The 57671-nt window shown below is 33.3% G+C and carries 48 protein-coding genes, 1 tRNA gene and 3 pseudogenes (2 of these 52 running past the window's edge); 19 read left to right on the top strand and 33 right to left on the bottom strand.

Annotated elements, in window-relative coordinates; genetic code table 11:
* From CLAVI_RS00990 to CLAVI_RS00960, 7 genes are all read left to right on the top strand, one after another.
* Positions 1-1096: the 3' portion of a type II secretion system F family protein gene (locus CLAVI_RS00990; protein WP_194843718.1), read on the top strand. Its footprint begins 101 nt before the window's first position; 1096 of the gene's 1197 nt are visible here — the last part of the coding sequence; the start codon falls outside the window, past its left edge; it ends in the stop codon at positions 1094-1096.
* Positions 1097-1111: 15 nt separating this feature from the next.
* Positions 1112-1483 (top strand): type II secretion system protein, encoded by a 372-nt coding sequence (locus CLAVI_RS00985; RefSeq protein ID WP_194843717.1) that lies wholly within the window; start codon positions 1112-1114, stop codon positions 1481-1483.
* 25 nt (positions 1484-1508) lie between these two features.
* Positions 1509-1943, top strand: coding sequence for a hypothetical protein (locus CLAVI_RS00980; protein WP_194843716.1), 435 nt, complete (start codon positions 1509-1511; stop codon positions 1941-1943).
* A complete protein-coding gene (locus CLAVI_RS00975) occupies positions 1940-2377 on the top strand; it encodes a hypothetical protein (RefSeq protein WP_194843715.1) in 438 nt (145 codons plus the stop codon). The genes CLAVI_RS00980 and CLAVI_RS00975 overlap by 4 nt, the downstream gene beginning before the upstream one ends.
* Positions 2374-2958: a DUF1494 domain-containing protein gene (locus tag CLAVI_RS00970; RefSeq protein WP_194843714.1), complete on the top strand. Its 585-nt coding sequence runs from the start codon at positions 2374-2376 to the stop codon at positions 2956-2958. The genes CLAVI_RS00975 and CLAVI_RS00970 overlap by 4 nt, the downstream gene beginning before the upstream one ends.
* Positions 2940-3890: a hypothetical protein gene (locus tag CLAVI_RS00965; RefSeq protein WP_194843713.1), complete on the top strand. Its 951-nt coding sequence runs from the start codon at positions 2940-2942 to the stop codon at positions 3888-3890. The genes CLAVI_RS00970 and CLAVI_RS00965 overlap by 19 nt, the downstream gene beginning before the upstream one ends.
* A gap of 219 nt (positions 3891-4109) precedes the next feature.
* Positions 4110-4511, top strand: coding sequence for a hypothetical protein (locus CLAVI_RS00960; RefSeq protein ID WP_194843712.1), 402 nt, complete (start codon positions 4110-4112; stop codon positions 4509-4511).
* 11 nt (positions 4512-4522) lie between these two features.
* On the opposite strand, the gene CLAVI_RS00955 is transcribed toward CLAVI_RS00960, so the two are convergent.
* The 9 genes and pseudogenes from CLAVI_RS00955 to lpdA all read right to left on the bottom strand — a co-directional run bounded on the left by CLAVI_RS00955 (position 4523) and on the right by lpdA (position 12212).
* Positions 4523-5341 carry an EscT/YscT/HrcT family type III secretion system export apparatus protein gene (locus CLAVI_RS00955; RefSeq protein WP_194843711.1) on the bottom strand — a complete coding sequence of 273 codons (819 nt, stop codon included), beginning with the start codon at positions 5339-5341 and terminating at the stop codon, positions 4523-4525.
* Between the two features lie 12 nt (positions 5342-5353).
* Positions 5354-5629 (bottom strand): type III secretion system export apparatus subunit SctS, encoded by a 276-nt coding sequence (gene sctS / locus CLAVI_RS00950; protein ID WP_194843710.1) that lies wholly within the window; start codon positions 5627-5629, stop codon positions 5354-5356.
* A 3-nt stretch (positions 5630-5632) separates the two neighbouring features.
* Positions 5633-6328 (bottom strand): annotated as a pseudogene (gene sctR, locus CLAVI_RS00945) (type III secretion system export apparatus subunit SctR); the annotation flags it as partial.
* Between the two features lie 140 nt (positions 6329-6468).
* Positions 6469-7149, bottom strand: a complete 681-nt coding sequence (locus CLAVI_RS00940; RefSeq protein WP_194843708.1) for an HrpE/YscL family type III secretion apparatus protein — start codon at positions 7147-7149, stop codon at positions 6469-6471.
* Positions 7146-7988: a hypothetical protein gene (locus CLAVI_RS00935; RefSeq protein WP_194843707.1), complete on the bottom strand. Its 843-nt coding sequence runs from the start codon at positions 7986-7988 to the stop codon at positions 7146-7148. The genes CLAVI_RS00940 and CLAVI_RS00935 overlap by 4 nt, the downstream gene beginning before the upstream one ends.
* A gap of 2 nt (positions 7989-7990) precedes the next feature.
* Positions 7991-8938, bottom strand: coding sequence for an EscJ/YscJ/HrcJ family type III secretion inner membrane ring protein (locus tag CLAVI_RS00930; protein ID WP_194843706.1), 948 nt, complete (start codon positions 8936-8938; stop codon positions 7991-7993).
* Between the two features lie 45 nt (positions 8939-8983).
* The gene (locus CLAVI_RS00925) at positions 8984-9880 is read right to left on the bottom strand and encodes a hypothetical protein (RefSeq protein WP_194843705.1); all 897 of its coding nucleotides are present in this window, start codon (positions 9878-9880) and stop codon (positions 8984-8986) included.
* A complete protein-coding gene (gene lipA, locus CLAVI_RS00920) occupies positions 9877-10809 on the bottom strand; it encodes a lipoyl synthase (protein ID WP_194843704.1) in 933 nt (310 codons plus the stop codon). Before lipA ends, CLAVI_RS00925 begins: the two co-directional genes overlap by 4 nt.
* A 2-nt stretch (positions 10810-10811) precedes the next feature.
* A complete protein-coding gene (gene lpdA / locus CLAVI_RS00915; protein WP_194843703.1) occupies positions 10812-12212 on the bottom strand; it encodes a dihydrolipoyl dehydrogenase in 1401 nt (466 codons plus the stop codon).
* A gap of 238 nt (positions 12213-12450) precedes the next feature.
* On the opposite strand from lpdA, the gene CLAVI_RS00910 reads away from it, so the two are divergent.
* Positions 12451-12957, top strand: coding sequence for a hypothetical protein (locus CLAVI_RS00910; RefSeq protein ID WP_194843702.1), 507 nt, complete (start codon positions 12451-12453; stop codon positions 12955-12957).
* Here CLAVI_RS00910 and CLAVI_RS00905 read toward each other — a convergent pair.
* From CLAVI_RS00905 to mnmE, 3 genes are all read right to left on the bottom strand, one after another.
* Positions 12900-16580, bottom strand: a complete 3681-nt coding sequence (locus CLAVI_RS00905) for a DEAD/DEAH box helicase (RefSeq protein WP_194843701.1) — start codon at positions 16578-16580, stop codon at positions 12900-12902. The genes CLAVI_RS00910 and CLAVI_RS00905 overlap by 58 nt on opposite strands.
* 457 nt (positions 16581-17037) lie before the next feature.
* On the bottom strand, positions 17038-17652 hold the full coding sequence (locus tag CLAVI_RS00900) for an endonuclease III domain-containing protein (protein ID WP_194843700.1): 615 nt from the start codon (positions 17650-17652) through the stop codon (positions 17038-17040).
* Positions 17653-19029: a tRNA uridine-5-carboxymethylaminomethyl(34) synthesis GTPase MnmE gene (gene mnmE / locus CLAVI_RS00895; protein ID WP_194843699.1), complete on the bottom strand. Its 1377-nt coding sequence runs from the start codon at positions 19027-19029 to the stop codon at positions 17653-17655.
* Positions 19030-19132: 103 nt separating this feature from the next.
* On the opposite strand from mnmE, the gene CLAVI_RS00890 reads away from it, so the two are divergent.
* The 3 genes and pseudogenes from CLAVI_RS00890 to secA all read left to right on the top strand — a co-directional run.
* Complete coding sequence (locus CLAVI_RS00890; protein WP_228547626.1) at positions 19133-20053, top strand: phosphatidylserine decarboxylase; 921 nt, start codon at positions 19133-19135, stop codon at positions 20051-20053.
* 70 nt (positions 20054-20123) lie between these two features.
* Complete coding sequence (locus CLAVI_RS00885; protein ID WP_194843697.1) at positions 20124-21428, top strand: tetratricopeptide repeat protein; 1305 nt, start codon at positions 20124-20126, stop codon at positions 21426-21428.
* Between the two features lie 150 nt (positions 21429-21578).
* Positions 21579-24365, top strand: a pseudogene (gene secA / locus CLAVI_RS00880) (preprotein translocase subunit SecA); the annotation flags it as partial.
* Between the two features lie 213 nt (positions 24366-24578).
* On the opposite strand, the gene CLAVI_RS00875 reads toward secA, so the two are convergent.
* The 7 genes from CLAVI_RS00875 to CLAVI_RS00845 all read right to left on the bottom strand — a co-directional run bounded on the left by CLAVI_RS00875 (position 24579) and on the right by CLAVI_RS00845 (position 31503).
* Positions 24579-25160, bottom strand: a complete 582-nt coding sequence (locus CLAVI_RS00875; RefSeq protein WP_194843696.1) for a hypothetical protein — start codon at positions 25158-25160, stop codon at positions 24579-24581.
* Between the two features lie 93 nt (positions 25161-25253).
* Positions 25254-26675 (bottom strand): ribosome biogenesis GTPase Der, encoded by a 1422-nt coding sequence (gene der / locus CLAVI_RS00870; RefSeq protein WP_194843695.1) that lies wholly within the window; start codon positions 26673-26675, stop codon positions 25254-25256.
* 120 nt (positions 26676-26795) lie between these two features.
* Positions 26796-28013 carry a CCA tRNA nucleotidyltransferase gene (locus CLAVI_RS00865; protein ID WP_194843694.1) on the bottom strand — a complete coding sequence of 406 codons (1218 nt, stop codon included), beginning with the start codon at positions 28011-28013 and terminating at the stop codon, positions 26796-26798.
* A gap of 21 nt (positions 28014-28034) precedes the next feature.
* On the bottom strand, positions 28035-29312 hold the full coding sequence (gene clpX / locus CLAVI_RS00860; protein ID WP_194843693.1) for an ATP-dependent Clp protease ATP-binding subunit ClpX: 1278 nt from the start codon (positions 29310-29312) through the stop codon (positions 28035-28037).
* Positions 29313-29320: 8 nt separating this feature from the next.
* A complete protein-coding gene (locus CLAVI_RS00855) occupies positions 29321-29926 on the bottom strand; it encodes an ATP-dependent Clp protease proteolytic subunit (protein ID WP_194843692.1) in 606 nt (201 codons plus the stop codon).
* Between the two features lie 65 nt (positions 29927-29991).
* Complete coding sequence (tig, locus tag CLAVI_RS00850) at positions 29992-31317, bottom strand: trigger factor (RefSeq protein WP_194843691.1); 1326 nt, start codon at positions 31315-31317, stop codon at positions 29992-29994.
* Positions 31318-31431: 114 nt separating this feature from the next.
* A tRNA-Gly gene (locus CLAVI_RS00845) sits at positions 31432-31503 on the bottom strand.
* Positions 31504-31665: 162 nt separating this feature from the next.
* Here CLAVI_RS00845 and CLAVI_RS00840 point away from each other — a divergent pair.
* The 4 genes from CLAVI_RS00840 (at position 31666) to CLAVI_RS00825 (ending at position 40094) form a co-directional block, all read left to right on the top strand.
* Positions 31666-35181 carry a DEAD/DEAH box helicase gene (locus CLAVI_RS00840; RefSeq protein WP_194843690.1) on the top strand — a complete coding sequence of 1172 codons (3516 nt, stop codon included), beginning with the start codon at positions 31666-31668 and terminating at the stop codon, positions 35179-35181.
* Between the two features lie 7 nt (positions 35182-35188).
* Entirely contained in the window at positions 35189-36283 is a 1095-nt protein-coding gene (locus CLAVI_RS00835; protein ID WP_407644616.1) for a rod shape-determining protein, read from the top strand.
* A gap of 269 nt (positions 36284-36552) precedes the next feature.
* Positions 36553-38844 carry a CT620/CT621 family type III secretion system effector gene (locus tag CLAVI_RS00830; RefSeq protein WP_194843689.1) on the top strand — a complete coding sequence of 764 codons (2292 nt, stop codon included), beginning with the start codon at positions 36553-36555 and terminating at the stop codon, positions 38842-38844.
* A gap of 23 nt (positions 38845-38867) precedes the next feature.
* Complete coding sequence (locus CLAVI_RS00825) at positions 38868-40094, top strand: CT620/CT621 family type III secretion system effector (RefSeq protein ID WP_194843688.1); 1227 nt, start codon at positions 38868-38870, stop codon at positions 40092-40094.
* A 12-nt stretch (positions 40095-40106) separates the two neighbouring features.
* Here the strand turns inward: CLAVI_RS00825 and CLAVI_RS00820 are convergent, their stop codons facing one another.
* From CLAVI_RS00820 to CLAVI_RS00795, 6 genes are all read right to left on the bottom strand, one after another.
* A complete protein-coding gene (locus CLAVI_RS00820) occupies positions 40107-41117 on the bottom strand; it encodes a hypothetical protein (protein ID WP_194843687.1) in 1011 nt (336 codons plus the stop codon).
* A gap of 126 nt (positions 41118-41243) precedes the next feature.
* Entirely contained in the window at positions 41244-42251 is a 1008-nt protein-coding gene (locus CLAVI_RS00815; RefSeq protein WP_194843686.1) for an NAD(P)H-dependent glycerol-3-phosphate dehydrogenase, read from the bottom strand.
* Positions 42227-43618, bottom strand: a complete 1392-nt coding sequence (locus tag CLAVI_RS00810) for a UTP--glucose-1-phosphate uridylyltransferase (protein WP_194843685.1) — start codon at positions 43616-43618, stop codon at positions 42227-42229. The genes CLAVI_RS00815 and CLAVI_RS00810 overlap by 25 nt, the downstream gene beginning before the upstream one ends.
* An 83-nt stretch (positions 43619-43701) precedes the next feature.
* On the bottom strand, positions 43702-44508 hold the full coding sequence (locus tag CLAVI_RS00805) for a NifU family protein (RefSeq protein WP_194843684.1): 807 nt from the start codon (positions 44506-44508) through the stop codon (positions 43702-43704).
* A gap of 12 nt (positions 44509-44520) precedes the next feature.
* Complete coding sequence (locus CLAVI_RS00800; protein ID WP_194843683.1) at positions 44521-45669, bottom strand: aminotransferase class V-fold PLP-dependent enzyme; 1149 nt, start codon at positions 45667-45669, stop codon at positions 44521-44523.
* Positions 45666-46325 carry a 2,3-bisphosphoglycerate-dependent phosphoglycerate mutase gene (locus tag CLAVI_RS00795; RefSeq protein ID WP_194843682.1) on the bottom strand — a complete coding sequence of 220 codons (660 nt, stop codon included), beginning with the start codon at positions 46323-46325 and terminating at the stop codon, positions 45666-45668. Before CLAVI_RS00795 ends, CLAVI_RS00800 begins: the two co-directional genes overlap by 4 nt.
* A gap of 150 nt (positions 46326-46475) precedes the next feature.
* On the opposite strand from CLAVI_RS00795, the gene CLAVI_RS00790 reads away from it, so the two are divergent.
* Both CLAVI_RS00790 and CLAVI_RS00785 read left to right on the top strand, forming a co-directional pair.
* A complete protein-coding gene (locus CLAVI_RS00790) occupies positions 46476-47225 on the top strand; it encodes a pseudouridine synthase (protein WP_194843681.1) in 750 nt (249 codons plus the stop codon).
* A 5-nt stretch (positions 47226-47230) separates the two neighbouring features.
* Entirely contained in the window at positions 47231-47782 is a 552-nt protein-coding gene (locus CLAVI_RS00785) for a hypothetical protein (RefSeq protein WP_194843680.1), read from the top strand.
* On the opposite strand, the gene CLAVI_RS00780 is transcribed toward CLAVI_RS00785, so the two are convergent.
* Positions 47777-48322 carry a biotin--[acetyl-CoA-carboxylase] ligase gene (locus CLAVI_RS00780; protein WP_194843679.1) on the bottom strand — a complete coding sequence of 182 codons (546 nt, stop codon included), beginning with the start codon at positions 48320-48322 and terminating at the stop codon, positions 47777-47779. The genes CLAVI_RS00785 and CLAVI_RS00780 overlap by 6 nt on opposite strands.
* Positions 48323-48357: 35 nt before the next feature.
* Here CLAVI_RS00780 and CLAVI_RS00775 point away from each other — a divergent pair, with 35 nt between their 5' ends.
* Positions 48358-49488 carry an FtsW/RodA/SpoVE family cell cycle protein gene (locus CLAVI_RS00775; protein WP_194843678.1) on the top strand — a complete coding sequence of 377 codons (1131 nt, stop codon included), beginning with the start codon at positions 48358-48360 and terminating at the stop codon, positions 49486-49488.
* Here CLAVI_RS00775 and CLAVI_RS00770 read toward each other — a convergent pair.
* From CLAVI_RS00770 to CLAVI_RS00755, 4 genes are all read right to left on the bottom strand, one after another.
* The gene (locus CLAVI_RS00770; RefSeq protein ID WP_228547625.1) at positions 49478-51499 is read right to left on the bottom strand and encodes a cation-translocating P-type ATPase; all 2022 of its coding nucleotides are present in this window, start codon (positions 51497-51499) and stop codon (positions 49478-49480) included. The genes CLAVI_RS00775 and CLAVI_RS00770 overlap by 11 nt on opposite strands.
* 9 nt (positions 51500-51508) lie before the next feature.
* Entirely contained in the window at positions 51509-52237 is a 729-nt protein-coding gene (locus tag CLAVI_RS00765; protein ID WP_194843677.1) for a VIT1/CCC1 transporter family protein, read from the bottom strand.
* Between the two features lie 3 nt (positions 52238-52240).
* Complete coding sequence (serS, locus tag CLAVI_RS00760; RefSeq protein ID WP_194843676.1) at positions 52241-53533, bottom strand: serine--tRNA ligase; 1293 nt, start codon at positions 53531-53533, stop codon at positions 52241-52243.
* Positions 53534-53687: 154 nt separating this feature from the next.
* A complete protein-coding gene (locus CLAVI_RS00755) occupies positions 53688-55094 on the bottom strand; it encodes a hypothetical protein (protein ID WP_194843675.1) in 1407 nt (468 codons plus the stop codon).
* Between the two features lie 306 nt (positions 55095-55400).
* Here CLAVI_RS00755 and CLAVI_RS00750 point away from each other — a divergent pair, with 306 nt between their 5' ends.
* Entirely contained in the window at positions 55401-55979 is a 579-nt protein-coding gene (locus CLAVI_RS00750) for a DUF8085 domain-containing protein (protein ID WP_194843674.1), read from the top strand.
* Positions 55980-55992: 13 nt separating this feature from the next.
* Here CLAVI_RS00750 and CLAVI_RS00745 read toward each other — a convergent pair whose 3' ends face one another.
* The 3 genes and pseudogenes from CLAVI_RS00745 to CLAVI_RS05635 all read right to left on the bottom strand — a co-directional run.
* On the bottom strand, positions 55993-56658 hold the full coding sequence (locus tag CLAVI_RS00745) for an SET domain-containing protein-lysine N-methyltransferase (protein WP_228547624.1): 666 nt from the start codon (positions 56656-56658) through the stop codon (positions 55993-55995).
* A 2-nt stretch (positions 56659-56660) separates the two neighbouring features.
* The gene (locus CLAVI_RS00740; RefSeq protein WP_194843673.1) at positions 56661-57485 is read right to left on the bottom strand and encodes an MBL fold metallo-hydrolase; all 825 of its coding nucleotides are present in this window, start codon (positions 57483-57485) and stop codon (positions 56661-56663) included.
* 3 nt (positions 57486-57488) lie between these two features.
* A pseudogene (locus CLAVI_RS05635) lies at positions 57489-57671 on the bottom strand (DNA translocase FtsK) (its annotated part continues 1197 nt past the right edge of the window); the annotation flags it as partial.

Genomic DNA, 57671 nt, shown 5'->3' with positions numbered 1-57671 from the left:
GAGAGGTATTTTTCTTTTGGAGTTAACAGAAAAAGTATCAGAAAGAAAAAGAATTTTTTGCTTTAAGGTAAGACAAACAACCTCTGGGTTGCCAGGATTAATTAAAGAGCTAGCGTTACTATTAAAGGCGGGTATTCCTCTATATCAAAGTTTAGGTATGTTAGAAGAGCAGTACAGAGGGCGACCACTTCATTATCTTCCCATTGGGATTGCAAGTAAGATTCGTAATGGAGAAAGTTTTTCGGAAGCAATACAAGCTTTTCCTCGAATTTTTGAGCCATCTTATTTAGCTATGATCTTTGCTGGAGAAGCTATTGGAAATTTAGAAACAGCGCTTTTTTCTATTGCTGCTTTAGGAATGAAAAAAGAAAGACTTCAGAAACAGTTGGTATCAGCACTATCGTATCCAATACTTTTATTCTTTTTTTCTTGTTTTGTTATTTTATTTTTCTTACTAGGTGTTGTTCCGGGGCTACAAATTTTATTTGAAGATAATCCTCCAGGAGGAATTTCAGGCATTGTTTTTGGGATAAGCACATCTTTGCGCAAAAATGGTATTTTTTGGTTAGGTAGTTTTTTCTTGATTATAGGATCGATCTTTCTTTTTTGGAGATCTGATAAAGGGAAGCAGCAACGAGAAAAATGGTCCTTAAAGATTCCTTTTCTTAAAAATTTTTTAATTAAATTTGCTTTTGCTCGTTTTAGTAGAATTTTTGGTTCTTTATTGGCAGAAGGTGTTCCACTGCTGGAAGCCATGGATATAGCAACTCCAGTTCTTATTCTGTCGTCATTAAAAAATATTTTTCAGCAAGCAGGCAAGAAAATTATGGAAGGAAGTTCTTTGGGAAAAGAAATTTCTTTGGCACCATTGGTACCTATTCTTGTCAAAGGCATGATAGCTTTAGGAGAAGAAACAGGAACATTAGTTACTGTTTTGGAACATATCGCTGACATTTATGATGAAGATAATAATAAAACGATACACACATTCGTTACATGGTTACAACCTATTATTCTAATAATTCTTGGTGGATTTATTGGATTGATTATGTTGTCAGTATTGATACCATTAACGAATGGAAAGTTCTTTATGTAAAGAAAGGAGTTGTTTATGAAGAAAGTTAGAAGAGCTGTTACTTTGATAGAAGTTATGGTAGTGATCTTTTTGATAGGATTAATAGGAGGAGCTTTAGCCTTCAGTATGAGGGGCAGTTTAGATCAGGGAAAAGTATTTCATTCAGAACAAAATGCGATGAAATTATACGATATTCTTATGATGGAATATGCAAAAGGTAATAGGACATTAGAAGAAATTATAAAAGATTATCAGATTATAGCAAAAAAATCTCCATTGTCAGATAAGGGAGATAAAATTTTCAAGGATGCTTGGGGCAAAGAATTTATAGTTGAATTATCAAAAGATGGCGAAGATATTAAAATTTATTCAGAAAAGGTTAGTGCCTTTAAAAAGAAGCACTTGTAGGTGTTCCTTTTCCTTAATTGAAATTATGGTAGTGTTAGGGTTATTAGGCGTGGTTTGTACAGCAGGGATATTTTATGGAAATGCTGAACGACTTAAAACTAAGCAACTAGAAGGTTTTGCTGATAGAATGGCTGCATGGATTACCCTAACGCAACAATTATCCTTGATTTATGATGCTGATACACAGTTAGTGTTTAATAAAAAAGATGCAGGTTATACATGCCAAATAATCTGTCCACGGCCGCTCCCAATTTTTATCAATAAATTGATTAGTAAAGATCTTCCAAAAATGTATTTTGACCAGGTGTTATTTAATAATAGATCTGTAAAGTGTATTTCATTTGATGGTTCGTTAGGTGGAGCAGGCCCAATAGGAGAGTTAAGAGTGGTTATAGGAAAATATACCTTTGATTTTACATTGAAAGGTTTTCCTTCCACTATTTATAAAAGGCAGCCATGAATTATTCTTTATTCAAAAAAACGAAGAAAAAAGGAAGTTTTTTACTTCCAGAAGTGCTTCTATCTTTATTGCTTGTTAGTTTAGCAGGAATTCCTTTATTACATTTCCATTCTCGCCTTTATCGTTTTTCTCAAAAACAGGCAGTTAATATGCAGCTACAAGTAGCCGCTTCCAATTGTTTAATAGATACAGGATTATTGTTAAGGAAAGGAGCAGCCAAAGGAATTTCAGATGGAGAGCTTAATCCTATAGAAGTATTTGTCACAGGATGTAAAAGACAATATAAAGTTCATTATCAAATTGTGGAAAAAGAGAAAATATTTTTTATGAATGGTTCAGGGGAGATGTCTCTTGTAAATATTAAGGTGGAACTATCTCCTAGGCAAGGAAAAAGTTTCATATTAAGTAAAGCTTTATGTGTAGTATTGCCATGAAGAAAAAATTAAAAAAACAAAGTGTTTTGTTAAGTGAAATGTTGGTTACATTTTTTTTATTTTCTCTCTTGTTTTCTTCTCTTACATTTTGGTTTCATAGGCATCAGCGATCTCAAAAAGGACTAGAAGCTAGCTATCGTACTATTGCAGAAGAGCATAGTGCTTTTCTTAGATTAAGAAATATTTTTGATAAAATTACTGTCCCAGAAATGATTTCAGTGCAAGCTACAGAATTGTATTTTATCTTTAATAGAGGGGCTTCCTTATTATCTTTGCCCCAAGGGATTGTATCTGCACGTTTTTTTCTTGAGGAAGCAAAAGGACGATTTATGCTAGGTATAAAAGGATCTGAGTCCTTAACTCCTCAGGAAGAAAAAGTGTTTCCCTTTCTAGATGATGTGGTAAGATGCGAATGGAAACCTATTATGATAAAATCATCTATAGAAGATGAAGGTGGTGATACTATTGGAGAACCACCAGTTGCCTTAGAACTTTTGATCACAAGAAAAGCAGCACATGGGTTGCCAGAACGTGTTCTTCGCTATATGTTTGAGATAAATGCATGTCCCCTTATGTCATGACATTATTTTGGTTAACGATAATGATGCTTGTTTCTACAGGAGAGTCATTTCAGGCAATCAATAATCAGATGCGCTTATCTCTTTTTAAACAAAGAGAAGATTTTAGGAATGAATTTAATCAATTATTAGAAGAAGCTAAGTTTGATCGATTAAAAAAACAATATGGTAAACATTTACCAAAAAATCCATCTTCTTCTGTTATAAATACCCCAGTTAAAAAGCCTTATGCATTGCGTTTACAAACATATCGTCCTCCTGATGAAGCTCGTTTTAATATCGCATTAGTAAGAGATAGTACTGATAAAGATGTTAAAGCTTTTTATGATATTTTTGTTTCTTTGTTAAAAAGAATCATCGCTGTAGGTTGGCAGCAGTCTGAGCCAACTATATTTGTTTCAGGTATTGAAGAATCTATAGCCTTAGCATTAGTTAGTAAAAGAGATGAGTTGTTGTCCCTTTCTTCAGAAGAAGAATTAAGTTCTATAATTTTAGATAACCCACAGGTAAATTGTGCATGGCTCTTATTGTTAAAAGGGCGAGAAGGTATTCCTTCATTACTTAATTTTATTCGATTAACCATTAATGGAAAGGCTTCATATAAGATAAATTTATTATTTGCAGAACCTCTTTTAATTGAAGCAATTTTAGGACATGATCTTATTGCGAAGGAATTGATTGCTTTAAGAGATGATTTTTTTTCTAGAATGTGTTTTCAAGAAGAACAATTATATAAAAAAGAACTTTCTTTAAGTGACTTTAAAAATAGAACTGTATGGCGTCAAGAATTAACCACCGCTATTTTTTCTCATTGTACAGATATGACAATGAACACATTACAACATTATTTTAATTTCACTCTGGGAAGTCCAGGCAGTTATATCATCCTGAAAGACCCTTTAACAGGTACCATTGAAAGAAAGCGTTGTAAATAAAAAAAAATAGTAATAATTAAAGATAAATAAATAATTTTTTTTTAGAAAATAGCATTGTTATTTTGTTGTGACAAAAGAGTTTTAGCTTGGTTAGTTCTGAATTATTAATTTTTGTTAATTTATTTTTTTATTACAATTTGTTACTGTTAAAATAATCAAAAAAAGTCAAACCCCAAGCAGTTGGATGTTTTCACTGTTAAATACAAAGGGAGGGAGAAAATGGCAGAAAAAGATCAACAAGAAGATCAAGCTCAACCTCAACAAAATGAAAATCATGGAGCAGGAAAATCGGCTGTTCAAGAGATGTTGCGTACAAAGTTAGCGTTTTTAGTAGCACATGCGAAAGAAACAATTTGTGGTAGCCTTATGTTTTTTGGATTAGTAGTTTCTTTTTTCCATGGTTTTGGAAGTCTAATGGTTGGATGTGGTTTTGGATGGTATTTTGCTGAAGATATTCTTATAGTTACAGAAATAGCTAAAAATTATTATCCCCAAAAAGGACTTTTTAAAACATTAATGTGGAGTGGTCTACTTTTTTTAACATTTGCAAGAATGCCTATGTTATCAATTAGTTTACTGATTATGTTTGTGGCAGCAGCAATGACAGCAAGACAAAAATAATTATTAGTTATTTACCATTTCTTCACTAATATCTCTAGTTGATGCATCCAAGAAAGCATAGTGCTGTCTATATGTTTGACAATAAGCCACCAAGCTAGGCAAAGAAAGAGAGTTCCCATAAAAGCTTTTAACGCTGAAAGTAGATAGATAACTTGCACTTGTGGAGCCATCCGATTGATGATTCCTAAAAACATATCTGAAAGCAGCATAGCAATAGTGGAAGGTGCGCCTAATTGTATCATTAAGACAAGGCATAGTTGAGCTAGCTTGATGATAATCTTCCATAAAGGAGCTTCAGATAGAATAAATCCAGCAGGTAAGAATTGCTGAAGAGGCCATGTATGGAAAGAAATTAATAAGGTCCTTAAAAGAATGGCAGGTCCGCCAAAAAACCAAAAAGCAATAGTAGCTACGTTGTGATATAAAACACCTGTAGGTGAAGTTTGTTCTAAGGACAAAGGTGACGTAGAGCCTTCCATCCCTTGGATACCTTTTTGGTTAGATACAAATGCTCCAGCAGATTGTATAGCATAAAAAGGAAATGCTCCAATAAAACCAATAAAAAACCCAATAAAAACTTCTTTAACTAATAATAAATAAAAATGCCAATCATTAATTGGCAAGTGTGTAATTTCATTCAATATTTGAGGTAAACAGAGTAGTAAAAGAGCAATACTTAACCCTATTTTGATGGGAGCTGCAAGTAATTTACTACCTAAGAATGGGATAAGAGCAAAGACAGGGATTATGCGAGCTAAAGTAAGTAAAAAAATTTGCCATAAGATAGCAGGAGGATGACGAAATAAGAAATCGATATAATGATTCGTCATAGGAGAGAAGCCTTATTTCCATTTTGAGAAATTTTTAAAGATTTGCAAGGCAAATTGATAAATTAAAGAACTCAGCCAGCCTCCAGTAATCATGATAGTTCCAAAGATAACAACCAGTTTAATGGCAAAAGCAAAAGTCTGTTCTTGTATTTGTGTTGCTGCTTGAAAGATTGCTACCAAAATCCCAATTACAGAAGCTAAAATAATAGGGGGGGCTGATACCATTAAAATAAGGAGTAAGGCCTGGTAGGAATACTCAAAGAGCATGGCGTGAAATGAAGAATTCATAGGTTACCTAAAGCTTATCATGAGTCCTTGTAAGAGAAGAGTCCACCCATCAATCATTACAATTAGTAAAAGTTTTAAAGGCAGAGAAATAGAGAGGGGTGAAAGCATCATCATCTGCATAGCAACTAGAATATTAGCAGTTACTAAATCAATGACTAAAAAAGGAAGGTAAATAAGAACCCCAATTTCAAATGCTGATTTAATCTGCCCTAAAATAAATGAAGGAATCACAATTAAAAAATCTTTATCAGTAATGTTAGGTACTAACTCAGCTGGAAAGCTTTTTTGAGCTATTTTTACAAAGCTTTTAATTTGTGATGGAGGGGTATTTCTCAAAAGAAAATCCCGAAGTGGTTCTTTAGCGTGGTTCACGACCTTTAAAGTTGTCATTGCTGATTCTTTACTCATAAAAGGTGATGAATAATGAGAACTATTTAATGTAGGTTTTGCTTGATTGTACATGGCAACACCAGTAGGAAACATCACATAAATAGAAAGAATTAATGCTATTCCATTAAGAACTTGACTCGGAGGGGTTTGTTGTACCCCAAGAGCGTTTCTTAGTAATACAAGACTAATAATTATTTTAAGATAAGAAGTCAAAAGCATGATTAAGAAGGGCATCAATGCTAATAAAACTAAGACGATTGCTTGTGCAGATATATCAGGATATTTTTCTTCAAAAGCGCCCCCTGTTAAAGGAGAAGATTCCATCATCCGATCTATAGGAGAAAGATTATTAGATGATGATTTATGAGTAGCAGGTTTTCCTTCTGATGCATGAACAGGGACTGTTCCTAGTAAGCCTAACAATGCAATAAGTAAAAATAAGCGACGCATTATTGAGCTCCTGCGGTTTTTTTAGTAGCAGGAGTTTTTTTAGCAGGAGGGGTTGGTTCAGGCTCTTTTATTAAATCTTTTAATATCGCTTCTAGGGCTTTTAGCTGACTATCTAAGCTTGTATTTATAATACCAGTTTCAGTTTCAATGATAGCGCTACCTTTAACGATTTCTTCTTTAGGAGCGACAGTGAGTGATTCTAGATATTCGAAGACAGATTTAAGATGAGGTTTGCTGTTAGAGACTATTTCTAAATCGCCAGGGTTTACATAAATGCTAATTTTTTTATTTTGACTGACAGCTCGTAAGGCGGTAGCAATTATAGAAACAATTGTTTCAGGACGGACTTCAAGTTCTTTTCCAACGATTTTTCTAACACTCATTACAACTAAAGGAACGACAGCATTTTTCATGCGATCACGCATGCTCATTGTTTCTTCCTGAAGAAAAGCAAGCTGTTTAGTCCATTGATTAAGACCTTCCTGAAATCCATTTTTAGTGGCAGTAGCTTTTAATTTTTTTCCTTGAGCCATTAGAAGTTCTTTCAATCTTACAGCATCTTGTTCTGCTGTATCAACGACTTCTTGAGCTGTTAGTAAGAGAGCATATTCCTCTTCAGGAATAACTTTTTTATTTAATGATATTTGTTTTGGTTCTGCAATCAGTGAAAAACATTTCATTTTAGTAAGACCTTAGTACAGTATAAAACCTGACTTTTAAAATAAGTTAATAAATCATCAGAAGGTGTTTCATGTAAACATTCTTCAATAATTTGAGCGCGACCATAATCAAAACGACGCAATAAATGCCAAATAAAGCTAGTATTTTCCTTTTTTATAGCACAAGCCAAGCGAAGAAGCCCTCTTCTATGAATTTTTTTTAAAAGAATGGGTTCTGGGCAAGTAGTATCAATAACATGTAAGGGAGGAGGCATCCATTTTACAGGTTGTCTTTTGCAATATTCTAAGAATTGTTTTTGTTTTTGTGAAAGTATTGCATCAAGCTTAGCAATTAATCGGCAATCTACTACTTGTTGTAATTCAATAGCTACATCATACATTCCAAGAAGATCTGCAAGAGAATTACGTTCTCCTGAATTCAATCGCAAGAGATTTTTAAAATCCGAAGAAGGAAGTAAAGAAGTATCTATAACATGTTCAGGTACAATTTGTTTTTTTAGAAAATCAAGCAAAAAAAAGGCTGCAAATTCTGAACAAGGATGAGGAATTGGGCCATGAAGATCAAAATGATTTTGTAAAGCTTCTCGGAGTTTATTGGGTAAAAGAGAAAAGAAAAGACCTTTTACATTTGCTGGAATTTTTTGAAAAATTGGTAGTAGCCATGAATAATGGATATGAGTTAACCATCGGATATTATATAGCAAAATCTTTCTATTGAAAGGTGGATAACGCATTGATGCATTTACTGTAAAAAAAGAAGGCAGGTGTTTCCATAGCGATGAAGGATGTTCATCGCAATTTATCAAACTTTGAAGAATGCCTAATTGTTGCTCCAGCACAGTTACTCACCCTCTTCTTGAGAAGATGTATTAGGGTCAACAACAGGCTCAACCGTAGCTTCCACTACAACTGCCTCTGGAGTTTCAGGTTTCTTTTCTGTTGGAGGCTTTCCATATGGGACAGGATTTAATAGTGTTTTTAGCCCACCAAATTCTTTTACCAAGGGTAAAATTTTCCAAGAAACCCAGATTAATCCAGCAGCTATTAAAAATAATGAAGTGCTGAAAAAATAAAAAATTAACCTAAAACGAACTAAAGAGCCTTTAGCTAGCATTAGTCCCCAAATGCAAGTAAGTTCTTTTTGACTAGCAGGACCAGAAAGTAAAGACATTTCTGTGGAGGCTTCTTTATCAGTGATGATAGAAACATTTTCTATAGCTAAGCCAGGAATAGCATTTGCTACAAGTCGGCGTACTTTAGAGCTAATAAGACCTTGAGGATTATCCAAAGAACCACGGTGTTTTATATACACAGAAGCAGTCAATGTGGCTGTAGAGTCTTCAGATTGAGGAAATGATACTTGAACAGTAGAATCCACAATCCCATGCATTTTACGGATAGTAGTAGCTAATTGTTCAGCAAGACCTTCTTGATAACGGACTTTTTCTTGTAATTCAGAAGGTACTAACCCTTGTTTTGCAAATAAGTCTAAAAGGCTAGTTCCCTTAATACGGGGAAGCCCACATTGATTAAGAATCCCGAGGGCTTTCGTGATTTGAGGGGAATCAACAATAATATTCCATAATTGTTCACCACCACCACCACCAACAGAAGAGGTAATAGCAGGCGTTTTTTCAGCTGCAATACCTTTACTGATAAGAAGAACAACAATTTCATTAGCTTCTCTTGCGGGTATACCGCTGGCAATAACTGACTTTTTTCCACAGCCAGTGCAGAAAAGAGTCAAAATACCTATAAGGGTCAGCAAACATAATCGATGAAGACGCATAATTAGATGATCTCTATTTTTTCATTACCATAACAAAAGGCAACATTAGTGCCAATTACGAACAATTATAGTAAAAGTATTACGAATTTTTTCTGGTAATTTTGGAACTATTTCTTTTTTAAAAAAAGACCTTTGTACCATATTATCAGTATCACAGCAGATATTACTTAAGTAAGAAAGTAACATGCAATCTTTAGAATGAATAAGCAGAGAAATTTCTGAAAAAACTGCTGAAATGACCTCTTTATCTTCTGCAAATGCAGCTAAAGCAAGGGCTGCATGTGTAGTATCTTGAGCGATAGGACGATTCGACAAGATTTTTAAAAGAAATTGTTTAGAAGAATCACCAATTTCATAAAGTGCATTAGTAATACTTGCTTCTTCTTCTATTTTTCCATAAAGACTAAAGAGATAAGGGATAGAAGAAGGATCTGCTATTTTTCCAAGGCAAATAATAGCATTTACAGGGGCTTTTCCATATCCAGGAAAAAATGGACTATAGAAACGATCATCCTGAATAAGTTTAATTAAAGATGAAGTAGCATTATTTCCATAAATAATTAAAGCATCCATAGCATTATTTAATTCATTTGCTTCACTTAATATAAGATCTGCAATTAATCGTGTTATAGAATTTTCTAATAAAGGATCTTCATAAACAGTACGTAATTGGATATAGCTTTGGCGAGATTTAGCAACTTGTTCAGCGGCTTCTGTACTTAGTAAAAGAGGTGCAAGATCATGGCCTAAAGAAATTTCTACTTTTTGTAAATATTCTATACGTTCATTTCTAAAATCGCATACATCATTATCTTCTAAATACTTGATCATTAGGTCAAAATCCCCATTGAAATGGGCATCTCGAAAGAGAAGAATATCAATATCTTCTTCATCAGTAAGATCGAATCTATCAAAAACGTTTATCAAAGGATTATTACTCATACAACAGTAGCTTGAATTAATTCAAAAATTTTATCAGCATTATAGCTAGAACGGATAAAAGGGCCTGCATAAACAAGTAACCCTAATGTTTTTCCATATTCAGCGTAAGTGTCAAATCGTTCAGGATCTATAAATTGCCGAACTTTTACTTTTAATCTATTGGGTTGCAGATATTGACCAATTGTTACAACCTGACAGCCGATATGCAAAAGATCATGAAGAACTTCTTGAACTTCTTCAGGGCTTTCTCCTAGCCCTACCATAATGCCTGATTTGATTAAAATATCTGGGCGAGTTAGATGAACATGTTTGAGCATAGATAGGGATCTATCATACGTTGCTTTATGCCGTACAAAAGGAGTAAGTCTTCTTACAGTTTCAAGATTATGATTAAAAATATTTGGATTAGCAGAAAGTATTAAATCAAGAGCTTCAACATTACCAGCTAAATCAGAAGGAAAAATTTCTATAGAGGTAGAGGGCATTTTCTTGCGAATAGTAGCCATAATTTTAACAAGTTGTTCTGCGCCTCCATCTGCTAAATCATCTCTTGCTACCATTGTAATAACAACATGCTTTAATTTTAATCGAATTACAGCTTCAGCAATCCGCTCAGGTTCATCTTCTTCAAGAGGAGGAGGATTTTTTGCAAAGGAAATATTACAAAATCCACATTTCCGAGAACAATACTTTCCTAAAGCTAAAAATGTGGCAGTATTTCGAGACCAGCATTCAGTTTGGTTAGGGCAAAATGCTTCTTCACAAACTGTAAATAATTTTTGTTCACGAACTTCACCAGTGGTTTGTCCAAGGGAACGACCAGTAGGTAATTTTCTTCTAAGCCATTTAGGAAATAGAGAAGCTTTGCTTGTAGTACTTTCTTCACTGGGTTTATTGGAAGAAGGAGATGTCTTGTCTACACTGCTCATATCTACTTACTAGGCGTTGGAAGAGCGTGAACACCTTTTCCTGCAGCTATTAAACAAACTTCTACCCATGCTTCGCTTAAAGTTGGATGTGGGTGAATGGTATCATAGATGCAAGGAAGAGTTAGTTCGTTGTATACAGCGACAGCAATTTCTCCAATAAGGTTAGATGCTTGCATGCCAATAGCCTGCCCACCTAAGATTCTTTCAGATCCTATTTCCCATACAATTTCTACAAATCCATTGTTATCATCAAAAAGAGCTCGGGATTTTCCTAATGCACTAAAATGGAATGTGGCTGTTTTAGCAACGAATCCTGCAGCTACAGCTTCTTCTTCAGTGTAACCAACAGAAGCAATTTCAGGGTTAGTGAAGAATACGACAGGAGTTGCATGTCCTTGAGAGGCAGAAGGTTTTCCAGCGATATGGTCAGCAGCAATTAAACCTTGATGAGAAGCTGTATGAGCAAGCAGCCATTGTCCTGTAATGTCACCCACTGCGTAAATATTAGGAATATTTGTTTGCATAGTTGCAGATACGGGGATTGCTTTTTGAGGAGTTGTTATAACGCCAACATCCTCAAGACCAATATCTTCAGTGTTGAAGCGGCGACCAGCAGCGCTAAGAGCAAGCTCACTAGTTAATTCTGTTCCATCATCAAGAGTAACAGTTATATGCGAAACATCTTCTTTAACAGAAACAATACGAGTACTTGTAAATATAGATATATTTTCTTTTTTAAAAGCAGCTTCGAGATTAGTAGATATGGATATAGAAGCAGCGGCAAGCAAGCGCTCCCTCATTTCAATTATGGTAACTTTTACTCCTAATGTTGCGTAAAGAGAAGCGATCTCACAACCAATAACTCCACCACCAATAATAATGAGGCTTTCTGGAAGAACCGTTAGTTCAAGAAGTTCAGTTGAGCTGATTAATCGTGGTCCAAAAGGCATGCCAGGTAAAGCTAATGGCTCTGATCCAGTTGCTAATATGATAGATTTAGCGAATAGATTACACTCATCTTGACCTATGATTGCAATTTCTGTTGAAGAGATTAATTTTCCACGGCCTTTTAATAAAGTAATACGATTTTGTTTAATAAGACCTTCAAGACCTGCTCGAGTTTGAGATACTACACGATTTTTATGTGCATTCATGGCAGAGTAATCTATAGAAATACCTTCCACTTTAATACCAAGGGCACCTGCTTTACGTACTTTTCTTAATATATCAGCTCCAGCAATAAGTGCTTTTGAAGGTATACATCCACGATTTAAACATGTTCCACCAGGAAAAGTGTCTTCTATAAGGACTGTTTTTAAGTTATGATGGGCGGCTCGGATGGCAGCAACATATCCACCAGGTCCACTGCCAATGACAGCGCAATCAAATAATTTTTTTTCCATAAAACAAACCTAACATTAAAAAATTCATAAGCTAAACAGCAGAGATCACTAAGTAGTCACAGTGCTACATTACAGGAAAACAAGATATTTTTCCTTGCTATTTTTTCCTTGAGATCTCTGATTCTATCGTTGTAAGATGCGAATGATCTAAAGGTTTATTGAAAATTTCTAAAGCAAGAGCTTTAGGGTGGTTAAGCTTAATCAAATTAGATAGATGCAATAAAAGGTGGTTCTTTTGGTGAATAAAACAAACGAAAAGCAGCTATGTTGGAATTGTGATGGGTACGTTTCTATACTGCTATCTTCTTGTCCATATTGTGGAGTTTTTTTGAAAGACCCTTCAATGATTGATGATGATGCACCTATTTTTGGACCAAATGATGTGAGATTAGCTGAAGAGAAAGGGTTTCTTTTTCCTAAAAGCGCTCCTTTATTCCAGTCTTTAGAGCAAAAAAAAGCGTTTAAAAAAAACATCATAGAATCAGATACAGAAGAAATTCAAAAAATACAAAAAGAAAGTTTATTATCAAAAGGGTTATCTGTAGCTCTTATTTTTATAGGAGCTGGGTTTTTTGTATTTTCTATTTTTATGCTGCTATTTTCCCATGAACATGAGTTAGTTTTGCGATGGAATGTACATGCTTTGTGGTATTATGTACCACTGAGCGCAGCTATGCTTTATTTAGGCTATAGGTTATATGGAGAAAAAGAAGAAGATGGTCCATCTTCAGATAATTCTTTATAAGAAAGTATTTCTAATAAATCTTCTCGTTTTAATGTACGAAGTAAATGTTGGTCTTGTTGGGGGATTACAGTACGGATAAGAGCTTCTTTGGAAGAAATAATTTTATCAATTTTTTCTTCTAATGTATTTTTTGTAATTAATTTATAAATCATTACTGGTTCTGTTTGGCCAATACGATGAACTCGATCAATAGCTTGATTTTCTTTTGAAGGATTCCACCAACGATCATACATAATGACAGTACTGCCAGCTGTTAGGTCAATTCCAACACCAGCAGCTAAAAGAGAAGCAACAAAAACTCGACAGCTTGGTCGCTCTTGAAAAGCTTTGATTTGTTGAGAACGATCTACTGTGCTTCCACGAATATGAGCGAATTCAATATTTTTTTCATGCAGATAATTTTTGATAATATTGAGCATGAGAAGGTATTGAGAAAATATAACGACTTTGGAGTTATTAGCTAAAGCCTCTTCTAAAATAGTTGTAAATAATTCCCATTTTCCAGATGCGTGATTTTTATAGTTGTCAGGAGTTTTTTTATAAACAGCTGGATGATTACAAATCTGTTTTAAATGGTTAATTACTGTAAATATATGAATATATTCTACTTTTTTATCCAAATTTTGAAGATGTTCAACAAGATTTTGTTCTTTGCGTAATAAATTAAAATAAAGTTCATTTTGTTCAGGAGAAAGTTCACAGAACATTTTCATTTCAGTTTTTGCAGGTAAGTCAGGAAGAACGTCTTTTTTAGTTCTACGCAAAATAAAAGGCGCAATAAACTTATTTAATTGAGCCATGCTTTCTGAGTTATGTTTCTTCTCAATAGGATGAACAAATAATTGTTTATAAAGCGAAGAAGGAGGCATATATCCAGGTAAGATAATATCAAATAATGCTTTTAATTCATGAAGATTATTTTCAATAGGTGTTCCAGTGAGTCCTAACCTCATTTTAGCAGTAATATTTTTAAGTTGTTTGTGAAGCTTACTATCAGCATTTTTTGCCATTTGAATTTCATCAAATACAACAACTTCAAATTCACTAGGTTTAAAAATAGCAGCGTGCCGACGAAATGTTCCATAAGAAGTAAGAATAATTCCCTTTTTAGGCAAAGATTCTAATTTTTTATCTTTGTGGAATAAGTAACGATCTAAATGTGGAAGATAAGTAGTTAAGCGATCTTCCCAATGCCCTAAAACTCCTGTAGGAGCAATGACCAAAAATAATATATCTTTTGTAACAGTAGTAGAGACTGTTCCAATTAAGGCAATGGCTTGATGGGTTTTTCCTAGACCCATTTCATCACAGAGTAATCCTGATAGATTATTATGATATAAAAACCATAGCCAAAGGAGCCCATTATTTTGATAAGGACGTAATGGGTGGTTTTTATCAAAGCTTGCAGGAGGACGAGGAACACAAAACTCTTTTAATTGGACTAAAAGCTCTTCGGATAAGGAATCTCCTACTTCAAAGGCAGGTTTAATAGGAGCTATAGCATCTAATTTTAGGTACTCAATGACAGATAAAGCGACTGTATTTTCAGAATGTAAATCTGGGTGTAAAGAAAGGAGGCTTAGAAAATGAAAAAAATCATTATGCGAATTAAGATACCCTGCAGGAGAAAAAACAGAAAAAGTTTTTTGATGTAACGATTGAATTAATGATTTAAATGGAACCCTTCCTAGCTCTGAACATAGATCTATAATGGCAATTAATGAACCAGAATTATTACGCGTAAGCCTTTTAATCTCAAACCAGATAGAAGAAGGTACTCGAAGCTCAATAGGATGATCTTTAATAAATGGTTTTAGGTGTTGAATTTCCGATATTAGAAAAGGTTTTACTTTGTCAGCTTCTATTCTATAAGGAGTGCGATATCTTTCTGGAAGGTTCATTCCAGCAGGGATAGGGGCAAATCCTTGATTATTTAGATATATATATTTGCCAAAAAATAATATTGCGCTGGATTCAAATTCAGAAGTTAATGAAAAGTGTGGAGTAATAAGCAGGGCCTGATCACGCTGAGGCTTTATGTGAAGATAAACTTCTTTTAAAATAGGCTGATTAATAAAAAAATGAGGAAACTGTTTTAAAATATCTATATGTGTATCAATAAAAGAACTGATTTTAGTAGAAGGAATTTCAGTTTCTTTAAAAAAATGTTCTGGACGAACATAATTTTTAAAAAATCCTTTGTTTGGTTGATAAACCCAATGACCAAAATGTAAAAATAATTGAGGATTATGACTTAATGTCCGCTCTTGAAAATATAAAGTATGATTTTCTGATAAGAAAAAATCTAAATTTTGAATGGCATCTGCTTCTTCAAAAACTCGAAATCCAGGAATGGTATTAAGTGCATCAGAGTGTTTTTCAATAAAAGCAGCTACTTTTTCTTGCATTACTGTAAAAGCAGTATCTTGGGGAAAAAGACTTTGTGTAAATATAAAACCTCTTTCTTTAATAAAAGCTATTCCAGGAGCAATGATAGTATTATTATTTTCTAAATCATTTGGGGTAAAAAGATAAGGAGAAAAATGCCAGTTGCCTTGAGTGTCAAAGACAGCAGTATAAGAAATAGAAGCAGTACATATAGGAATGAAGGGTTCAATGTTTCTTTGATATTTTTTTAATGTCTCTAACAGTTCTTCTTTTGCGATATGCTCATGCTCTGGTGGGATTTTATAAAATCCTTTTCCAGAAAGGTAAGACCATTTGGAATGATTATTAAGTGGGGGGTGTTGATTATAAAGAGGAGAAGGATGATTTATTAAAGAAAGAATTTGATCTTTAGTATTAAAACTAGCAGCAATAATTTCAGGAGAAATCTCTTTAACAATTAAAGACGAGTTCATTAAAGGGATAAAATTTAATAAAGGCTCACACGCACTGATATCTTTAAAACACCAGTGGATCTTTAGTGGATCTTGAGTTGCATGAATTTCAATATTATTAGAGGCAGATTCAGAAACAGTAAATTCAGAAAGATTTGGGGATGGAAGTTCTCGTAAAAAAAACATTTTAGCAAGATCTTGCCAACGAGAAAGGGTGTAAGCTAAAGATTCATCAGTGATGCCATTATGCCAATCTGCTAAACATTGTTCTGAACAAGCACAAAATTTAATGGAATTTTCAGGTGTTTCAGCTTCCTTTGAATCAAGAGAGGTAAGAATTGATAATTGGGAATCATTAAGGTTGGTTAATGAAAATTCCATTAAATCATTCGTGAAAATATAAGAATTAGAAAAAATAGAGGGATGTTGTTGAAAATTATTTAATTTAGCGATGGAATGAAAAATTTGGTTCCAAAAAGATTTTTCAAATATTTCATGCAAAGGAATATTGTTTTCTTGAAAAATTGTAAAATAAGCCATGGCTAAATGTTGGCAGCCACTATCACATGATACGCAACCACAGAATGCATCTTTTAAGTTGCGCTGATTATCAAGTTGAAGAAAACACCAAAATTCTTGCGCATTTGCTTCCACATTTGCTTCGTCTTTACTTTTTATTTTAATTTGATAGGTAGGGCCAGAAAAATCTAAATCTGCTACCAGATAAGATAGGGAAAGAACACAGAAATCATAATCTGTAAGCCAATTAGAGGATAAATTCATAAATGTAAGGAAATAAAGAGGCTTGTTCCAAGTTTAATTTTGTGGTTATTTGTCTGGTTTTTTCAAGGAAAGCAGAAAAACAAACTTCAGTTTAGTCGAAAGTGTTTCATTGATCAATAAATCAATTTTTTTAGGAGCATTTTGCAAAAAATGCAGTGAGGTTAAATTTTGTAAATAGCAGTTATACAAATAATTTAAAAGCTTAAAGATATTCATAATGTACTATAAAAACAGGTTTTTACGTAGGCAAAGTTTTTGATCTTATACAAAATATTGATCATAGAAAGCATTATTACAGATATTTACATCACATTTTAATAAAGAAAAGCAAAAAGATACAAGAAAAGGGCAGAATTGATCAAAAAAATCATGATTAAGAAATTTTTTATAAAAAAGTAAATTTGAAAGCGGCTGATCAACCAATGCAAGCTGACAACTTTATTAAAAATAAACATTCTTATAATTGCTTGCAAATAGGGCATTTTAAGGGATTATGAAAACGTGCAGGACAAAATTTACGGGCAAAATAAATAAATTGTAAATGTAACTTGATCCAATGTCTTTTAGGAAATAAAAGGCATAAATCAGCAGACACTGCCGAAGGAGTTTTTTTTTCAGAAAGTGTCCATCGATGAGCTAGCCTTAGAATATGCGTATCTACAGGAAATGCTGGAATTTGAAATGCTTGGGCTCTGACCACTTCAGCTGTTTTTTGTCCAACGCCTGGAAGGCTGGTGAGTTCCTTTAGTGAAGAAGGCACTTTACTTTGATAAATAGTAGCCAAATCTACAGATAGAGCATGAATAAAAAAAGATTTTCTTTCTGATAAACCACAGGGACGAATGATATCTTGAATGGAACTTTGGGAAAGAGAGGCCATTTTTTCAGGAGTATTAGCAATAGCAAATAAGGCAGGAGTAACTTTATTGGTCGTTGCATCAGTAGAATGACCAGAAAGAAGGACAGCTATTAATAGTGTGTAAGGATCTTGATGTTGTAGGGGAATAGGAGGGTAGGGGAAAAATTTATCAAGCGTTTGGGAAATAAATTTTATTTTTTGCTTGAAGCGCATTTATTTGCCTATGCAAAAACGACTAAAAATTTCAGAAAGAATAGTTTCTGTAACATCTGTACCAATAATTTTTCCTGTTTCAGCTAAGGCACAACGTAAGTCAGCAGCAGTAATTTCAAAAGCGCCATGATTAATTTCTTTATAAGCTTTTTCTAAATGAATAAGAGCATCTGTAAGGGCTAAGAAATGGCGATGAGAAACTAAGCAAGCTGTATGGTTTTGGTGTTGATGAAGGGCAATATTTACAAAATTGGCGATCTCTTGCTTAAGACCACTAAGCCCATTTTTAGTCAACGTAGACGTAGAAAGTTGTTTTCCAGTCCAAGATTGAGCAGGGTTTGTTGTAGGTGTATCTAATAAATCAGATTTATTCATTAGTAATAAAGTTTTTTTCTGATCTAAAGAATGAAAAAGTATTTTTTCAGAATTTGTTAATTCTTGTTGAGATGCATCAACAACCCAAAGAATAATATCAGCTTCTTGTTCCACTTGTTTTGATCGTTGGATACCTTCTTCTTCAATGGGATCCCTTATTTCTCTTATGCCAGCAGTATCAGTTAATTTTAATAAACGCCCTTCTAAAAGAAATTCTTCTTCAATAGTATCTCTAGTTGTCCCAGCTATTGGAGTAACAATAGCACGGTTTTTTTCCAGTAAAGTGTTCATGAGTGAAGATTTCCCAACATTAGGGGCGCCAATAATCCCAACTATAAAGCCTTGTGAAATTTTCCGAGTGGTATCAAAGGTTCCTAATAACTCTTTTATGGATGTAATAATTTCATTTAATTGATTTTTAGCATCTTTTAGAGCATGAAAATCAATGTCATCTTCAGGAAAATCTAAAAATGCTTCAGATATCACTAAAATAGATGTAATGTTCTTTTGAAAAAATAGAATTTTTTTTGAAAGAGAGCCTTCTAATTGGCGATGCGCAAATTTTGCAGCGAGAGAATTTTTTGCGCAAACGAGTTGTTGAACTGCTTCTGCTTGAGATAAATCCATTTTTCCATTTATAAATGCACGGAAAGTAAATTCTCCTGGGCTTGCTTGACGAACGCCTAGCTTAAATAAATGATTTAAAATATTATGAGAAGTAAAGTGTCCTCCATGACATTGAATTTCTACAATATCTTCTCCTGTATAGGAATTAGGGTTTTTCATTACTAAAAGTAGGCCAGAGTCAATAACAGAGCCATCCTCTAGTAGAATTTTGCCAAAATTTACAGTATGAGAAGGGAAAGAAGAGACCATTCCAGAAAATACTTTTTCTGCTATATTAATGGAATTAGGACCAGAAATACGTACTATTGCAACTCCCCCCTCTCCTGGAGCAGTGGCAAGAGCAGCAATAGTATCCTGAAGAGAAAACAAGGCCATAAAGAAAAAATTTACAAAAAAAAGCGTTGTTTATTTCAGATGACTATATCTTGTTACAATGAAAATTTCAATCTTCTTCTTTTGCATAATAGTAGGAGATAGTGTGTCAAAAAAATTTTATCCAGTATATTACATAGATAGGTTGTCTGGAGAGTTAAGAATAGAAAAAATTTATTCAGAACGATCTATGCGTTTTTGTTATGGCCAAAAGTGGTCTACAAATCTAGTGGCTGTTTTAGCTGGCGTTAGTTGGCGATGGCTGTGTTCATTATATGGCACTTGGCAAAAGCTTCCATTTACTAGATATAAAATTGCATCATTTGTCAAAAAGTATGACATTAATGTAAATGAAAGTACTTTATTGCCAAGTCAATATAAATCTTTTAATCATTTTTTCACGCGAAAATTAAAAAAGAGCCAACGTCCAATTGCTCCAGGAGGAGCAGATCTTTTTGTAGCACCTGTTGATGGGCGATTTTTAGTTTACCCAGATGGAAGTCAGATGGATGATTTGCTAATAAAGGGCAGAAAATTTTCTCTTAAAAATTTTTTAGGAGATGAAAAATTAGCAGAAGAGTTTTCAGATGGAAGTATTTTAGTCGCGCGTCTTGCTCCAGTGGATTATCATCGATTTCACTTTATGTGTGATTGCATTCCAGAAAAATCTTATCTAATTCAAGGAGATCTTCATTCAATTCACCCCTGGGCTATTAAAAATTATTTTGAAGTGTTCACAATGAATAAACGAGCCATTACAGTGCTTAATAATGAAGTGTGTGGAAAAGTGCTGTTTATTGAAGTAGGTGCTTTGAATGTAGGGTCTATTAAACAAACCTACAAACCAGGGCAATTTTATTCTAAAGGAGAAGAAAAAGGATACTTTTCTTTTGGAGGGTCAACTGTAGTAGCTTTGTTTAAAAAAAACACTATTTTTTTTGATAAAGATCTTGTAGAGAATTCATTGAAAAAAATAGAAACACTATGTTTCATGGGCCAATCATTAGGAAAGGTTATTTCTAAGTAATTAAGCTCGATTTTAAAGACATATTTTGATATGTCAGGATATGCTAGGTTATTTGTATTGACGTTGTGTCATGTTGGTCCTGTCTTTTTCGTTTATTGGATTATTTTTTGGACTTGTTGTCTGTTTAGGACTCAAGTTTCGATCCCGTATGTTGCATCTTTCTAAGATACCCATATTGCGATCTTCAGATGATTTATTAAAAGATGTTGGTTATTTTTTCTCTTTAGAGCAATGGGAAAAAGCAGAACATGCTCTTAAAAAATTATCTAAAGATCGTCGTTATTACCGCCAAACTTTATTATTTTTTTCCTATCTGTATAGACATACTAATCGATTTGCAGCAGCCTTAAATATTGTTCATGAAGGCATTGAGTTGTTTCCTGATGAAAAACGATTTTCTCTTGAAAAAGCTTTAGCATCTTTATCTTTTGGTAATACAGAAGAAGCCCTTTCTTCATTTGAAAGAGCTTTTTCTTTAATTTGGGAAGAAGGAGATAGATTAAGTTATGCAAAAGCTTTACTATTTTCAGGGCAATTTCATAAAAGTTTATCAATTTTACAGCCGTTATCAAAAATTTTACCATCATCTGAAGTATGGGAACTATTAGGGCAGGTATTATTTGAGCTTCAAGATTGGGCCCAATCTTTTATTATGTATGAAAAAGCTTTAGACAGTGGAAAAGAAAAAGGGCAAATCTTAGAAAAATTGGGACATTTATCTAGAAAATTAGGAAATGTTGATCAAGCAACCCATTTTTTTAAAATGTTATTACAGAAAAAAACTGGATCCATGGCAGCAGGATTATTTGGGTTAGGTTTATGTGCAGAAGACAAGGGTCATTACCATAAGGCATTTTTAATTTATCAAGCTTCTTTGTCCAAAGGAGCCTTTTCTCCTTTTATTTTAAAGCATGCAGGACTATGCGCTTTAAGGGAAGGAGCCTTCTTTCTTGCTGAAGAATACTTATCTTCAGTATTAAATTTACAAACACAAAGTGCTAGAGACCCTAATGTAATGTTATATTATGGACTAGCTTGTGAATATCAAAAAAAATGGCAAAAAGCAGAAACAATTTATTTAAAATTGTTAGCAGAGTATAAAAATTATACTGCTGCATATAAAGCTTTAGCACGACTTTTTTCTAAAGGATTATCAAGATTTTTGTCTCCAGAGGAAGGATTAAAGATGGCGCAAATAATTATGGAAATAGAAAAAAGTGATGCTGCATTAGATATTTTTAATGCCTGTCAACAACGGATATTTTCTGATAAAAGAGACGCTATTAGAAACAATAGACCACCTATATCTTGGAAAGGAACGAGACGAAGGCGTATTTTTGGAGAGGCATCAGTGGATCAAACCTTGGCTGCCTAGGTTACTATCTTGTATATTCATGTATGAGAAATGGTCTTTAAGAAGATTTTTTTTTTTGATTTGTATAAACTTTGACTTTTTCAATTAGGACACTTTTTTCTCTGCTGAGTGGGTACAGAAAAAATGTTTTTGCAATTTGCGTGCATGCTCATGTTTGGTTTAATAAAAAAATGTTTTGGTTCTTCTCAAGATCGTGTTTTACGACGGTTTAGAAAAATTGTAGAAAAGGTTTCACATTGGGAAAAAACATATGTTTTTTTCAGTGAAAAAGATTTACAAAATAAAACTTGTGAATTGAAAGAAAGATACATCCAGGGAGAAACGTTAGATATGCTACTTCCAGAAGCGTATGGGCTAGTAAAACAAGCTTGTCGTCTTATGGTTGGCAGAGAAATAGCTGTTTCTGGATATGATCAAAAATGGGATATGATCCCTTATGATGTACAGGTTTTAGGAGCTATAGCTATGCATAAGGGCTATATCTCAGAAATGCAAACAGGAGAAGGAAAGACATTAACAGCTTCTATGCCACTATATCTTAATGCACTTTCTGGACAATCTGTCCATTTAGTTACTGTAAATGATTATTTAGCACAAAGAGATTCTGAATGGGTGGGTGCTGTTTTAAAATTATTAGGGCTATCTTTAGGAGTTTTAACTCAAGATATTCCTTTGGCTAATAGAAAAGAAATTTATCAAAGAGATGTAGTCTATGGGACTGCTTCAGAATTTGGATTTGACTATCTTCGGGATAATGCAATGGCAACATCTAAAGATGAGCAAGTTCAACGAGGTTTTAATTTTGCTATAATTGATGAAATAGATTCAGTTTTGATTGATGAAGCAAGGACGCCTTTAATTATTTCAGGGCCATCAACTAAAAGCTCACAAATGTATGATGTATTAAAGGAGGATGTAGCACAGTTAGTACGCTCTCAAAGAGAGCTTTGTACATCTATGGCAGAGAAAGCCAAAAATACAATAATGATGTTTTGGGATTTAGAGATACTCCCTAAAGATAAAAAATCTTTAGAAAAGCTTAATGAGGCTACACAAAAATTATGGCTTATTAGTAAAGGAATGCCATTGAATCCTATAGTACGTCAAGCTCGGGAGAATCCAGATATAAGAGTCCTTATTGATAAGTGGGATCTTTATTATCATAATGACCAAAACAAAGAAGAAAAGACTCGTATTTTATCTGTTTTATTTTTTGTATTGGATGAAAAAGGGAATGAATTTGAACTTACTGATAAAGGTATTCAGGAATGGAGTCGTTTACAAGAAGGATCAGTTGATGATTTTATAATGCTTGATTTAGGGGAAGCCTATTTTCATATCGATGAAGATAGTTCATTATCTTTACAAGATAAGACCCAAAAAAAATTAGAAGTAAATGAAGAAGACATAAAGCGCAAAGAAAGAGCTCATAATTTACATCAATTGTTAAGGGCACATCTTCTTATGGAGAAAGATGTGGATTATATTATTGAGCATGGAAAAATCATTATTATTGATGAACATACAGGACGACCTCAGCCAGGACGTCGTTTTAGTGATGGATTACATCAGGCTATTGAAGCTAAAGAATGCTTAAAAGTACAAAAAGAAACACAGACATACGCAACAGTCACTCTGCAAAATTATTTTCGCTTATATACTAAATTGGCAGGGATGACAGGAACAGCTATTACAGAATCGTCTGAATTTAAAGAAATTTATAAATTACATGTTTTACAAATTCCAACATATAAAATGTGTCGTCGTATTGATTCTAATGATGAATTTTACATGACAGAAAGGGAAAAGTACCAAGCAATTTTAAAAGAGATAGAAGACGTGCACCGTAAAGGGCGTCCTATTTTAGTTGGAACAGAATCTGTAGAAATTTCTGAAAAGCTTTCTCGAATTTTGAAGAGATCTAATATTCCACATGCAGTTTTAAATGCTAAAAATCATGCTCAAGAAGCTGAAATTATTGCTCAAGCAGGTGCTAAAGGTGCTGTCACAGTTGCTACAAATATGGCTGGTCGTGGTACTGATATTAAGTTGCAAGAAGGTACTGCTGTATTAGGTGGGTTGTACGTTATAGGGACAACAAGGAATCAATCAAGAAGAATTGATAGGCAATTACGTGGTCGATGTGCTCGATTGGGTGATCCAGGTAGTGCTAAATTCTTTCTTTCATTTGAAGACCAATTAATGAGGCTCTTTGCTTCACCTAAGATGAATGCATTGATTCGTCGTTTTAGGCCACCTGAAGGAGCAGCTATTTCTGATAGAATGTTAAATAGGTTGATAGAAACAGCTCAAAAAAGAGTAGAAGGACGGAATTACACAATTAGAAAACATACACTAGAATATGATGATGTAATGAGTCATCAAAGAAAATCAATGTATGAGTTCAGGAATGAAATACTAGCTTCAAAGAACCTTGTAGAAAAAGCCTGTGATATTTTAGGACAAACTTGTGTAGATATTGTGGAAGACAGTGTTGATAAATCAAAATCTCATTTAGGCAATGCTCTTTTTGAAGAAAATTTTATGGCTATATTTCCCTTAAGTATTGAAGTGAGTAGTGTAGATTTTTCTACTCCAAGTTTATTGATCAAAAAATCTTCTCAAGCAGTAATAGATTTTTTTACTGAAAAGTACGAAGCCACAGCTTCAGACTTACTCAAGGTACAAGCAGAAGTCTCAGTATTAGACGTGTATAATGATATATTATGCTCATTGTTTGTTACCCATATTGATGGACTATGGCAAGCGCACTTAGAGTATATGGATTTATTGAGAACAGAGGTTAATCTTCGGACCATTGGGCAAAAAGATCCATTGGTTGAATTTAAGAAAGAAGGATTCTTATTATTTAATCTTTTAGCTAAAAACTTAAGAAAAGAGATTTCTAAAAGTTTGATTCGCTTGAATATTGGTATAGAAGGCCAAAATAATGCACATCAATCCCCATCTTTATTATCTTCTCGAGGAACTTCCTTTGGAGGCACTCTTGATTATAATTTACATCCTCAGTAAATGGAAAAAAATATTTTTGTAAAAATTAAATATTGATAAAAAAAAGATTCATACCATACGTATATCTTATGCATACGTTTAGTATGAATCTTGGTTCAGATTAAATTTGTGTTATAATCACACAAAACGATTCCAAATATCCCATGTAGTATCAGTATAGTGACGTACCCAGAATGAAGATCTAGAATCTGCTACTAAAAATTGCAAACAATGATCCTCAGTTACTGGCACACAGAAAAGTAAGCTATTTTCACTAGAAGAAAAGCCTTCTGGGTGATTTTCAAATTTTTCTACACCAGTAAGATCAAAAAGATTTGTTTCTAAAAGAGTATTTAGATCTAAATTTTCTTGTTCTGTTGGTTTATCACTTTTAATGGCATACCACGATGTCCATTCTTCTGTTTCAATACGTGCAAATACAGCATTGCTTGCAGCTAGATAAAATTGACGTACATGTGTTTCAAGAATATCTTTACCTAAAACAAGCAACATATCACCAGCAGGATTACCTTCTTCAGTGTAAATCCCAGTGGTGACATATTCATCTAAAGTAGTTTCTTCACTAGTTTGAGTACTATCAGTAGTGCTGTCATTATCAAGAATATCTATTTCTTCAATCGTTGATTCTGATGCTGTATCAGCAAGAGTTGTTTCTTCAATGATTTGTTCTGCATCTTCACTATTTGTATCAAGACTCATAACATCCTCCCATGGTCTTTTAAATGGTTTCAATTAATACAGTACTTAATAGCAATAGATGGCTTTTATTAAAAATAAAATATTACAAAAGCATTAACTTTTTTTATTTTGCTTAGGTTTTTCTTTTATTTTTAAAACAAAAGGGATGCCATAATAGTTATACTTTTCTCTAATAACTCTTTTTAAATATTTCTCATAATCCTTTGTAAGTAAAGATGCTGAATTAACAAAAAGGTTAAATTGAACTGGCGAATAGTTACGTGTTTGAGTAGCAAAATAGATGCGTAATCTACGATGATTAATAAAAGGAGGATAATGAGTACAAACAGCTTCTTCTAATAGTTTATTAAAGCCATGTGTAGGTATTTTATGATGAACTTTTTGATGTAATGCATAAACAGCAGGAAAAATTTTATGTAAATTTTTATGATGTTTAGCTGAAACAAAGACTGTAGGTGCATGTGATAAGAAACTATTGAATCCACGAAGGTCTTGAAGGTAGTGCTCCATGCGAGTACCTTCATTAAGATCCCATTTATTAATGATAATAAGTGAAGGTTTGCCTCTTTTCTCAATGATATTTAAAATAGTTTTTTCAAATTCAGAAAGCCCTTTTGTTGTATCAAGAACTAGTAAGCAAATATCTGCTCGAGAAATAGCTTTTTCAGAACGTACAATAGAAATATGATCAGCAGGGCTTTTTAAAACATTTTTTCTCCGTATGCCAGCAGTATCAATAAGCGTGAAAGCAATATCATCAAAAATAAATGGAACATCTAAATTATCACGTGTGGTACCAGGTATATTTGTTGCTAAACAGCGTTCTTCGCCAATAAGGGCATTGATTAATGTAGATTTACCTACATTTGGGCTACCAATTAAAGCCACTTTAATAGGCGCCGATGGAGTAGTTGAGGAATTGTCTTCAAGAGTTTCCACATCTTCAGCATCTATTAAAAATTCATTTTCTGAGTCATCATTAAGAAGAGGGTCTTCTACAGCAACAGTAGAAGGATTACGAAGAGCTATCATTTGCTCAAGAGTATCTAGTAGATTATCAGTTCCAAGACCATGTGCTGCTGAAATGGGAATGACATGTTCAAAGCCTAAACCATAAAATTCACATGATCGGTTAGCGTGATGAATAGATTCAGCTTTATTGGCAGCAACAATTACAGGTTTGTCAGTTTGAAGTAATTCTTTGGCGATTTCTTGATCTTGTACTGTAATTCCACATCTAATATCAGTAACAAAAATCAAAGCATCAGCTTCTTTAACAGCTTGCCTAATTTGATATATAATACCATCTTTAAAGGGATCTGTACCAAAACGATCCATACCACCAGTATCTATTAATTTTAATTGAGTAGTAGCTCTACAGCGTAGATCTCCATAAAGACGATCTCTAGTTGTGCCTTCTTCTTCAGAAACTATAGCAAGTGAGCAGCGGCAGAGACGATTAAATAAAGAAGATTTACCAACATTTGGGCGTCCTACAATGGCTATATGTAACATGCAATTCCAATTATTCTATTATTTTTAAGAAAAGATCATAAATATGAATAAGATAAATAAAAAGAAATTAATTAGAATTAAGGGTTATAGCAACCTTAGTCAATAAAAATAAAAACAATATCAAAAATCGTTTTTTAAAAGAGTTAATATTTGTATTTTGTCACAAGTATTTAATTGTATTGCAATTTTTTCACTTTTTCTTAGTAAATTACCCATTTTTTTTCCTGGTAGGACTCCTTTTTTTATTAAATCATCAGAAGATAAAGGAAATTTTTTTTCTGCAGCACGTAAAATATGAGGTTTATAATGAATTTGATAATCATTAATTTTTTGTAAAAATTGCTCTTTTTCTTCAAGGCTAGATAGGAGTAAAAGGTGAAGTTCAATAACATGTTTTACTCCAGGTTTACAGAAAAAATGAATGCTTTCTACAGATGGAGTTAATGGAAAAAGAATACAAAGAGATTCATTCCATAATAATGCTAAATCATGATCTTTTTTTGATACTTTAAGATCTAATAAAGCAACAGGCCAAATATTTGCAGAAAAAATCTTAAATAAAGGGGCCAAAAAAATGGGTAAAGGTAAATATTTAACACATTTTTTTAAATAATGAGCTTCTTTTTTAAAATGAAAAAAAGAAATATTTTTAAATACAGGAAAAATTTGTTGTAAAAGACCTGATGCATACATCAGCATTAGAAAACGATATTTATAAGGAGATTGTTCTAATTTAGTAAATTCTTGATGAACCCGTTCTTTGGAAACAGAAGGGTATAAGAAGGAATGTTCATGTAAAATGGCTTTATTCGTTTCTTTATCAATTTTAAAATTTAAAGTAGCGGCAAATCTGCATGCTCTTACCATTCGTAAGCGGTCTTCAGCAAAGCGTAATACAGGTTGACCAACAGTACGAATTAATTTTTTTTTAATATCTGTGAGACCTTGCACATGATCAATGATTGTATTATCAAAAGGGTTATAGAACAGTGCATTGATAGTAAAATCTCTACGTAAACTATCAGTGATAATAGACCCCATTTTTATTGAGGTAGGATGACGTCCATCTTCATATGTGCCATCTTCTCTAAAAGAAGAAACATCAAAAGAAAAGTTATTGATTATAACAACAACAATACCAAACGCAGCACCAATTAAGAGAGTTTTTGGAAATAATTTGATAATCTCTTCAACAGAAGCATCTGTAGCAATATCAATATCTATAGAGGGGATATGTAAGAGCATATCTCGGACATATCCTCCTACAAAAAATGCTTTAAAACCATGTTGAGCTAACACATGGATAACTTCTTTGGCAGAAGCAATTTTGTTGGTCATAGGGGACCTATATCAATATTGCTACTGAGCACCTGAACGAATAACAATAGGAGGAGTATTGTGTAAAACAGTACTTTCTTCAATGCGGATCTCAGTGATTGAACTATCAGAAGGAACATCAAACATTAAATCCCTTAAAAGATTTTCTAGAATCATTCGTAAAGCACGCGCGCCAGTTTTAGTTTCTTTTGCTTTTTGGGCAATAGCAAATAATGCAGGTTCTTCAACAATAAGAGAGACATTTTCTTCAGCAAAAAGTTCTGTATATTGTTTTACAACTGCATTTTTTGGTTTTGTAAGAATATCTACTAAATTATCTAAAGAAAGTTCATTACAGCTAACAATACAGTTAAATCGACCAGTAAATTCTGGAATCATTCCAAAAGTAACAAGATCTTCAGTAGAAACTTCAGATAAAAGCCAACTTTTATCATCCAAAAAAACAATATCATTATTTTGTTTATTTTTATCCGCTTCTCCAGAAAACCCAATAGAACTTCTTCCAAGGCGTTTAGCAATAATTTTATCTAAATGAACAAAAGCACCACCAACAATAAATAGGATATTTTCAGTGCTTACGCGAATATATTCTTGATGAGGATGTTTTCGTCCTCCTTTAGGAGGAACGCTTGCTGTTGTTCCTTCAATAATTTTTAATAAGGCTTGTTGAACTCCTTCTCCTGAAACATCTCTTGTAATAGAAACATTTGCAGTAGTGCGACCAATTTTATCTATTTCATCGATATAGATAATGCCACGTTCTGCTAAAGCAACGTCATAGTCAGCAGCTTGAAGAAGGCGAAGAATAATATTTTCTACATCTTCTCCAACATAGCCAGCTTCTGTTAATGTAGTTGCATCAGCAATAGTAAAAGGAACATCTAAAATTTTTGCTAAAGTTTTAGCTATTAGAGTTTTTCCTGATCCAGTTGGTCCTAGCAAAAGTACATTAGATTTAGAGTAAGACACTTCTTTATTAGCTTTGAGTGCTCTAATACGTTTGTAATGATTATAGACAGCTACAGCAATAGTTTTTTTTGCTTTATCTTGTCCAACAACAAATTCATCAATATGTTCTTTGAGTTCAGCAGGTTTAAATACAGTCAGCTCTTTTGATTCAGGTGTATTAGGCGCTACCTCAGGAGGTAAAACCACTGGTTTATCCAAAATACCAGCACATAATTGAATACAGCCATCACAGATATAAACATCAGAAGGACCAGAGACAAGTTTTTCTACTTCTTTTTCTGTTTTACCACAAAAAGAACAAGTAGCTATTTCATTATTTTTTTTGCTCATATGTGCAATTATTTGTTTTCTTTAATTGATTCTTTTGCAGAGACGACCAATTTATCAATAAGACCATATTCAATAGCTTGTTGAGGGCCCATAAAAAAATCACGTTCTGAGTCAAGTTTAATTTTTTCAATAGGTTGGCCAGTACATTCAGCTAATATATGAGCTAAATGGTCTTTTAAGGTAAGAATTTCAGCAGCCTGTAATTGTATATCTGCAGAAGTTCCTATGATTCCCCCAGAAGGTTGATGAATCATCATGCGACTATGAGGTAAAGCAAAACGTTTACCTTTAGTTCCTGCTGCAAGAAGCAAAGCGCCCATTGAAGCAGCTTGTCCAATACAATAGGTGCTCACATCACATCCCAAAAAGCGAATTGTATCATAGATGGCTAAGCCAGCAGTGATATAACCACCAGGAGAATTAATAAAAATTTGAATGTCTTTTTTTGGGTCTTCAGACATTAAGAAAAGCAACTGAGCGATAACTGTATTAGCTAAGCCTTCCGTAATTTCTTGACCTATTATAACAATGCGGTCTTTCAAAAGACGGGAATAAATATCCATGGCACGTTCGCCACGACCAGTATCTTCTACTACATAAGGTACCAAAGCCATAATTAGGTATCCCCTAAAGGTATGCTTAATAAAGGATCAAAGTTTATGCTGATTTTTGGAACAGGTCAAGAATTTTGTGGAGTCTCCTCTACTTTTATTAACGCTATTTCAAAGGCTTTTTTACAAATAAGACGTTCTTTAGCAAAGGCAATCAATTCTCGAATCTCTTGAGTATTCATATCTTTTGTTGAAAGACCTTGTTGAATATTTTCCTGAGCACACTGTTGAATTTCAGCATTCATTTCTTCTTTAGAGATAGCAAGATTTTCTTGAGAGAAAATTTGCTGAGCTAAGAAGAATAATTTCATATTATTATTTGCTTTTAAGGAAAATTCATCGCGAATAGTTTGTTTTTTTTCAGCAAGTTCTTCATCAGAGATACCATTTACAAAACGTAGATTTAATAAATGTTCACGAATAACTTTTTCTAAAGGTTGCTTGTTAACAAAAGAAGCAGGGATGTCAAAATCATAAGCAGCACAAAGCGCTTCTTCTACTTGCTGTAATCTTTTTTCTTTTACATCAAGAGATGATCGATTTTTTAATTGAATGGTTACTTTATTTTGTAAATCTTCTAAAGATTCTGCATGGATAGATTTAAAAAATTCATCATCTAGCTCAGGAAGTTGAGGTGTGACAATATCATTTATTGTGAAAGTAATAGTATCTCCTTGAACCCAAGATGTTATTTCAGGATCTTTGACAACTTCTTCTACTAAAGCACCAATTTTTTTTCCTATAAGAATAGAACGAATAGATGAGCCCAGATCATTGCTTTGCAAAGAAAAACGTTTTTTTTCAAAAAGCGTTACTTGAGAATGAGCAGAAGCAAGAGAAGCAGAAAGAATGATATAATCATCTTCTTGAACGACAGCTTCGTCTGAGTTACGGCTTTCCCATTTAGCAAAAAAGAAACGAATGTGCTCAATTTGTTTAGCAATATCATCATCAGAAATAGGATGAATCTCTTCCTGAGCAGGTATCTTTATATTTTCCCATGATATGACTGGAATAGAAGGAAAACGCTCATAATTTATAGCGATTCGAGCACCTTCTGATTCTGAACATGAAAGAACTTCGACTTTCTGGAGACTATCATTATTAAATAAGCGAGTATTAGTAATAGCAATGCCATCTTTAATAGCATGATCTATCAGAGACCGATGCCAGTCTTTGGTTAGACGTTCTTCATAACGTTGTTTTATAATTTCTGCTGGCGCTTTGCCCTTGCGAAATCCAGGTAAAGAAATTTCTTTACGAAGTTGCTGTAGAGAACTTTCATAAATTTTAAGAGTTTTTGAAGGGAAGAAATGAACTACAGCTTTGACAGCACAGCCAGGTTCTTCTTGAATTTCAACAGTAATATCATCGTTAACAAAAGATGGATTCACAAGGCCTCAATAATACAGAAATGAATTTGAAGGCAAAAATAAGGCATATCATAAAAGAATAAGGTGTCTTATTTTTTGCGTTGAAGGAGTGTTATATCCTTCTAAAAAAACTAAAGCGGGTGATGAGATTCGAACTCACGACTTCCACGTTGGCAACGTGACACTCTACCGCTGAGTTACACCCGCATGAACACTAAAGCAACGCAGAATTTTAAGATGAAAAGGTTTTTTTAGCAAGAAAGATTCTTTTTTAAGGATAATTCATTTCTAATAAAATTTTTCATTGATTTCGAGTCTTACAAAAGGGTACAAGTTAGCAAGACTAGGTCGACCACGTATAGAGGACGAATGCTTAATTTTCGTAAGTTAAGAAGAGATTTTGCTGCTGCCGTTTTACAAGAAGGTAAAGAGCTATTTGATAAAAAATCTATTGTTGACGCAAAAATTTTACACATTGATGGCGAGATTGTTCGGTTAAGCGCGAATATAAAAGGTGCTTATGACAATTGCTATGAAAGTGAAATAGAAATTGATCGGAGTGAATCTGAGACAGTCGATTCTAACTGTGATTGTAGTTATACATATGATTGTCAGCACATTGTGGCATTACTTTTTTATTTAGAAATTCATTTTGATGCGATGGTAGTATCGTATTCTCAAGAAGCGAATTTAGAAGCTGTGCAGAATATTGATGAAGAAGTAAAAAAAGAGCTTAAAGAAGCTTTTGAATATGCAGCTAATAAAGAAGAAGTAAGGAAAGATCAGCAACATCAAAAAGAAATTTTGAGTGAATATATTGCTGCGTCAAAAGTTCTTAGTGCAAGTCCATTTTTCTTGCCAGCTGAACATTTAAAAGAAGATTTAGCAGAGTTAGGAATCATTTTTGTTAGTGGTAGCCGAGAAGAAATTTTTTGCCCATTTCATTCTGTTGATTTTCAAATTTTTCTTAGATTGCCTAATCGGTCAAAACCTATTTATGTTCCAAATGTAAAAGCATTTTTAGAAGCAGTACATTATCAAGAACCAATTGTTTTGTCTGGAAAAAGATTTTTTTTCACCTTAAAATCTTTTGAATCCAGAGATCAGGAAAGCTTACATTTGTTATTTAGGTACGCCTGTTATGCAAATCCTGGCATAGAAGAAAGATTTTTAAAATCAGCACAATTACCAGCTGCTGCATTAGGTAAATTATTAGCTAAAGCATACGATGCTTCATTAATGGCGCCTAGAAATAATTTATTGGTTGTTTCGGATGGTAAACAACCTTTTGCGGGGTTATTTTTAGGTAATTTAGAAGACCCTTTATGGTGGTCTTCAATACCATCTAAAGTAAAATTTATATTAGATCGTTTTGAATCTCCTTATCGGGCTTTATTATTAACTCCATTGATTTCATTTGGTGAAGAAGAGACTTCTCCAGAAAAATTATTTTTGTTGGAGTCAGATGCACCTGGTTTGATTCATGAAGCTGTCTATTATCGTTTTGTTCCTCAGATTAAAAGAAATCATTTAAGATCTCTTTTAAGACTTCGAGAAATTACAGTTCCAGAAGCTCTTTTTGGTACTTTTGTTGAAAATGCTTTGCCTGTATTGAAAAGTTATGCAGATGTCATTAATACAGAGGTGTTAGATTCAGTTACTACCTTGCCATATGTAGGAAATATTCAAGGTGTATGCGAGATGAGTTATTTAAATGGAGAGTTAGAGGCACATCTATTTTTCATTTATAATGATGCTAAAATTTCTGTAGCGTCTAATCAGCTACAATATAAAACTGTAGCAGGCTTCATTGGAACAGATGGTATTTTATCAAGAAATTTAGTAGAAGAAAGAAAGATCTCTGAAGAGGTGTTCGCTGATTTTATTTATGATGAGAAGGATGGAGTTTATCGCTTAAAAAGTGAGAAAAAGATCGTTGATTTTATGACAGAAACGATTCCTAAAAATCAATATAGAATGACATTTCAGTGTCCAGAAAATTTGTCAGAACAATTTATATATGATGAAACTCATTTTGAGTTAGATTTCCAATGTAGTGATTCAGTGGATACGTATGAAGTTCGTCTTAAAGTAAATGGCTTATTAAAAGGTATTCATTTAGATCTACTATGGGACTGTATAGGTTCTAAAAAATGTTATGTAGAACTACCTGTTAAACGTTGTAATAATGTGTTAAAGGCTAAAAAAAGCTATAAACATATACCTACAAAATTACCACGTATTTTGGTCTTAGATTTAGAAAAACTTGTTCCATTAGTTCAAATTTTTAATGAGATAGGATTTCGTGTTTTAGATGATATGGTAGAAAAGCGACCATTGTGGAGTTTGACAAGTATTCATCAAGATCAGTTTGAGTCATTGCCTATTACTATGACGATATGTCCAGAATTAGAAGAAATTCAAAAACAGATTAGAGGAGAAATTTCCTTTGATGCTAAAGATATTCCAATGGCTATTCGGGCAACACTAAGAAAATATCAAGTGGAAGGTGTTCAATGGCTAGAAAGACTTCGCAAGATGCACTTGAATGGAATTTTAGCAGATGATATGGGATTGGGGAAAACGTTACAGGCTATCATTGCTATTACACAAAGTAAAGCAGAGAACCCAAAAGCACAGTCCTTAGTCGTTTGCCCAACATCTTTAGTATATAATTGGAAAGAGGAATTTCGCAAATTTAATCCAGAATTAGAGACATTAGCAGTGGATGGTATTCCAATGCAAAGACGGAAGCAGCTAAAGTCGTTGGAGCATTATGATGTTATTATTACTTCCTATAATCTTTTACAAAAGGATATAGAGATCTATAAAGACATTAAGTTTGATTATATGATTTTAGATGAAGCGCACCATATCAAAAATAGAACAACAAGAAACGCTAAATCTGTAAAAGCTATAGCTGCGACTCATCGATTAATATTAACAGGAACCCCTATAGAAAATTCATTAGAAGAGCTTTGGAGTTTATTTGACTTCTTAATGCCAGGATTTTTAAGTACTTATGATCGATTTGTTGGGAAATATATCCGTAATTGTGGATTTATGGGCAATAAGACAGATAATTTAGAAGCTTTAAAAAAGAAAGTAGCACCTTTTATCTTAAGACGTATGAAAGAGGATGTATTAGAAGACCTTCCACCAGTGTCAGAAATTTTGTATCATTGTCATTTAACCGATTCACAGAAAGAGTTGTATCAATCTTATGCTGCATCAGCCAAAGTGGAATTATCACGCTTAGTAAAACAAGAAGGCTTTGATAAGATTCATATTCATGTATTAGCTACATTGACTCGATTAAAACAAATTTGTTGTCATCCAGCAATTTTTGCAAAAGATAAGCATGAAGCTGGTGATTCTGCTAAATATGATATGTTAATAGAATTGTTACTTTCCTTAATTGAGGGTGGCCATAAAACAGTTGTTTTCAGTCAATATACAAAAATGTTAACTATTATGAAGACTGATCTTGAGGAAAGAGGTATAGCCTTTATGTATTTAGATGGGTCTACAAAAAATCGATTGGATATTGTGAATCGATTTAATGATGATCCAAATATCCCTATCTTTCTTGTTTCATTGAAAGCAGGAGGAACAGGCTTAAACTTAGTGGGAGCTGATACAGTTATTCATTATGATATGTGGTGGAATCCTGCTGTAGAGAATCAGGCCACAGATCGTGTGCGTAGAATAGGTCAGCGTCGTTCAGTGTCGTCTTATAAATTGGTAACATTGAATACAATAGAAGAAAAGATTTTGCAAATGCAAAATAAGAAAAGATCCTTGGTTAAGAAAGTCATCAGTACTGATGATGAGGTTATTTATAAATTGACCTGGGAAGAAGTATTAGAATTATTGCAGACTTAGGTAGGGTATGACTCATAACCGACATCATCATTGGAAAACGTTTTGTAACGCTATGTATAACACAACGTTAAAACGTTTAGATAAAGTATTTAACTTTTTTTCTGGAAATGTAGGAATTGACTTAGGTACAGCAAACACGCTAGTTTATGTTCGTGGGCGAGGAATTGTTTTAAGTGAACCTTCTGTGGTAGCAGTAGATGCACAAACAGGAGAAGTTCTTGCTGTCGGGCATAAGGCCAAAGCTATGTTAGGCAAAACACCAAGAAAGATTTTAGCTGTTCGTCCTATGAAAGATGGGGTAATTGCTGATTTTGAAATTGCTGAAGGAATGTTAAAAGCTTTAATTAAACGGGTTACTCCAGCAAGAAGTTTATTTCGGCCTAAAATTTTAATAGCTGTCCCATCAGGTATTACAGGCGTAGAAAAAAGAGCAGTAGAAGATTCAGCCCTACATGCTGGAGCACAAGAAGTTATTTTAATTGAAGAGCCAATGGCAGCTGCTATTGGTGTAGATTTACCTGTTCATGAACCTGCTGCAAGTATGATTATTGATATTGGTGGTGGGACTACAGAAATAGCTATTATTTCATTAGGTGGTATTGTTGAATCGCGATCTCTTCGAATCGCAGGGGATGAATTCGATGAATGCATCATTAATTATATGCGTAGAACATATAATTTAATGATTGGACCTCGTACTGCTGAAGAAATTAAAATTACCATAGGCTCTGCTTTTCCATTAGGGGATAAAGAGTTAGAGATGGAAGTAAGAGGTCGTGATCAAGTAGCAGGACTTCCAATTACTAAACGTATTAATTCTGTCGAAATTAGAGAGTGTTTAGCAGAGCCTATTCAACAAATCATAGAATGTGTTCGATTAACTCTAGAAAAATGTCCACCTGAACTTTCTGCAGATTTAGTAGAAAGAGGAATGGTTTTAGCAGGAGGAGGAGCTCTTATTAAAGGACTGGATAGAGCTCTTACAAAAAACACAGGATTGCCTGTAATTATAGCGCCACATCCATTATTAGCAGTTTGTTTAGGTACAGGAAAAGCTTTAGAGCATTTAGATAAATTTAAAAAGAAACGTGGTCTTCTATAGAGTCAATCTATAGAGATTATATTTATGAAGGTCTTATAATAAAATTTATGTAAAATTGTTTTACATAAATTTTTTTATTGGCCATTTCTTCCATCATGGTATCGTGGTCTTCGCTTCATAAAATCATGCTTTTATATATTTAATTTATTGTTTTTTATAAGAGGTTTTTAATCATAGAGTTGACTCTTTTATTGCTTTAGTGGCTTTTTTTAATCTATTTTTTATAATTTATTTTTAATAAAATGAAATAAATATAAAAGGTTTCAATTATGTCTTTGGAGATATTATCTGGTATAAAACAGAATTTTCCACACTTAATCGAAATGACATTAACAAATCAATTTTCAGCCAAATTTTCCCGATTAGATCATTATTCTGATTTAAAAAATTTATGTGATTATCATTCATCTGTATCTTTATTCAATCAATTACAGCCAGTTCAAAATGTATTAAAAATATTAGCAACGAAAGATACTTGTATAGAGCGTAAAAAATTAATTAATCAGGAAAGCCTTAATTATAAAATATTAGAAAAAGAAGAGCTGAGTTTAAAGGTACTTGGCAGCACTTCTCCTTCAACAACAGTAACATCAGCAGTCGGATCATTAAGTTTTTCAGGTGAACTCAATAACGATACGATGGTGGTAGCTTATAAATTATGGAAAATTGTTAATGGCTTACAAGATAGCTTATCGAACAGTAATTTAATTCAAACATTAGATGGGGTAGTCACTAAATTATCAAATTTAGTAGACAAAGGAATAGCCGGAAAATTATCTCTTAGTGATGCTAATTTTGTAAATGAACTGCCTTCTTTTATTGGAGAACAAGCAAGTAGTATCTGGAGTCAAAAACAAGAAGCTGCATTTTGGACCTCTGTAAAAACATTATTCAAGAAAGTTGTAGAGGTGGCAAAGGCAAAAATTGCAACTTTTGAGGAAAAAGCAGCTTCTCTTGAAAATTATTTCAATATGTTTCTTACCCTTTCTCAAGGACAACAGTTAGTTGAAGAAGCTGTAAAGACTATTCAACAGCAAGTTAACTTGATTGTTTCAACAGCAATAACACCTGGAATTGATGTTGTAACATATGGATTAATGAACAGTGGGAATGATATTTTACAAATTCTTTCTGATCTAAAGAACACTATTTATGATAATTTAAAAGCAGGGACTACTCCAAGCGCATTAAAAAACTATTCAGAAGAGTTAAAAAGCTATATTAACACATTGCTAGAAATGCCTTTATCTAATACTTATAGCTTAGGATTTTTTATGGGAATCCAAGAAAGTATTTATCAGTTGCGAAATAAATTAGCAGAAAATCAAGGGATAGCAGAAAGAGCTGATATTGTTAGTACAGTAGGAAAAATTACGATAAATGATTATTTTTCTACTGATTTATCAGATCCAATTACTAAGTTCAAGGATTCGTTAAATAATACAACTCTCAATCCAACAGGAGCGCAACAGCTAAGTTGTTTTGACCAAGTGTTCTTTGTTCGCATAGCGCCTGCTGCAGATGAATATGAAGTAGATTCAAAGGTTTCTCTGGCTATTTATAAGTCATTAGCTAAATTACAATTAAGTAAACTACAGGCTCATCTTGTGACACAAGAAGAAGCAAAAACAAAATGTAATACAAAGTATGAAGAAGCGCAATCAACACTAACAAGTGACTATCAGAGCAAGTTACAGGGAATTCAAGAGAAAAAAAATCTTTTACAAGGATATCAGTCTATAGTCGATGTTGCTAGCGCAGGGTTAAATGCATATGATGTATTAGCATCTAAATATCAATCTTTAATGATTAATAATTTCATTCCTAAACAAGATCGTTATCTTAATTCGATGGTGCATGATATGAATTACGCAGGGGTGGGAATGGACCTGTATAATCAACTGAGAGCCAAGCTACCAGGAGTTGTTTCTGCTGTTGCTCACTATAATTTAAGTAATTGCTTGAACCAAGCAAATACTCAGAATATTACATCTGCATTTGATGTAACTAGATCAGCATTAACAGCTTCTAGACGTCGTATATATAATGATCTTGTTTTAGTAGATGATGCATTAAGGCTATGTAATCAATTAATAATAAATATGGAAGATGATGTTAAATTTGGTTCTTTAGAAAAAAATCAATTGATTATGGAATTAACTAATATGAAATATTCCTTAACAGCTGCAGCAGATCAAGGAACTAAATTATACAATTTTGTAAATCTTCTATCAATTACTGGCATAACAGATAAAACAAAAACAAATATTTTTAATGTGGAAGGGCCAGCAGAATGGCCTTATGCATTACCTTTTTTAGAACAGCAATTTATTACAGGTAATAAAAAGCAGATCTTTGAAGGAGGAATATCCACTATTGGGAATCTTTTACAGAGTGGTTATGCTAATTATGCTGATCAAGGCCAAGCGCAGCAATTAACATTGAACCTAGAAGTAAATGCTGTACAACAGGAATGGACGATTATTACAACAGGACTACATTTATTAGGAAGATTGTACATGACATTAGCCAGTAAATTTAAATGTAAAAGATCTCATTAATTATAAACTCTTTGGAGAAGATAATGTACGTCAGTAGCTCAAATGATCTATATCAGAACCCATCAGGACAAGAAGGTATAGATTCCATTAATCCTTCACTAGACATGAATGTACAAGCAAGTTTTTTTTCAATGAATGATCTAGAGGGCTATCAAATGTTATTGGATAAGCAGCAAATGCTTAAACAACTAGTATTAATGTTAGATAACGTAGAAATTTTCCAATCTCAAGAAACCGCTTTTTCTGCAGAAAAAGATTTATTAATGACTGCAACTACTATGGCATTGCTACAAAATATGACAGTAGCTGCTAAACAAGCAGATGAACGTAAGGTAGCCCGTGATTATGATCGCAAGCAATCAGAAGCATCAGGTTATTCAGCGCAAGCTTTAGAGGACCTTTCTTCTCTTTTATTAAATATTCAACCTAATTATTTAGGAGCAGTGACTGTAAGTACTCCTGCTACAGGAGAAGTAGCCACTACAGTGCCGCTTCCAAGCGCTTTTTATAATGCTATTTTATTAGATTATATTCCTAAACAAGAAGGTAATTTACTGCTTTTAGCAGAAGCTTTGAATTATAGTAATTATGGAGTTGGGATCATTGATCAAGTAGTAAGGATTATAAGTAATTTTGCTGAGGCACAAGTTAAATATGATTTGACAGGAGATATTTTGACTTTGCAGCAGATCATCTTACCTGTAGAGATGCAAGAGGTGAAGCAGCGATTGTTAGCAGAAATTAATCAACAAAAGGCAGATACATCTAGTGTGAAGACTGCCAAGAGTATTGTAGAGAATATTCTTTTGCAAATTCCACAAAATACTAATTTGACGAATGATCAACAAACAACTTTAACTAATCTCTTTAAAGATTATTTAAAAACCTTCGATGCAATTAAAAAACAGCTTGATACTTTAGGAACAAGTCTATCATCAATAGAAATTATAGCTCCTACAGCAAATACATCATTTAAAGTAAAATCTAGTGATTTAGATTGGTATGGAACTCTTAAAAAAGCTGAAGATGAACTTATTAATGGGGATGGATCAGAGAATCCAGGAGGAATGGGAATTTTTATAGAAAAAGTGATTCAAGATCAGCAATCATTACAGGATATTAGTCAAATGCAACAGATGGCGTTACAGTTGAATTTAGCAGGAATGTCTCAACAGTGGACTGTGGTTTCTACTTCTTTAATGGTTTTATATAAGATGTATCGAAGTTTGATCGAAGAGGTAAGAGGATAAAAAATATAGTAGCTAGAAGAGAACTTTCATATCCACATGGATAGCAGATTGTTGTCCCCAGCGGCCTTCTACAGTAACAGAAGTATTATTGCCAACAAGATAGCTCATTCCACAAGCAACAGAAAGTATTTTGGTGCTTTCTATATCTCGCATAATAAAGTTCCAATCTAAGTATGCAGTAGAGAATTCTTTAAATATATTTTCAGGTTGAGAGGGTTCTATAATTGAATATCCAGCAATTATGCTTACATAAGGAAAACAGTAATTATTAACCCGAGTACACATGCTTAAAGAAGTAGACCAATCTTGATAGCGCAAAATATGAGGACTTTCTTCAAAATAAACTTCTGGAGCATCTACCTGAAAAAGAATAGTTTGATGCATTTTTGGAAATGCAGTGGTATATTCTGCAGAAACTCCCATGACAATATCGTTGCGTCTATATAAAATTTTCTTAATTCCAACGTTATAAGAAAGTCCTATATCTGTAAGAATATCCATCATGCCTGTAGAAGTATTAGGTTCATCAGATGCTGTAGGCACACGAAAGCCTAATAATGGTAAGGAAAGGTGCATAGATGTTGCTCCTACTACTCCAAATACTTCCCAATCCCAAACAGATAAGCATTTTTCTGTGTCATTGCCTTGAAAATTTATAGTGAATGAAACGCCAGAATGAGATAGAGACATCTCTCTAACAGGCACACTAATTTTAATAATATCACCAAGATAAAGAGGAACCTTATGGATACTCATTTTTTTCTTAAAGATATAATCGCCATAAAAGCCACATTTTACTCCCATAGAAAATGGACTTGTATATTCAGAGTAATCTTTAAGAATCGTAGGAGTATCATATAAAGGTCCAGTACAGATGCCCCAAGTGCTATAACTTAGTAAGATAGGGTCTGCAGGGTTTCCAGCTGGGGATGCTTGAAGATCTAAAGAAATAATAGAAAATATGGATAGTAAAATGCTAACTACTTGAGAGAGAAGTCGATTATGTAGAAATTTTAGCATCATACTATTTTAAACTCTTAATAAAGAATAAGATCTATAGGATAGGCAAGAGAGTTAAATACCTCTAAGATCTTACAAATTTCAACTCTATTAAAAAATAAAATTGCGAGCAATTAAAAAGAAAAATAATCAAAGATGTTCTTCTTTAATTTCACGGCTTAATAGTAATTTAAGTGCATGTATAGAAGATTGTTTCTTATAAATCACATTAAAAATACCTTTTATGATAGGCATATCAATATGATGAGTTGCAGCCATTTGCATAGCAGATACAACAGTATAGGCACCTTCTACAACCATACCTATTTGTTCTTTTGCTGATTCAACAGTAGTACCTTGGGCGAGTAATTGTCCAAAAGAATAATTACGACTAAGGCCACAAAAGCATGTAACACATAGATCACCCATCCCAGATAATCCAGTAATGGTTGTGTCTTTACATCCTAGAGCACGTCCTAGTTTACGTATTTCATGAAGACCACGGGTAACCAAACCAGACTTTGCATTATATCCCAGATTCATGCCATCAGATATACCAGCAGCAATAGCGATTACATTCTTAAGAGCGCCACCTAATTCAACGCCTTTGATGTCAGCGTTTGGATATACTCTAAAAGATTCAGATGAAAAAGTTTCTTGAATAAGAGGAAGAATGTCTGGATTATAAGAAGAGCAAACCACAGAACAAGGAAGTCCTTTCATGACTTCTCCAGCAATAGAAGGACCACTTAAAGATCCAATGAACGCAGTAGACTCGGGGCCTAAAATTTCTTGAGCAATTTCACTTAATAATAATTGTGAATCTTGTTCAATGCCTTTAGAAGTTAAGACAAAGGGACAGGATAAGGATGTTATACTATCTTTTATTTGGTTACATACAGGGCGAATACCTTGTGAAGAGACACTCTCAATAATCAAGTCAACAGAGTCTAATGTTGCAGTTAAGTCATTAGAAAATGATAAATTTGGGGAAATAGGGACGCCTGGAAATTTTGGATGTTCTTTTTTTGATGAGAGGAATTGAATAATATCAGAACGATGACTCCACATCTTAACAAGATGACCTTGTTTGGCTAAAAGAGAGGCTAAGCAGAATCCCCATGCCCCTATACCTAGGTAGGCAATATTTTTTTGCATAATACCTCAGCACATGAGTTTAAAAAGAAAACTTTCTGTTCCCAGTTTTCTATTGTTTGTGATGAAGGGTAATAAAAATCAGCATCAACTTCAAGAACTTCGTTTGAAAGATTTGTTTTACCAATGAGATTAGTCACAAGGTTTTTTTCATGGGTCATAACAATTTTTTGAACGTCTTCAGGGTTATTAACTCCTTTTAAAGTTTTTAATGGGGCAAAACATTCATATCGATTATAAACAAGGGTGCTTACTTTATCTGTAAAGGCAAAAAGATCAAAAAGGAAATATTCAAATTTCCAGCAAGGAACAAGAGACATGTTGCAAGGGGTGCGCTTGTAAACTTTATGTAATGATAGAGGGAGTTGGCTGCTTTGTTTTAAAAAATCTGAAGAAAAACAATACATGCCACTATTCACTAAAGGGTAAGATTGTAGGTCTAGGTTTGTTTTTTGTCTTTCATCTAGGTCTGAGTAATCAACAATTAATGTTCTTTGGCGTTCATCTTTTACTAAAATACCAACAGATTCATGGGAATGAGTAGAAGAAATGGCTTTAATAGTAACATCTGATTTCTGAGTTGCATGATAAGCAAATAATACAGGGTCAAAAGGTAAGGCAAGAGGGTTGTCTACAGGAATGATATTTATCATTTCAACTCCAGCTTTTTTCCATTGATCAAGAATAGTACTTTTATCAAAAGCTTGAGGAAGAGCTCCATTCCCTAAAGAATCAGCTGCAATAGTATAGGGATTTTGTAAAAATAAAGATCCTGCATTATTAAATAAAGGTGCTGTTGGTGAAATAAAGAAAAAGATTTGATCGCGGTCTAATCCAAAAAATTTATGTTTTTGAAAATAACGAAGAACTGGAGAAAAATTTTCTGGAGAAAGCATAAATGCAATAGGTAATTTTTGATTGCAAAGAGTGCTGGCTGCACAGGTTTTTTCACAAATAAGTTGGAATAAAGATTTATTTTTGACTAAAGATATTGGAAATGTTCCTTTTGGATTGTTAGGGTCTAATCGAGAGCCACGACCAGCAGCCATTATAATACAGCCAGTTTTTCCTTGAGCCATTAATTTGACTCCATCTGCATGTAAAAAAGAGTGATCTTTTTCTAAAGGCGCATTTTTTAAAGGAGTATAAGAAAGCCTTTTCTTGGGAAGACGTAGAGTTCTACGTTGTCTTTTAAAAAGGTTAATATCTAAGGATTGTATTTGGTGCAATAAATGCAGTTGCTCTGTGAAAGCAAGAGTATAAAAATGTTCAAAAATTTTTTCTTGTCCAAGGCTAGAAAGAAGACGATGACAAGAAAAAAATGTTTCAGAAAGTATTTTTTTTGAAAAAGAAGACACTGGATAATACATGGTTGTTAATCTGTCTTTTTCGAAGTTCTACGCTTTTTTTTCAATCTCTTTTATTAAAGAAATTATTTTATCAAAAGAAAAGGTTAGTAAGAAAATAGGTCCATATTATGGGAAGTTCCATGTGAAGGAGGATTATCTACATCTACCTTGACACTGATTTCTGGACTTAAAAATTTATTTAACACGTTTTGAATAGCAGAGAGAGTAGATCCCATAGCTGAAAAACAGCCTGTACAATTTCCACCATAAGCTATGGTGACTTCATCATTATTAAGTGAAATAACAGTTACATCTCCTCCATCCATAGAAACATAAGGACGAATGTGATTATCTAAGACCATATTGATCATTATAATTTTATCAGCTTCAGAACGTTTAGGCCAATCATTACAGAGGCGTTCATCTACTTCTTCCATCATTGAAGGGAAAGGGGATGAAAAATTTCTAACAGGAAGATCAGAGCAATTATCAAGAGCTTCTGCTAAAGCATCTAAAGAAAAATTTAAATAACTTTGTGTGTCAAAGGGGAATGCGGAAGTGCTTGTTTTATCTGATAAATGCTTATCAATATCATTTATAGATAAGCGACTAGCTTCTTGATAATTTTTTCCTATGACCAATTCACAAAGTGCGTCTGCAGAAGCAATAAGAGATGAATGACCAAATACTGTAAATCTTGCATCAACAATCATTCCATCAGTTTCATCTACTAAAAGATAAAAAACAATTTGATTGCCAATAATCTTATCTCCTTGAAAGCCTATTACACAGCGCATGTCTCTTTGAGAAGATTCATTTTCAGAAAAAAATCCTGGAGATATAGGAGAAAGAATACGGCGAATCATTTTTTTAGAATAACGATGCCAACTTTGATGAGGGTGATAAAACATAGATCAAGAGGGTTAGTCAGAAAGTATAGGTTGATAAGAACGTTTTTTTAATTGGGTAATGCAATCTGTAATAGCATTGATTGTAGCTATAACTTCTTCCTGAGTTGTTAAGCGAGACAAAGCAAAGCTTATCGTGCTATGACATAAAAGTGGAGATATACCACAAGCTTGGAGGACCATTGAAAGTCCTTGAAAATTTCCATACCCAATACTTCCATAAATATTTTTTTGATAAAGAAGAAAAGCAAGTGTTTCAGCAGAGATATCAGAAAAATTAATAAGAGAGACATTGGGGAGTCGCTCTTGCTCTTTAAACAAGATTTGGATACCAGGAATAGCTTGGCTAAGACTTTCTTCAAAAAAATTGCGTAATCTAAGTGTTTCCATACACATACGATCTTGTTGAGAAGACATTTCAAAAGCAGCTTCTCCAAGGACTATAGGTAATGCGGGATGATAGGTATTAGAAAAAAAATTTTGATTTAAAGAGTTAGAAAATAACAAAGAGTCAGTAATCAATTGATTTTTAATAAAAATTCCACCAGTGCCAGATAATGAATGCAAAGGAAGGCCATCAAAAGAAAGAAAATCAGGAAAATGTACTTCAAAAGGGTAATAGCCTTTTCCTAGTATATGTGTAGCATTTACATGAATTAAAGCGCCTTTATCTTGGCAGACTTCCATAATTTCATTGAGAGGATGGATGATGCCAGTCAATCCATCTGCCCAAGGCATGGAAATAATAGAAGCTTTATTATTAATAGCAGTTTCAACAGCCTTTGCAGTAATAACACCATTTTCATTAGTTCTTATCCAATCATAATGGGCATTATATCGTTGTAGTTCGTTTAAGATATGAATGGTGGCTTGTTCATCAGTTGATGGAATAGCAATACGTTTGATTATTTTTTTATGAATACCTTGTAGAAAAAGATATAAAAAAACATTTTTGATGGCTTCTGTTCCAGAAGAAGTAAAGAAAAATTGATAAGAATCATCAATGTTAGCTAATTGTCTTAAATGTTTTTCTGCGTCTTTAGCGCCCTGAGTAAATTTATCAAACTGGGTTGATACAGGAAATGCATTAGAAAATGATTGAAATGTTTTAAATAGCTTTTCATTAGGATGAGCAGCTTGTTGGTTATTTAGCCAGATCATCATGAATTTAAAAAATCTTTTTGATTACAATCATAAATAAAAGGTTTTCCTGTTGGCAGCTCTAATTTAAGTACTTGTTCGCTAGAAAGATTATCTATAAACATCATTAGGGACCGAAGAGAATTTCCATGTGCGCAAATAAAAATACTTTTATCCTTTTTTAATAAAGGGACAATAGTCTCTTTAAAAAAAGGAATAACACGAGCAGCAGTATCTTTTAAGCTTTCTCCTCTAGGAGGCGCGATATCAAAGCTTCTTCTCCAGATATGAACTTGTTCTTTTCCAAAAATTTCTTCTGCATGACTTTTGTTTGTACCTTGGAGTTCTCCATATGCGCGTTCTTTTAGAGCAGCAGATTCATAGACAGGAAGAGAAGATTCTACTTCTGTGGGATTTGTAAATCCAAGAAGGCCATCACTATTTACTCTAATAGGAGTTTTCTGATCCTTATGTCGGGATATAGCTAGTACAGCTGTCATTAAAGATCGCATAAGAGTAGAGCAAAAGATTAGATCAATAGGTTCATTTTGAAGTAGATCACCAGCAGCGAATGCTTCTTGTATTCCTTCTGAAGATAATGGCACATCAACCCATCCTGTAAAAAGATTTTTTTTATTCCATACAGACTGGCCATGGCGTAATAAAATTAATTTTTTCATGAGAAAACCCCATTAATTATGGTTAAAAGAAGGAAAAGGGATGATATTTTCAAAGATAAAATTATTTTATCTTATCGTTATTAGACTCTTATTATGTTTCTTGGCAAAATACATATTCTTCAACTTTTTTGCGAGAGCTTGTTTTAGAAAGTGAAAGTACGACTCAATAAATTTTTAGCCACTTCAGGAGTAGCTTCCAGACGATGGTGTGATGAAGCCATTTTAGAAGGTGAAGTCACTGTTAATGGCTACCGTGTGATGTTACCCCAAACATTAGTAGATCCTTCTGTTGATAAAATTTGTTTTAGAAGAAAGCAGGTCCGTCAAGAAGATCTAGTATATTTTTTATTACATAAGCCATTTAATTATGTTTGCTCTGCAGCACGGCTCTTTACAGGAACAAAGTTAGTCACTGATATATTTAAACATTTACCTTATAGGTTATTTAATGTTGGTCGATTAGATAAAGAGACTACAGGGCTTATTTTAATGACTAATGATGGTCTTTTTGCTAATAAAGCCATTCATCCATCTTATAATATTACTAAAGAATATTTGCTTAAAGTGCGCCAAGATATTACAGATACGCATTTAAAAAAATTAACAGCAGGTACTTTTGTTGAAGGAGTATTTGTTAAGCCAGTTAGTGTCAAAAAAGTTCGGAAAGGGACATTAAAGATCACAGTTAAAGAAGGCAAAAAACATGAAATCAGGATTTTAGCAGCACATGCGTCTCTTGATTTATTGGAATTAGTGCGTATTCGTATTGGATCTTTAGTTTTGGGTTCTTTGAAACCAGGAGAATACCGACCATTAACTCCTTGTGAAATAGAGGAAATTCTTTTAAAAGAAAAAAGAACAGATAAACTACGCAAACGTCCAATAGAAACAGATACATAGTTGCTATGAATTTAATTTTTCCCCTTCTTATTTTATGTATATTTGTGGGAATAGGCTTAGGATTTTTTTTACGGTTACGTTATTTAGGGCAATTAGTCTTTAGTGCTTGGTCTCCATTAATAGAAAGCTATGAAAGAAAATGGAGAGAATTAAGAGAGCTACAAGAACTTGTTGGGTTAGAAGTGTCTCAAAATTCGTCTTTAAAAAAATATTTTATTCAAAAAAAAGATGATTATAAGAAGATAACTGCTGGATCTCTTTGTCGTAATGCCTCAACTATTAGAAAAATATGGAGTTGCTATCATAATTTAGAAGAAGATACTCAGTATATTTATGATACAGTAGCTATTTTTGAGCCTAAGACAAATAAAAGTAAAAAATTATTTTTAGATGTTTTAGAGAATTTATGGGCAACTGAGAATAAAATAGCCTACCATTCTTTTCGTTATAAAGAGTGTGTTTGTTCATATAATGGTTTATTTCAGCGTATTTTATTTTCTTCTTTTTTAAAATTTTTTGGATGGGAAGCTTCTTTACCATTACCAAAAAAACTATGATTCCTTCTTAATAGACGTTATCTCAGCATGTAATTGTTGGGTGATTGTATATAATAAATTTTTACAGTCTGTCATGACATTTGTTTCATTGAAAATAGATGTTGCAGGTTGAGAGATAGTTTCAAGAAATGTTGCTGAAGAATTTACATTCAGTCCAATACCAATAATAACGAGAGTTTGATCGTTATGAGAAATGGTTTCTGTCAAGATACCAGCAATTTTTTTCCCATTTATAAATAGATCATTAGGTTTTTTGATAGTGGAGTTAATTCCATAACAAAGAAGAATTTTTTTCATTATTTGGCTAGTAAGAGCAGTTAACCACAAGGGGTCCACTGTATTTTTAGGCATAAAAAAACATACTGAAAAGGCAAGATCATTTTTTGAAGATAACCATTGTCTAGAAGATGTCCCACGACCATTTGTTTGTAGATCTGTTGAAATAATAGTGAATAAACCTAAAGATTTTATTGATAAATGTGATTTTGCATAATCATTTGTAGAAGTTGTAATGGGAAGATGAAGGTAAGCTAATTTCATACTAGAGGTTAGTTAAGGTGTAAAGAGGAGTAATTATGCATATATGTTCTTATTTCAAAAAGTTAGATTGGCGATTTTTTCCTGTTATTATTAGCTTAATGTTTATTAGTCTTTTAATTATCTCTTCGATGGATTTTTCAGCTAATGATAGACAAGGTCATTTCTTTGGCCCTAAGACTTTAGGGCAATTAAAACATTTTATTCTAGGGTGGGGAGTATTTTTCTTAGTTGCAAGGTATGACTATGCTAAATTGAAAGACACTTCTATCTTACTTTATGGAGTCGTGATTGTTGCTTTGCTTGGAGTGTTTTTTGTTCCAAGTATTCAAAATGTACATAGATGGTACCGGGTGCCATTTATAGGAATGAGCCTTCAACCATCTGAATATGCTAAGCCAGCTCTTATTATTATATTAAGTAGCTTCTTAGATAAAAAAGAAGAAGAAGCTTCTTCTCTAAAGACAGCAATTACAGCTATTTCTATTATTTTTTTGCCTTTCATACTAATTTTAAAAGAACCAGATTTAGGGACAGCCCTTGTTCTTATTCCTATTACATTAGGTGTTTTTTATTTAGGTAATGTTAAGGCTAGCATTGTTAAAATTGGTAGTTATGGAGGATTAGTAGGTTTATTATTAATTTTAGCTATTTTTATAGGGCCACTTGCTCCAGAGGTGATTCAACCTTATGCGCAAAAAATATTAAAGCCTTATCAATATGCTCGGTTAATGCCAAATAATCATCATCAATGGGCATCAGTTACAGCTATTGGCACTGGTGGGGTATTTGGAAAAGGATGGCGATCAGGAGATTTTGCAGGAAGGGGTTGGTTACCATATGCTCATACAGATTCTGTATTTTCTGCTTTTGGAGAAGAGTTTGGTTTAGTTGGGATGGTGTTTCTTTTGGGGTTATTTTATTCTCTTATCTATTTCAGTTGTCAGATCACAGCAGTTGCAAAAGATTCTTTTGGGAGATTACTTTCAGCAGGTATCACAGTTTATATGGCAGTACACATACTCATTAATATTGGGATGATGTGTGGGTTGCTTCCAGTAACAGGAGTTCCATTGATTATGGTTTCTTATGGAGGATCATCTGTTGTAGCAACTATGGGGGCTTTGGGATTACTACAGAGTGTCTACAGCAGGCGTTTTACTCCTTAGTACGCTTGATATTTCTTAATAATCTTAACGCGTTTAATCCAACAAAAATTGTACCGCCTTCATGTAAAATCACAGCTAACCATAAAGGAATAATACCTAATAGTGCAGGTAATGAAATACCACAAATAACAGATCCAGCAATCATAAGATTTTGAGTAACAATACGACGAGTTTGACTGGCTTTTGAAATTAAATGCACAAGAGTGGAAATATTATCTTGCAAGAGAACAATATCAGCAGCTTCTGTTGCTGTTGGGCTGCCCCCTTGTCCCATTGCTATTCCTACAGTAGCATAGGCTAAAGCAGGGGCATCATTCATTCCATCTCCAACCATGATTAAAGAGCTTTTAGAAGCCAGTTCTTTAATTTTATTTAATTTATCTTCAGGGCGCATAGAAAAATAAATTTCTTCTATCCCAGCTGCTAGTCCAACTTGCCGCGCGCTTGTCTCATGATCTCCAGTTAACATGACTATACGCATTTGACAGGTTTTTTTTAGAATAGCCATAGTTTCTGCTATTCCTGGCCGGATAGAATCTTCAAAACAAAATAGTGCTACAGCAGAGCCCATTACAGCAATAGAGCAGATGCGACCCATCTCTAAAGACTCGTTCACTATTTGGTATAGTTTTGTTTTTAATGGTTCTGCAATGTGATTAATAAGGACAGAGGGTTGGCCTATAAGAATGGTTTGATTTTGGTAAGAAGCAGAAGCTCCAAAGCCTGTTAAATTTTTATAATTTTCTACTGCACAAGGAGAAATACCTTTATGTTTTCCAAAATTTACAAAAGCTTTTGCGATGGGATGGTCTGAAAGCTCTCCTATCCCTAGGATAATAGGTAAGAAGAGATCTTCAGAAATATTAAAAACTTCATATTTTACACATGTCAGTTTACCTGTAGTAATGGTTCCAGTTTTATCAAAAGCAATTGTGTCGCAAGAGCTTAAGGCGTCAAGAATAATGCCTCCTTTGATTAATACTCCCATCTTAGCACAAGCATTAATAGCACTCAGATATGCAATAGGAACTGCTAAAATCAATGCACAAGGAGATGCTGCTACTAAAAAGGCTAAGCTTCTATATAGAGAACCTTCTACTCCAAAAAAAGGAATATTATTGAATATGAAGGGAAGGATACAGGCAAATATAGTTGATAAACTAATGATGGAAGAAGCGTAGTAAGAAGATAATTTTCCTAATCGTTGTTGTAATTTTGGCTTAGATTCTTGTGCTTGCATGACAAGGCGAATTGTTTTTTCTAAAGCAGATTCAGCGCCAGTGTTAAGGACTTTCATGATAAAAGATCCTTCTAAATTACGTGCTCCACCAGGAATATGATCCCCAGGGTTACAAGGAATAGGTAATGCTTCTCCTGTAAGTAAACTGAGGTTAAGTGAGGAGTGACCATTTAAAATAACACCATCAAGAGGAACTATTTCACCACTTTTAACAAGAACTGAATCACCAACTTTAATTTCATATATAGATTTTTTGTACCCAGGTTGTGTATCTGTAATGACAGTAGCAAATTCTGGAGCGCCTTTTTTAAGAGCATCCAATGTTCCTGTAGCTTTAGAATTGACAGCACCTCCTAAGCCAGAAGAAATGGCAAAAAGAACTAACAACAAACCCCCTTCTAATTCGCTACCAATGATAACTGAAGCAAATGCTGCAAGAGTCATTAAAACATCAATATTTGCCTTAAATTGAAAAAGTTCTTTTATAGCAATAGATAAAGCTTGGGTTCCACCAAAGAAAAAGGTAAGTAGGCAAAAACAATGCGACCAGGATGCTTTATTTAATAAATGAAATACAAAAGCGCAAATGAGACATCCTGCTGCAGTAAAAGCCATTTTAAGGCTGAAAAAATGATGCCATTTTTTCCCATTAGCATTAAGAAGGAGGGAAAAATCTATTTCAAAAGTATCGTCTTCTTCTTGAACATTAGGCCTTTTTTTAGGTAAAAGGTGCTGAAGAAAGGGAACAGCTTTAGAAAAAAAAGGAAACATCAAAAACTCCTAAGATAGCGCCTGAACAAGAAAGAAAAATAATCCTAAGCAAGTAAAGGCAGCGGCAAGATGCCATATAATAGCCTTTAGAATTACAGTTTGAGTATGTAAAGCTTTTAAATAGGAGGTGAGAACAAAAATTCCTATCCCTGTAAGAATTATTACTTTATAGGAAAAGAAAAATGCACTTGCTGAAAATACAAGAGAAGTAAAAAAAGCACCTATAAATAACCATAGGCCATATTCTGCAGGATGCAGGTATCTATCCATTTCTATATTAAATTTTTCTTTCAGTAATACTTTTAATAATGTTTGAGAATCTAAGGCAATACATTCAGTGATTTGTTTTGCAATAGAAGGATCAATGCCTTTATTTTTAAAAATTATAAACAGTTCATTTTTTTTTTCATCATAGCATGTTCTAACAGCTTCTTTTTCCAGTAAAACATTTAATTGTAAATTTTCTAAAAAATTTTCTTTTTTTAACATAGTGGTAAGGGCTCTCCATAGCCCATAGCCAATCCCACTAGATAAAAAAATTATATGCAATGCATGACTAGTGCTGAGAATGGATAAAAGGATAAAAAGAAAAAAAAGAAAAAAAATAGATTCTTTTGCTGCAGAAAGAGCTATAAAAATTTTAGATTCAGGATTAAGTATGCATGAAGTAACTGGCTCAGGATTTTGATGCACTTTTTTTTTGGAAGAAGAAGAGCAGCAAGAAGGGTTACAAGACATAGGTTACTCCAACGTAATAAAGCCTGAAGAAAATTCTTTATAAGCAGCTAAGTAAGGAAGAAGTGCATTTGGAATTTTAATATTTCCATTTGCATCTTGATTATTTTCCAATATGGCGACTAATAATCGAGGTGTGGCTAAGCCAGAACCATTAAAAGTATGGACTAGTTCTAAAGAGCCATCTTTTTTACGGCATCGTATTTTAGATCGGCGTGATTGGTAATCAGTACAGGCAGAAACAGATGATACTTCATAATATTGATTTTGTCCTGGTAACCATACTTCAACATCAATTGTTTTATTTGCAGTAAAAGACATGTCTCCAGCTGAAAGTAAAGAAAATTGGTAATGCATGTCTAATCCTTGAAGAATGTCTTCTGTAACAGCTAACATGTCATATAACATTTTTTCTCCATTATCAGAAGAAGCAAACCCAAACATTTCTATTTTATTGAATTGATGAATCCTTACAAGACCTCGTTCTTGAGCGCCAGCAGCACCAGCTTCTTTTCTGAAGCATGGAGAGTAGGCTGAATATTTGATGGGGAGGGAGCTTTCAGGAAGAATTTCATCAAAATGCAGTCCATTTAATACAACTTCAGAAGTAGGTATTAAGAATAAATTATTTTCTCCATCTAAAACTTCATAATATTGACCATCAAATTTAGGAATTTGACCAGATCCAAACAAAATTTCTCTACGGACAGCAAGAGGAGGTAGCCAAAATTGGAATCCATGTTGGTATTGTTTATCTTTCATATAAGAAAGTAATGCCCATTCAAGTAATGCACCTCTTCCACAGTACGCAGGCCATCCAGATCCAGATGTTTTAGCAGTGCGATGAAAATCAAAGAGAGCGAGAGATTCATTAAGCTCTAAATGATGTTTTGGCAAAAAATTAAAAGCAGGTTTTTGTCCAACTATTTTGATAATTTTATTATCAGCTTTCAATGATGATTGAGGTACTTCTTCAGAAGGAATATTTGGGATATGAGATAGTAAGTCAAAAAATATAGTTTCAGTTTTATTTAGAAGAATTTCAGAAGCTGTTATTTCAGAGCTAAGGACTTGAACGCGTTCAAAAAGATGATTAAAAGATTTGCCTTGAGCTTTGAGTATAGCAGTCTCTTTTGATAAAGCTTTTTTTTCAGCTTGTAAGCCTTCTGTAAACGTTTTCAGTTGGCGTAATTTTTGATCAGCTTCAAGGACAGGAGTTAAAGATAGGTTTGGAATTTTTAATTGTAAAAGAGCTTCGTATTTTGTTTTGTCTTTGCGAAGGAGTTTAATATCCAACATGGCTAAATCTCATTTTCTTCATTATCATGATAAAAAGAGAGTATATAAAAAATAACTATGGGCAACAACTCTTTTTATCTTTTATGGATAGTTGTGAGGGAATGAAAAGAATTTATAAATAAAATGGGGATAATAATATTTCTTCTAAGAAAATTTAAGTAATCGTCATATCTGAAGTTGGTTTGATCAATACATATCCTTTATTAGTGATTTGTACATCACTAAGTTCTAAAACAGATAAGTCTTCTAGAGCTAATGCAAAATCAGCTGCAAAGTCAAATTTTAAATCAGTTTTACCTGAAATCATGTGCGATGCAATCATTGTTTCATGTAAAGAAAAAGCTTTTAAAAGAAGAGGAAGGCCATTCTTAATCGCATTATATAAATTTATATCATTAGACGCTTTGGAAGATTTTTCTTTGTGATAAAGAGAAGCAAGAAAACTAACAGCAGAAGAAGACAGAGGCGAATCCCATCCGATAAGAAAAGGATCTAAATGTGCGATCGCAGAAGCAACAGTTTCATTAGAAAAATCTTTAAAAGCAGCTTTAAGGGCAGAGCTTTCTTTTGCATCATGAATTTGAAGAGCGCTACATAGTTGTGCCAATACTCTATCTCCTGAATCTGATGAATTTAATCCTAAAGATTGAGCTCTTTGGTGAAAACAAAGAGAAAAAGCTTGTTCTCCATTCATGCCATTTTTTTTCATTGCTTGAATAGAACTAAGCAAAGAGATGAAGTTTTTGTGAACAGGGTCTGTATAACTTTTTGAAGAAAGTAACTCATTTTGAAGTCCAGTAGTAGACACATTTAAAAAATATAATAAAGTTCTTAAATTAGACGAAAGGGAGTTATCTCCTGCTAGATCTATTTTTTCTGCATGAAGAAGTAATTTTCGGCAATCTTGTAAAGAATTTGGATCGCTTAAGGGTAAAAGTTGTTTAGATGCAAGAATAGCGTTCTGACAATTTTTTGGTAATCTACCAAAGGTTGGGCAAAGGGTAGGAAATTTATGTAAAACAGCAAGTGCTTTTTTATAAAATGTTTCTTCATCTGTTATACTGAAAAAAGGAGAAAATACAGATGCAGTTTTTTTTCCTTCACTAATTTTAGCAATTATAAAGGCCGTATCAAGAACTCGTAAAGCATCTTCAGGTTTAAGTGCTGGATTTTCTAAGATAAAATCGCGAAATAATATATGAATTTGTTTGTATTGACGAAATGAAAGCTTCTGAGCCTCTTCTTGTAAGGAGGTAAAACGCTGATAGGCATTTTTTGAGCCATCAAGGAAATTGCGGATCTGAAACAATCCATTAAGAGCCTTATCTAAAGGAGCATTTGCTTGTTGGCTACTGGAGTTTTCAGAAGCATTGGAAATGAGCCAAAACAACTCAGGGTACTTACGTAGTAATAATTCAGAGCCAGGGCGAGCAGAACTAAGTTCTTTAATAGAAAGCTTTATTGATGAAGGAAGATTAGTAGTGGCATTAGCATGTAAAGATGAATGAATAAACGTAGTTATTAAAAAAAACATGAATAAAATAGAGCGAAATGTACTCATGAAAACCTTGTGTGGCTGTTGGCCCACGCTTAAAGGATGCGGGGGAGATGCTCTCTGTGATATCAAAAATATGAATATCAAATCAACAAAAGAAATAAGATAACGTTAAGATAATTGTTATAATGGGGAGTTAATTGCAATGATCATTAATATCAAATCATATGATGATGAATGAATTGTTTTGTGAAAGATTGATTTTAATTGTTTTTATTTGCTATGCTAATCATATTGTTTATTAATTTAAGGATGAATTATTTTAATTTCTTAATTAAGGCGTTAAAAACATCTTTAATATGGGTTTTTTTTGTGAAATTAACAAGCTTTGCTAAAAAAATAGTCTGGTTTTTTATTACATCAACCATTTTGCCTCTGCAGCTTTCTGCTTCACCAGCCCTTATAAATCAAACAAAAGACGTAGTTATTGAAAAAACAGGACGTTTCAAAGATATTTTTACGAGCAGTAAAAATAATTCATATAGCACAAGAGCACAATATGCTAAGCAATTATCTGCAACAGTCAAGGCTGATCTGACCTATATCTTGAATTTGTGCGCAAAAGGATCATTAGGGACTTTATCCAAAGCAGAAGGGGAGCTTAAGCAAGCATTAAGTAACCTTAAAACAGCACATCCCTTACGTGTTTTATTAACAGTATTTAAAGAAGAAGCTCTTAAGAAAGATCTTCTTAAAATTCGAGATAGAACAATGGTTTGGAATGTATTAACAAAAAAGATGAAAGAAAATTTCTCTAAAGATGCAAATTTTTCTGATTCAGATATAAAAAGTTTTGCTTCTTCTATGGGTGTAAAAGCAGAAAATATAGTTAGCTTGCTTAGTAAGCAACGTTGGGCAGACTTAATTGCTACATTATTAGATAATGGATAGTTTATTCGTTTTTTTAAAATCTTTTTTCTCTATTTCTCCAATAAAAAGGGCCATAATTATATGTAATTTCAGTTCCTTTTTTTATGGGTTCTGTTGCCCTAATAATTACATGATAAATATTATTGCAAAAAACACTTAAGGCTTCTGCATTAGGATGATCGCTATGATTAATAAAACGAGTGAAAGATCCAAAATGGCCACTATCTAAAGAAAAATAAGAAAAAATAGAACGAGAAAGAGGATAGCGGAAGCAATAATCATTTTGTAATCCAAATAATTTATGCTGAGTTCTTAATATTCCAGAGTATTCTCCTAAAAAAGACCAAGCAGGAAGGTCTTCTTTTGCAAAAACCCCATATCCAATCCCTGAATCATGCCATCCAATACTAATAGGTGGTATATGTCCTAAAATAATTTCTTTGTGATGTAATTTTCCGAGCCATAGATCATTAGGAAGAATTAGATTTTTTTTTTGAGCATGTTTACAGAGCATTTTGATTCGTTTTTCAGTTTCCCAGTTTTCAAATACTAAGCAGGGAATGTAAGAAAATTGTAGTAATTCTTCTAAGCGACTTATTGAGTAATATTTTGCGGTAGATAGGTCTTTATCGAGAGAAAGATTTACTAAAGAGGATTTTCTTGAAAAAGGTTTTATTGTATTAATATAAGAAGTATCCATATCTAATCCCTACAAGAAAGAGTAAGATCCTTATTAAGAATGAGATCAGAGGAGGGTGAGAATTGGATAGGAGGACTGCCTGTTGTTTGGTGAGCAGTAGATAACTTAAAAAAAGGACAGCCCCCAAATGCTTCATGAATAGCTGCAATGGCTTTTTCTGGAGTGTTACATTCTTGTGATAAATGTGCTAGTATAACATGTTTAAGATTTTCATGAGCAATATGGGTAAGTAAGGTGGCACATGCATCGTTTGATAGATGGCCCTCCCTTCCAAGTACTCGTTGTTTATAAAATTCTGGTTTAGAAGATATTTTAATCATTTGAATATCATGATTAGCTTCTAAATAAAGGTAATCACAATTTTCTAGATATTTTTCTATTAAAGAAGTGCTATATCCTAAGTCAGTACAGATGCCCATTTTACAAGTATCTGTTTGTAAAATAAATCCAACAGGATCAACTGCATCATGACATACATTAAAGGTTAATATCTTAATGTCTTTCCAGGTAAAAATCTCTCCCGTATAAAAAATATGTAAATCAGGAATATCATCTAACGCATCACAAAAACGATGGGCAGTTTCTAAATTAGCAATTACAGGAATGTTATATTTAGAAAGAAAGCTTTTTAATCCTATAGTATGATCTCCATGTTCATGAGAAATCAAGATTGCAGAAATTTCTTCTGGTTTTACATTGATTTGTTCAAGTTTTTGTATGATAGAAGAGCGACTTATTCCAATATCAATAAGAATTTTAGTATTTTGTGATCCAAAATAAAGACAGTTTCCTTTAGATCCAGAGGCTAAGCAAAAAAAACCTTCCATGTATTAATCCTTTAGTCCTCGTTCTTTTGGAGTTGTGCATAAAATTCTTCGAGGTTTTGCTCCTTCTGATGGTCCAATAATACCAGCATCTTCTAGAGCATCCATCAAGCCAGCAGCGCGGGCATAACCAATTTTTAATTTTCTTTGTAAAAAAGTTGTAGAAGCATTGCCTGTTTCCATTATGAT

The organism is Candidatus Clavichlamydia salmonicola (assembly GCF_015356765.1).
In the GTDB taxonomy this organism is placed as follows: Bacteria; Chlamydiota; Chlamydiia; order Chlamydiales; family Chlamydiaceae; genus Clavichlamydia; species Clavichlamydia salmonicola.
The sequence above is the reverse complement of the archived record's forward strand: the minus strand, read 5'-3'. Positions and strand labels throughout refer to the sequence as shown.

What these genes read in the sequence shown, in the direction of transcription:
- CLAVI_RS00985 (WP_194843717.1), top strand. Translation starts at nt 1,112, where the DNA reads ATGAAGAAAGTTAGAAGAGCTGTTACTTTGATAGAAGTTATGGTAGTG.
- CLAVI_RS00980 (WP_194843716.1), top strand. Translation starts at nt 1,509, where the DNA reads ATGGTAGTGTTAGGGTTATTAGGCGTGGTTTGTACAGCAGGGATATTT.
- CLAVI_RS00975 (WP_194843715.1), top strand. Translation starts at nt 1,940, where the DNA reads ATGAATTATTCTTTATTCAAAAAAACGAAGAAAAAAGGAAGTTTTTTA.
- CLAVI_RS00970 (WP_194843714.1), top strand. Translation starts at nt 2,374, where the DNA reads ATGAAGAAAAAATTAAAAAAACAAAGTGTTTTGTTAAGTGAAATGTTG.
- CLAVI_RS00965 (WP_194843713.1), top strand. Translation starts at nt 2,940, where the DNA reads ATGTCCCCTTATGTCATGACATTATTTTGGTTAACGATAATGATGCTT.
- CLAVI_RS00960 (WP_194843712.1), top strand. Translation starts at nt 4,110, where the DNA reads ATGGCAGAAAAAGATCAACAAGAAGATCAAGCTCAACCTCAACAAAAT.
- CLAVI_RS00955 (WP_194843711.1), bottom strand. Translation starts at nt 5,341, where the DNA reads ATGACGAATCATTATATCGATTTCTTATTTCGTCATCCTCCTGCTATC.
- sctS (WP_194843710.1), bottom strand. Translation starts at nt 5,629, where the DNA reads ATGAATTCTTCATTTCACGCCATGCTCTTTGAGTATTCCTACCAGGCC.
- CLAVI_RS00940 (WP_194843708.1), bottom strand. Translation starts at nt 7,149, where the DNA reads ATGAAATGTTTTTCACTGATTGCAGAACCAAAACAAATATCATTAAAT.
- CLAVI_RS00930 (WP_194843706.1), bottom strand. Translation starts at nt 8,938, where the DNA reads ATGCGTCTTCATCGATTATGTTTGCTGACCCTTATAGGTATTTTGACT.
- CLAVI_RS00925 (WP_194843705.1), bottom strand. Translation starts at nt 9,880, where the DNA reads ATGAGTAATAATCCTTTGATAAACGTTTTTGATAGATTCGATCTTACT.
- lipA (WP_194843704.1), bottom strand. Translation starts at nt 10,809, where the DNA reads ATGAGCAGTGTAGACAAGACATCTCCTTCTTCCAATAAACCCAGTGAA.
- lpdA (WP_194843703.1), bottom strand. Translation starts at nt 12,212, where the DNA reads ATGGAAAAAAAATTATTTGATTGCGCTGTCATTGGCAGTGGACCTGGT.
- CLAVI_RS00905 (WP_194843701.1), bottom strand. Translation starts at nt 16,580, where the DNA reads ATGAATTTATCCTCTAATTGGCTTACAGATTATGATTTCTGTGTTCTT.
- CLAVI_RS00900 (WP_194843700.1), bottom strand. Translation starts at nt 17,652, where the DNA reads ATGCGCTTCAAGCAAAAAATAAAATTTATTTCCCAAACGCTTGATAAA.
- mnmE (WP_194843699.1), bottom strand. Translation starts at nt 19,029, where the DNA reads ATGGCCTTGTTTTCTCTTCAGGATACTATTGCTGCTCTTGCCACTGCT.
- CLAVI_RS00885 (WP_194843697.1), top strand. Translation starts at nt 20,124, where the DNA reads ATGTTGGTCCTGTCTTTTTCGTTTATTGGATTATTTTTTGGACTTGTT.
- CLAVI_RS00875 (WP_194843696.1), bottom strand. Translation starts at nt 25,160, where the DNA reads ATGAGTCTTGATACAAATAGTGAAGATGCAGAACAAATCATTGAAGAA.
- der (WP_194843695.1), bottom strand. Translation starts at nt 26,675, where the DNA reads ATGTTACATATAGCCATTGTAGGACGCCCAAATGTTGGTAAATCTTCT.
- CLAVI_RS00865 (WP_194843694.1), bottom strand. Translation starts at nt 28,013, where the DNA reads ATGACCAACAAAATTGCTTCTGCCAAAGAAGTTATCCATGTGTTAGCT.
- clpX (WP_194843693.1), bottom strand. Translation starts at nt 29,312, where the DNA reads ATGAGCAAAAAAAATAATGAAATAGCTACTTGTTCTTTTTGTGGTAAA.
- CLAVI_RS00855 (WP_194843692.1), bottom strand. Translation starts at nt 29,926, where the DNA reads ATGGCTTTGGTACCTTATGTAGTAGAAGATACTGGTCGTGGCGAACGT.
- CLAVI_RS00840 (WP_194843690.1), top strand. Translation starts at nt 31,666, where the DNA reads ATGCTTAATTTTCGTAAGTTAAGAAGAGATTTTGCTGCTGCCGTTTTA.
- CLAVI_RS00835 (WP_407644616.1), top strand. Translation starts at nt 35,189, where the DNA reads ATGACTCATAACCGACATCATCATTGGAAAACGTTTTGTAACGCTATG.
- CLAVI_RS00830 (WP_194843689.1), top strand. Translation starts at nt 36,553, where the DNA reads ATGTCTTTGGAGATATTATCTGGTATAAAACAGAATTTTCCACACTTA.
- CLAVI_RS00825 (WP_194843688.1), top strand. Translation starts at nt 38,868, where the DNA reads ATGTACGTCAGTAGCTCAAATGATCTATATCAGAACCCATCAGGACAA.
- CLAVI_RS00820 (WP_194843687.1), bottom strand. Translation starts at nt 41,117, where the DNA reads ATGATGCTAAAATTTCTACATAATCGACTTCTCTCTCAAGTAGTTAGC.
- CLAVI_RS00815 (WP_194843686.1), bottom strand. Translation starts at nt 42,251, where the DNA reads ATGCAAAAAAATATTGCCTACCTAGGTATAGGGGCATGGGGATTCTGC.
- CLAVI_RS00810 (WP_194843685.1), bottom strand. Translation starts at nt 43,618, where the DNA reads ATGTATTATCCAGTGTCTTCTTTTTCAAAAAAAATACTTTCTGAAACA.
- CLAVI_RS00805 (WP_194843684.1), bottom strand. Translation starts at nt 44,508, where the DNA reads ATGTTTTATCACCCTCATCAAAGTTGGCATCGTTATTCTAAAAAAATG.
- CLAVI_RS00800 (WP_194843683.1), bottom strand. Translation starts at nt 45,669, where the DNA reads ATGATGATCTGGCTAAATAACCAACAAGCTGCTCATCCTAATGAAAAG.
- CLAVI_RS00795 (WP_194843682.1), bottom strand. Translation starts at nt 46,325, where the DNA reads ATGAAAAAATTAATTTTATTACGCCATGGCCAGTCTGTATGGAATAAA.
- CLAVI_RS00785 (WP_194843680.1), top strand. Translation starts at nt 47,231, where the DNA reads ATGAATTTAATTTTTCCCCTTCTTATTTTATGTATATTTGTGGGAATA.
- CLAVI_RS00780 (WP_194843679.1), bottom strand. Translation starts at nt 48,322, where the DNA reads ATGAAATTAGCTTACCTTCATCTTCCCATTACAACTTCTACAAATGAT.
- CLAVI_RS00775 (WP_194843678.1), top strand. Translation starts at nt 48,358, where the DNA reads ATGCATATATGTTCTTATTTCAAAAAGTTAGATTGGCGATTTTTTCCT.
- CLAVI_RS00770 (WP_228547625.1), bottom strand. Translation starts at nt 51,499, where the DNA reads ATGTTTCCTTTTTTTTCTAAAGCTGTTCCCTTTCTTCAGCACCTTTTA.
- CLAVI_RS00765 (WP_194843677.1), bottom strand. Translation starts at nt 52,237, where the DNA reads ATGTCTTGTAACCCTTCTTGCTGCTCTTCTTCTTCCAAAAAAAAAGTG.
- serS (WP_194843676.1), bottom strand. Translation starts at nt 53,533, where the DNA reads ATGTTGGATATTAAACTCCTTCGCAAAGACAAAACAAAATACGAAGCT.
- CLAVI_RS00755 (WP_194843675.1), bottom strand. Translation starts at nt 55,094, where the DNA reads ATGAGTACATTTCGCTCTATTTTATTCATGTTTTTTTTAATAACTACG.
- CLAVI_RS00745 (WP_228547624.1), bottom strand. Translation starts at nt 56,658, where the DNA reads ATGGATACTTCTTATATTAATACAATAAAACCTTTTTCAAGAAAATCC.
- CLAVI_RS00740 (WP_194843673.1), bottom strand. Translation starts at nt 57,485, where the DNA reads ATGGAAGGTTTTTTTTGCTTAGCCTCTGGATCTAAAGGAAACTGTCTT.